The organism is Muricoccus pecuniae (assembly GCF_014199205.1).
GTDB classification, from domain to species: Bacteria; Pseudomonadota; Alphaproteobacteria; order Acetobacterales; family Acetobacteraceae; genus Roseomonas; species Roseomonas pecuniae.
In genome coordinates, this window is sequence record NZ_JACIJD010000006.1 from 167,841 (window position 1) to 222,914 (window position 55,074).

Consider the following 55,074-nt stretch of genomic DNA (forward strand, 5'->3'; position numbering starts at 1 on the left):
GAGGCCTTCGCCGAGATCGCGAAGACGAACCTCATGGTCGCCGTGCACAACGAGGACCAGGAGCTGGTGATGAAGCTGACGGCCGAGGCGAAGGCCGCGGGCCGCACCGATCCCATCATGCACTGCCGCACCCGCCCGCCGCTGGCGGAGAACCTGGCCAACCTCGCCATCTTCGAGATCGGGCTGGAGACGGGCGCGCATGTCCACATCGCCCACTCCTCCCTCTCCCGCGGCTTCAACATCGCCGAGGACTTCCGCCGCGCGGGCGCCCGCAGCTCGGGCGAGGCATGCCTGCACTATCTCTGTATGACGGAGGAGGACGTCGTCCGCCTCCAGGGCTTCGGCAAGTGCAACCCGCCCTTCCGCACGGCCGAGGAGGTGGAGCGGATGTGGGCCTCGCTGCTCGCCGGCAAGGTCGCCTATGTCTCCACCGACCACGCGCCCTGGCAGCGCGAGCGCAAGGAGTACAAGGGCGACATCTTCGCCCTCGGCGCCGGGCTGACGGGGATGCAGAGCTTCGCCCCCGTCATGTTCACCCTGCTGGAGGAGCGCGGCCTGCCGCTCACCCTGATGGCGAAGTACCTCGCCGCCGAGCCCGCCCGCTATCACGGGCTCGACCCGAAGAAGGGAGGCATCGCGGTGGGCGGCGACGCCGATCTCTGCGTCATCGAGCGCGGCGACTTCACCTTCGACCAGGCCGCCATCCTCGACCGGCCGGAATTCCAGCACTCCGCCTATCACGGCCGCGCGCTGCGCGGGCGCGTGGCCGCGACCTATCTCCGTGGGACGCTCATCTGGGACGGCGCCAGCGTCCTCGCGAGGCCGGGCTCTGGCCGCTTCGTACCGCGCCAGCACGACCGGCCCGTCGTCCTGGGATGATGGCGCGCGCGCTCCCCGGCTCGCCGGCCCGCCTGCCCACCGCCGCTCCCTTGCCGGTCACGGTGCGGAGGCGGTCCCGGTGAACTTCCCCCTCATCGTCGCGGTCCTCGCCGCCCTGCTCGGCTTCGGCTTCCCGATCTGGTTGATGGGGCCCGGCACCTCGGTCCCGATCGCCCTGCTCGCCCTTCTCTGCGCGCTCATCCTCGGCCGCGCCGGCTGGTGGCTGGCCGCGCGCGGGGAGGCGAAGGCGGAGGAGACACATCCCGAACCCTCCCCGCAGGCGCGCCGCCCGCCGCCGCGCGACCCGGCTCCCTGGCGCGCGCCCGAGGAAGGCAACTGATCCGTCCGCATGGTGGAACGGCGGGGACTTGCCCTGCGCCGGCCGGAGCAGATGTTGTAGACAGCGTGCGGCACGGAACGGAGACGGCGGCGATGGCGAGCGACAGGATCCTCCTGGGCAAGGGCTCCGCGCCCCAGTACCTGCACCTGCCCCTCGCGAACCGGCACGGCCTCGTTGCCGGCGCGACGGGCACGGGCAAGACCATCACCCTTCAGACAGTGGTCGAGGGCTTCTCCCGCGCCGGCGTTCCCGTCTTCTGCGCCGACATCAAGGGCGACCTCGCCGGGCTCAGCCAGCCCGGCACGCCGAAGCCGAAGATCGCCGAGCGCGCAGCGGCGCTCGGCGCCACGGACTTCGGTTGGCAGGCCGCGCCCGTCGTGTTCTGGGACGTCTTCGGGGAGCAGGGCCACCCCGTGCGCGCGACGGTCGCGGAGATGGGGCCGCTGCTCCTCGGCCGGCTGCTGGACCTCAACGACACGCAGGAGGGCGTGCTCGCCATCGCCTTCGCCCTGGCCGACGACGAGGGGCTGCTCCTGCTCGACTTCAAGGACCTGCGCGCCCTGCTCTCCCATGTGGCGGAGCGCGCGGCGGAGCTGGCCGCCCACTACGGCAATGTCAGCAAGGCCACGATCGGCACCATCCAGCGCCGCCTCCTCACCCTGGAGCAGCAGGGGGCGGAGCACTTCTTCGGCGAGCCCGCGCTGGAGCTGACCGACCTCATGCTGCTCACCCCGGACGGGCGCGGCTCGGTGAACATCCTCGCCGCCGACAAGCTGGCCGCCAGCCCGCGCCTCTACGCCACCTTCCTTCTCTGGCTGCTCTCCGAGCTGTTCGAGGAACTGCCGGAGGTGGGAGACCTCGATAAGCCGAAGCTCGCCTTCGTCTTCGACGAGGCTCACCTTCTCTTCCGCGACGTGCCGAAGGCGCTGCTGGAGAAGATCGAGCAGGTCGTGCGCCTCATCCGCTCGAAGGGCGTGGGCGTCTACTTCGTCACCCAGAATCCGCTCGACCTTCCGGGCACGGTGCTGGGGCAGCTCGGCAACCGCGTGCAGCACGCGCTGCGCGCCTTCACGCCCGCCGACCAGAAAGCGGTCCGCGCCGCGGCCGAGACCTTCCGCCCGAACCGCGCCTTCCGCACGGAGGACGCGATCACCGAGCTGGCCGTGGGCGAGGCGCTCGTCTCCACGCTCCAGCCCGGCGGCCAGCCCGGCGTCGTGGAGCGCGCGAAGATCCTGCCGCCGCGCTCCCGCATGGGCGCCATCACGCCGGAGGAGCGCGCGGCGGTGATGGCCCACAGCCCGATCGGCGGGAAGTACGACACACCGCTCGACCGCGAATCCGCCTACGAGCACCTGACCGGCCGCGCCACCACCGTGGCCGAGGATCCCGCGCCCCATGCCGTCGGCGATGCCGGCGCGGCGCCGATGGACGGATCATGGGCCGGCGCATCGGGCAGCGGCGGCGCCTGGAGCGGGCCGTGGAGCGGGCCCGCCTCGGCCGGCGCGGCGCGCAGCCCCGGAGGCGGCGCCCCTGCATCCTCGCTTCCGCCCGCGCGCCGCATCCCCGCGACCGCCTCTCGCGGGACGGCACGGGGTGCCGCGCGTCCCGCGCCGAACGAGGAAGCGGGCGGCGGATGGGGCGACGTGCTCAACGACGTGCTGACGGGCGGCGGCGGCCGGCGACAGGGCGTGGTGGAGGCGATGGCGAAGTCGGCGATGCGCAGCATGGGCAGCCAGGTCGGGCGCGCGCTCGTGCGCGGCGTGCTCGGCTCGCTGCTGAAGCGCTGAGCCCTCCCGCATCCGGCAACCGGCACACTCCTTATATATACGGACGCAGCGCATGACCCGTCGTCTCACCGTCGCCGCCGCGCAGCTCGGCCCGATCCAGAAGGCGGAGGGCCGCGATGTCTCGGTCGGCCGGATGGTGCGGCTGATGGAGGCGGCGCATCGCCGCGGCGTGGAGGTGGTGGTCTTCCCCGAGCTCGCGCTCACGACCTTCTTCCCGCGCTGGTACGAGGCGGACCGCGCCGCGGCCGACCACTGGTTCGAGAGCGCCCTGCCCTCGAACGAGACCGCGCCGCTCTTCGAGGCCGCGCGGAAATACGGCATCGCCTTCCATCTCGGCTATGCCGAGCGGACACCGGAGGGCCGGCGCTTCAACACCGCCGTCTTCGTGCATCCCTCCGGCGAGATCGTGCTGAAGTACCGCAAGGTCCACCTGCCCGGCCATGCCGAGTACGATCCCGTGCGGAAGGTGCAGCACCTGGAGAAGCGCCTCTTCGAGGTGGGCGATCTTGGCTTCCCCGTGATGCGCGCGCCCGTGGGCGGCGCGGGGCCGGTCAATCTCGGCATGCTCATCTGCAACGACCGCCGCTGGCCCGAGGCATGGCGCGTGCTGGGGCTGCAGAGCGTGGAAGTCGTCATGCTCGGCTACAACACGCCAAGCCTGAACCAGGACAATCGCGGCTTCGAGGCGCACCACCTCCGCGTGCTCCACTCCCACCTCTCCATCCAGGCGGGCTGCTACCAGAACGCCACCTTCGCCGTCGCGACCGCCAAGGCCGGGGTGGAGGACGGGCACGAGCTGTTCGGCCACTCGATCATCGTGAACCCGCAGGGCGAGATCATGGCCCAGGCCACCTCCTGGGGCGACGAGCTGATCACCGCCGATCTCGACCTCGACATGTGCCGCCTGGGGCGCGAGACGATTTTCAACTTCGCCGTCCATCGCCGCGTGGAAGCCTATGGACGCATCACCGCGCAGACGGGCGCGGAGGTGCCGGCGGAGTGGCAGCCCACAGGGGACTGATCGGCGCGAGCCAACCGGCGGCCCCGGCCTGGCGTTGAGGGGGAGGAGGTACCCCATGCGCCGCTTCGCCCTTGCCCTCGCCATCCTCGCGGCGCCCGCCGCGATCCTCGCTGCCCCGGCCCCCGCCTCGGCCCAGAGCCCCGCCCAGCGCGAGGCCGCGCGCCAGGTGGACCAGGACCAGCGGCAGGACCGCGTCGCCGATGTCGCGCGCGACCTGGAGACGGGCGGCGCCGGCGCCCCGGCGCTGGTGGACGACATGAACCGCCAGCGCACGACCATGACGCCGGACCGCGTGGTGCCGCGCGCCGTCGCTCCCTCCGCGCCCGGCGCCACGAGCGTGCCGCTGCTGAGCGACAATCCCCAGCGCTGACCCTGTCACGGCGGCGCCACGACCCCGCCGCAACCCCGTCACCGGCAGGGCGTCCACTCGCCCGTGGCCCCGCCCTGCTCCGTGACGCCGAGGAAAGACCCATGCAACGCCGTGCCCTGCTCTCCGCCCTTCCCCTCCTCGCCGCGCTGGCCGTCGCGCCCGCCGGCGCCCAGGACCTGAACGGGATCCTCGACCAGGCACTCCGCAGCTTCAGCGGCAACCCGGAGGAGGCCCGGCGGCGCGCTGAGGAGGATGAGCGCCGCCGCCGCGACGAGGCCCGCCGCGAGGCCGAGGAGGAGCGCCGCGGGCATGGCGAGCGCCAGCGGATGCGGATGGAGGACGAGCGCGAGGATTTCGAGCGCCGCCGCGAGGCCTGGGAGCGCGAGCGTGCGCGTCGCGAGAGCCGGGGCGAGCGGATCCCGCCGGAGGAGCGCGCCCGCTTCGACCGCTGGCGCGAGGACTCCCAGCGCGAACGGACTGTCGGCGAGCGCCAGCGTCAGCTCGACGAGCAGCAGCGGCGGCTCGACGAGGAGCGCCGCCGCCTGGAGTACGAGCGCCGGCGCTGAGCGGCAACCCCTAACCCGTGCGGGCGTTGGTGGGCCAGGAGTCCCGCCCCATGCAGCGCCTTGTCGTTCCCTTTCTCGCCGCGACGGTGCTCGCCGCCGGCTTCAGCGGTGCGGCAGGGGCGGAGGACGGGGTGTTCGGCAACCTGCTCGCGGGTATCGCCGGCCCCTCCGCCCCGGCACGGGAGGTTGGGCCGGAGGTGGCTGCCCGCGAACGGGAAGCGCGCAATCTTCGCCGCGAGTACTGGGAACGGGAGCGCGCCCGCCTCGAAGCGGCTGCTATCCCTCGCGAGAGGCCTGCCGCCACCCTCGCCTCGCGCTGATGCGGCAGGATGCCCCGCGGGGCGGTCCGGCAACGGAACTTGTCCAAGGGATGCTCCCAGCCCATATTGCATTGCAACAAGTCAGGACCGGATGCGTTCGGTTCCTGTGCCGGGAGGATTGCACCCATGTCGCTCCAGAGAGGCGCTCCCGAGGCGGTGACCACTTGGCGCCCCCGCGAGGAACAGGGTGCCGAGCCCGTCGAGCAGCCCTCGATGCTCACCTCCATCCGGCGCGGCGCCCTGAACCGGTGTCCTGTCTGCGGCGAGGGCAAGGTTTTCCAGGGATTTCTCCGCGTCGTCCCGGAATGCGAGGTCTGCCACGCCCCGCTCGGGCGACTGCGGGCGGACGATGCGCCGCCCTACATCGTCATTTTCATCGCCGGGCACCTGCTGCTCCCGCCCATCTTCTGGGTGGAGAAGGCTTACGAGCCGCCGATGTGGCTGCACATGGCCGTGTGGCTGCCCCTCTTCGCCGTGATCTGCACCCTGCTGCTGCGCCCGGCCAAGGGTGCCGTGGTGGGCTGGATGATGCGCCTCGGCTTCGCCGAGCACGATCCCTTCCCCGGCGAGGCGCCTCCGCGCCCGGGCCCTTCGCGCGATGCGTGACGCCGAGCTGGCGGAGGCAGCCCTGGACGCCCGGGACATCGTGCGGATCGAGCTGCCGGACAACGCGCCCCTTCCCTCGGCCTTCGCGGAGGCCGACCGGCAGCAGGCCGTCGCCGACCTCCTCGCCGGCAACCGCTTCGCCCCGGCCGGACTGCCCCCCGGCCCCTACGCGCTGCACCTCGCCCTGAGGGACGGGCGCCTGCTGCTCGACGTGCGCAACGAGGCGGACGAGCCGCTGCACGCCTTCCTCCTCGCGCTCGGCCCCTTCCGGCGGCTGATCAAGGACTACCAGATGGTCATCTCCAGCCACGAGCAGGCGGTGACCGAGGGTGCGGCGGAAGCGCGGATTCAGGCCATCGACATGGGCCGGCGCGGATTGCACAACGAGGCCGCCGAGCTGCTCCAGGAGCGGCTGGACGGGCGCGTGACGCTCGATTTCGAAACCGCGCGGCGGCTCTTCACCCTCGTCTGCGCCATGCACCAGCGGATCTGACGCGTTGAAGATCAACGGCAAGCCCTATCGCAGCGTCTGGCTCGACGCGGACGGCCACTCGATCCGCATCTTCGACCAGACGAAGCTTCCCTGGTCCGTCGAGGAAATGGTTCTCCGGGACGAGGAGGAGGCGGCGCACGCGATCCGCACGATGCAGGTGCGCGGCGCGCCTCTGATCGGTGCGGTGGGCGCCTACGGCCTCGCCATGGCGCTGCGTCGCGATCCCTCGATCGAGAATCTCGAGCGGATGGCGGCTATGCTGAACGAGACGCGGCCGACCGCGGTGAACCTGAAATGGGCGCTGGACCGCGTCTGCGCGGCCGTCCGCAACCACCCCCCCGAGCGCCGGGCCGATGCCGCCTATGCCGAAGCGGCCGCCATCTGCGACGACGACGTGGAGACGAACCGCCGCATCGGCGAGCACGGGCTGGAGCTGCTGCGCGAGATCGCGGCCCGCAAGCCGGCCGGCGAGCCCGTGCGCGTGCTCACCCATTGCAATGCCGGCTGGATCGCGACAGTGGACTTCGGCACCGCCCTGTCCCCCATCTACCAGGCGCATGACACCGGGCTGGACGTTCATGTCTGGGTGGACGAGACGCGCCCGCGCAACCAGGGCGCCGCGCTCACCGCCTGGGAACTGGGCGCGCATGGGGTGCCCCACACCCTCGTGGCCGACAATGCGGGCGGGCATCTGATGCAGCGCGGGCTGGTGGACATCGTGCTTGTCGGCACGGACCGCGTGACCCGCGAGGGCGACGTGGCGAACAAGATCGGCACCTATCTCAAGGCACTGGCGGCGAAGGACAACGGCGTGCCCTTCTGGGTCGCCCTGCCCCACTCAACCCTCGACATGAAGGTGCGCGATGGGCTCGCAGAGATCCCGATCGAGGAGCGCTCCGGCAGCGAGGTGACGGATGCGACCGGGCGCCTGCCCGATGGCAGCGTGGCGACCGTGCGCCTGGCCGCCGAGGGCACGCCGGCGGCGAACCCCGCCTTCGACGTGACCCCCGCCCGTCTCGTGACCGGCCTGATCACTGAGCGCGGGCGCTGCGAGGCGAGCGAGGCCGGGCTGGCCGCGCTCTACCCCGAGAAGGCCTGAGGCTTCAGGCGATGCGGGCGGCGCCGAAGTTGCGCCGCTCGAGCATGACGAGGCCCGCCACGATCCCGGCCCCCGACATCGTCGCGCCCAGCGCGGCGACGGCCGAGAGGGTGAGCGTGGGCGCGCCGCCGACCACGGCGGCCACGATAGCGAGGATGAGCACGAGGCCCGAAGCGATCAGGGCGATGGCGATGCGATCCATAGCAGATCCTCCGACCCGCATCGGCTGGCGGGTACGGGAGGGATAGGACACCCCCGGCGCGGCGAAGGCGCGACGGGATCATGGCGCGATTGGGGCAAGATGCCCTGGCGGGCCCGAATCCTGACCCGCTTGGCGAGGAGCTGGGGGGACGCCCTAGGCGGCCTGAGGTCCCCTTTCCGCGGACGCCCCGCTCCGGACCCGCGGTTCCGCCTCCCGCAGCCCGGTGCGGCGCGCCTGCCCGGTCGGGCAGATGTCGAGCAGCACGCATCGGGCGCAGGCGGGCGAGCGGAAGAAGCAGACGCGCTGCCCGTGCAGCATCAGCACCTCGTGGTGGTCATAGACCCCCTGGGCGTCCCATTCGGGCGGAAGCATCGCTTCCATTACGCCGTGGGAAGGGCCGACCGAGATGCTGGCCGGGATGATGCCAAGGCGCTGGGCGACGCGGTGGTGATGGCTGTCCACCGGCAGGGCGCGCGCGCGCAGCACAGAGAAGGAGAGCACCGCCGCGCTCGTCTTCGGCCCCACGCCGGGCAGGGATTCCAGCCATCGCCGCGCCTCGGTGACCGGCATCTCGCCGAGATGGTCGAGGTTCAGCGCGCCGCGCCGGCCGGTGATGAGCTGGAGGATGCGCTGAAGCGCCGGCGCCTTCGCCTCGGGCCAGGTGCAGGGCGCGATCGCTTCCTGCACCGCCTCCACCGGCGCGTCCCGCACGGCTTCCCAGTCCGGGAAGCGCTCCCTCAGCTGCCGGAATGCGCGCGCGCTGTCCGCGTTCCGGGTCCGGTGCGACAGGAGGGAGGAGACGAGCTCGTCGAGGGGGCCGAGCGCGTGGAAGTAGGCGATGGGGCAGTTATAGGCCGCGCAGAGCCGGCGGTGCGCCTCCAGCAGGCGCTCGCGCGGGGTGAGAGGCAGGGGGGCGGGCTCGGACACGCGTTGCTCCGGCGGAGATGCGGTCCCAACGCGTCCCGGCGGCCCCGGTTTTCGCCGCGCCGGCCGGGGCCGGGCACGGCTTGACGCCCGCGGCGCGCGATGGCCAGCCTGCGCCCGGAGGACGCCCCGCCCCGGGCGGACCAGGACCCCGCCCCGGGCGGGCCAGGAAAGGACAACATGATGCTTCGACGCGCCCTGATGGGGGCGGCCTGCGCCTTCGCCCTCGCGCCGCTTCCCTCCCACGCGCAGGACTGGCCCAGCCGCCCCATCCGCATGATCGTGCCCTTCGCGGCCGGCGGCACCACGGACCTGATCGGGCGCCTGGTCGGCACGGAGATGTCGAAGCGCCTGGGCCAGCCGATCGTGGTGGACAACCGCGCGGGCGCGGGCGGCAACATCGGCGCCGATGCCTGCGCGAAGGCGGCGCCGGACGGCTACACCATCTGCATGGGCACGATCAGCAGCCACGCGATCAACGCCTCGATCTACCCGCGCATCCCCTTCGACAACCTGAAGGACTTCGCGCCGGTCGCGCTGCTCGGCAGCCAGCCGAACATGCTGGTCGTGTCCAACAGCGTGCAGGCCCGCAGCGTGCCGGAACTGATCGCGCTGATGAAGCAGCGGCCGGGGCAGATCAACTACGGCTCCTCCGGGGTCGGCACCTCGATCCACCTGGCGGGCGAGTTGTTCACGCAGGTGACGGGCACGGAAGCCGTCCACGTTCCCTATCGCAGCAGCGGCCAGATCATGACGGACATCCTGGCGGGCACGCTGCCCATGGCCTTCGACAACTTCTCCTCCGGCTGGCCGCACGCGAAGGAGGGGCGGGTCCGGCCGCTCGGCGTGGGCAGCCTGCAGCGCGTGCCGCAGGCGCCTGATGTCCCGACCATCGCGGAGACGCTGCCCGGCTTCGAGAGCGTCTCCTGGCACGGCCTCTTCGCCCCGGCCGCCGTGCCGCGCCCGGTGGTCGAGCGCCTGAACCGCGAGGCCCTGGCCGCGCTTGGCACGCCCGAGGTCCGCGCCCGCTTCGATGAGCTGGGCATCACGCCCGGCACCATGGCGCCGGACGCCTTCGGCAGCTTCGTCGCGGAGCAGACCCAGCGCTGGGGAGAGGTGGCCCGGCGCGCGAAGATCAGCGTGGAGTAGGGCCGGGCGCGGGCGGGCGGCTCAGCGCTGGCGCCAGGGCAGCCCGCTCGCCTTCCACCCGGCCTGGGTGCCGCGGTGCCCTTCCGCGTCCACCGGCCCCTCGAACCCGTCGGCGACGTTGTATGAGTGCGGGAACCCCGCCGCCTGGGCAGCCTGGGCGGCGGCGAGCGACCGGGCGCCGGAGCGACAAAGAAAGTAGATCTTGCTGAGCGGCGTGGCCCCGGCCCGGCGCAGGCCTTCCAGGAAGGCGCCGTTCACCTGCATCGAGGGGTAGAGCTGCCACGGCACGAGGGCCGGCTGCTTGCCCGCCTCGGCCAGGTCCGGGATCCCGACGAAGTTCCACTCCGCATCCGTCCGCACGTCCACGAGCATGGCATCGGGGTCGCTGCTCAGCGCCTCGTAGCTGTCCTTGGCGGAAATATCCTCGACCGGCATGGGCACGCTCCTCGGCTCTCTGGGCCGGGCAGATTGGGTGCCGCGGGGCCGAGTGCCAAGGGCGGGCGGCTTTTTCCCGGCCGAGGCGCCGCCCGGGCCACTTCCCCTTTTCGTGATGGCAGGAGAATTGCTTGTCCCCTAGGGACGGCGGGTTCGCCGGGTTGACGGCGGGCGGGGAGGCCGGTGAGGGGATGGTCGGGTTCGAGAGACCCTTTGTGGAGATCGACGACGTCTCCATGCGCTACGGCGGGGCGGAGGGCACGCTGGCGCTCCGCAACACCTCCATGCGGATCGCCAGGGGCGAGTTCGTGGCGGTCGTCGGGCCCTCGGGCTGCGGCAAGTCCACGCTGATGCGCCTGGTCACCGGGCTCTGGCCGTGCTCCGCCGGTAGCGTGATCGTGGCGGGCAAGGAGGTGGACGGCCCGCTCTCCATGGCCGGCATGGCCTTCCAGGCGCCCACCATGCTGCCCTGGCGCACGATCCTGCAGAACGTGATGCTGCCGCTGGAGGTGGTCGAGCCGCACCGGCGCCGGCTTCGCGCCGACCGCGCCATGTACGAGGAGAAGGCGCGCAAGCTGCTGGCCCTCGTCGGGCTCAAGGGCTTCGAGCACAAGACGCCGCACCAGCTCTCCGGCGGCATGCAGCAGCGCGCCAGCCTCTGCCGCGCCCTCATCCACGACCCCCAGCTCCTGATGCTGGACGAGCCCTTCGGCGCGCTGGACGTCTTCACCCGCGAGGACCTGTGGGTGGAGCTCCAGGGCGTGTGCAACATCCTCAAGCCGACCGTGATCCTCGTGACCCACGACCTGAAGGAGGCGGTCTTCCTCGCGGACCGCGTGCTGATCATGTCCGCGCGCCCCGGGCGCATCATCGCCGAGCGGACGGTTCCGTTCGAGCGCCCGCGCTCGCTCGACATCACCTACACCCAGTCCTTCCAGGAGCTGGTCCACGACCTGCGCGAGCACATCAGCGCGGCGCGGCGCGGCGAGGACCTGCCCCAGCCCTCCGCCGGCCAGGAGACGCCCCATGCCGCCTGACGCGCCCTCCCCCACCGCCGCGCAGCGCCGGATCGATGCCATGGCGGTGGCCGCGCGCCGCCGGCGCCGGCTCCAGGCGGCGCTGCCCTGGATCATCATCCTCGGCAGCTTTCTCCTCTGGGAGGTGATCTGCCGCGCCTTCGCCATCGAGCCGTTCGTGCTCCCCGCCCCCTCGGCGATCGGCGCGAGCATGGTGAAGTGGTGGCTGCCGCTGCTGGACAACGCCTGGCAGACGCTGGTGACGACGCTCATCGGCTTCGCGCTGGCCATCGTCTTCGGCCTGCTGCTCGGGGTGGCGATCGGCTCCTCCACCCTGCTCTACCACGGGCTCTACCCCCTGCTGATCGCCTTCAACTCCGTGCCGAAGGTGGCGGTGGTGCCGATCCTCGTGGTCTGGTTCGGCATCGGGACGATCCCGGCCGTGATCACCGCCTTCCTCATCTCCTTCTTCCCGATCGTCGTGAACGTGGCGACCGGCATCGCGACGGTGGAGCCGGAGCTGCGGGACGTGCTGCGCGCGCTCGGCGCGCGGCCGGCCGACATCATCCGCAAGGTCGGGCTGCCGCGGGCGATGCCCTATTTCTTCGCCTCGCTGAAGATCGCCATCACCGTTGCCTTCGTCGGCTCCATCATGGCGGAGACGGTGGCGGCGAATAAGGGCATCGGCCACCTGATGATGCTCGCCTCCTCCCGCTTCGACGTGCCGCTCGTCTTCGCCGGGCTGATCATAACGGGGGTGATGGGGGTGATCATGTATGTCGTCGCCGTGGCAGTGGAGAACCGGACGACGGGCTGGGCCATGCGCGGCCAGGATTCCGGCCAGGCTCCGGTCGCGGGAGTGTAAGGGGGGCGCCCCTTCCCGGCCGCCCCCCGGCGCGGCATGCTGCGCCGCACCGGGAGGGACTGGGGAAGAGATGTTCATCACCGTCCGCGACGCCGCGGTCCATGTGCAGGTCGCGGGCCCGCCGGGCGCGCCGCCGCTCCTCATGCTGCACAGCCTCGGCACGGGGCTGCATGTCTGGGACCCCCAGGCCGAGGCCCTCTCCCGCACCCATCGCGTGATCCGTTTCGACCTGCGCGGCCACGGGCTGACGCCACCCGTCCCGGGCGAGGCGACGATGGAGGCCCTGGCCGGGGATGCCTTCGCCGTGCTCGACGCGCTCGGCATCGGGGCGGCCCATCTCGCCGGCATCTCCATCGGCGGGCGGATCGCGATGGAGATGCCGGCGTCGCGGCCGGAGCGCGTGCACTCCCTCTTTCTCCTCGACACCGCCATGGAGTTCCCGCCCGCCTCCAACTGGCAGGCGCGGATCGAGGCGGTGGGCGCGGGCGGCATGGCTGCCGTGGCCGACGGCGTGATGGCGCGCTGGGTGGTGGACCCCGCCCTCCCCTCCTCCCGCGCGCTGCGGGCCATGCTGCTCGCCACCCCGCCCGAGGGCTACGCCGCCTGCTGCGCCGCCCTGCGCGACGCACGCGCCGAGCCCCTGGCCGGACGGCTTCGCGGCCCCGCGGCGGTCGTGGTCGGCGAGCTCGACCAGTCCTCCCCGGTTTCCGCCGCCGAGGCGATCCGGGACGCCATCCCGGGCAGCACGCTCACCGTCCTGCCCGGCGTCTCCCATATCCCGACCTTCGAGGCGGCGGAGCCGATCATTGCGGCCCTCCAGGCCCATCTGCTCCGCGACCCCGCGGAGGACCCTCACGGCGCCGGCATGGCCGTGCGGAAGGCCGTGCTGGGCGAGGCGCATGTCGCCCGCGCCGGGTCGAACATCACCCCGCTGGACGCGCCCTTCCAGGACTACATCACGCGCAATGTCTGGGGGCAGATCTGGACGCGCCCGGGCCTGCCGCGCCACACGCGCTCCCTCCTCACCCTCGCCGTGACGGCGGCGCTGGCGCGGGAGGGCGAGTTCGGGCTGCATGTCCGCGCCACCCGGAACACGGGCGTGACGCCGGAGGAGATCGCGGAGGTGCTGCTCCAGGTCGGCGCCTATGCCGGGGTGCCCGTGGCCAACCACGCGCTGAAGATCGCGAAGGAAATCCTGGCCGATATGGAGGGGGCGCCTTGAGCGCGGTCAATCCGGCGGACAGCCCCGTCTGGGGCGTCCTCTACGGCACGGATGCCATGCGCGGCGCCGTGGGCGACATGGCCCTGCTCCAGCGCATGCTGGACGTGGAGGCGGCGCTCGCCCGGGCCCAGGCAGGGCTGGGCATCGTGCCCGAGGAGGCAGCGCGCGCCATCACCGCCGCGGCGCGGGCCGACCGGCTGGACCTCCCCGGACTCGCGGCCGCCACGCGCAACACGGGCTATCCCGTGGTGGGGCTGGTGAAGCAGCTCGGCGCCCTGGCGGGGGAGGATGCCGCGCGCTGGACGCATTGGGGCGCGACCACCCAGGACATCCTCGACACCGCCCTCGTCCTCGCCCTGCGCGACGCCTTCGCTATCCTCCGTCGCGACCTCGACGCGACGATCGCGGCGCTCGCCGCCCGCGCGCGGGAGCACCGGGACACCGTGATGGCCGGGCGCACCCATCTCCAGCACGCGCTCCCCGTCACCTTCGGCTACAAGTGCGCCGTCTGGCTCTCGCCCCTGATCAACGCGCGGGAGACGCTGGACGCGCTGCTGCCCCGCCTCCTGCGCGTGCAGTTCGGCGGCGCGGTCGGCACCCTCGCCTCCCTCGGCGAGGACGGACCGGCCGTGGCGGAGGCGCTGGCGCGGGAACTCGACCTCGCCGTGCCGGAAATCCCCTGGCACGTCGCGCGCGACACGGTGACGGAGGCCGTGTGCTGGTGCGGCATCCTCTGCGGCACGTTGTCCAAGATGGCGACGGACGTGATGCTGCTGATGCAGACCGAGGTGGCCGAGGTGTTCGAGCCGCACGAGGCCGGGCGCGGGGGATCCTCGACCATGCCGCAGAAGCGCAACCCCATCGCCTGCGAGTACGTCCTCGCCCAGGCGCGCGGGGTTCACGCGCTGGTGCCCCAGGTGATGTCGGCCATGGCGCTCGATCACGAGCGCGGCACCGGCCCCTGGCAGGCCGAGCCGCTGGCCATCCCCCAGGCGATGCTGCTGACCGCCGGCGCCCTGGACCAGGCCCGCCAGATCGCCGAGGGCATGACGGTGGACGCGGCCCGGATGCGGCGCAACCTGGAGGCGACGGGCGGCGCGATCATGGCCGAGGCGGTGATGATGGGTCTCGCCCCGATGCTCGGCCGCGGCGCGGCGCATGACGCCGTCCACCACGCATGCGACCTCGCCCTGGCCGAGCGGATCCCGCTCGCCCAGGCCCTGGGGCGTGACGAGGCCGTATCGAACCGCCTTGACGCCGGGGCGATCGCCCGCCTCACTGATCCTTCCACCTATCTCGGTAGCGCAGGTCTCTTCGTGGACCGCGTCCTGGAGCGCTTATCATGAGCCCGCCCGACGGGAACGGCGCCGCGCCGGTTCCCCCGCCCGCCAAGAGTGTCTATCGCAGCGTCTCGACGGGGCTGCCGCGCCGCCTTCGCTCCGTCCTGGCGCTCGACGACTTCGAGCCCGCCGCGCGCCGAAAGCTGCCCCGCCCGCTCTTCGGCTACATCGCCGGGGCGGCGGAGACGAATTCCTCGCTGAAGGACAACCGCGGCGTGTTCGGCGAATGGGCCTTCCGCCCGCGCTACCTCGTCGATGTCTCCCGCCGCAGCATGGTCACCTCCCTCTTCGGGCGGGAGTGCAGCGCGCCCTTCGGCATCGCGCCGATGGGAATCAGCGCGATGATGGCCTATCGCGGCGACCTCGTCCTCGCCCGCGCGGCGCGGGACGCGAACATCCCGATGATCATGAGCGGCTCCTCCCTCGTCCCGCTGGAGGAGGTCGTGCGGGAGGCGCCGGACAGCTGGTTCCAGGCCTATCTGCCGGGCGAGCCCGCGCGGATCGCGGCGCTGGTGGACCGGGTGGCCGCGGCGGGCTTCCGTACCCTGGTCCTGACGGTGGACGTGACCACCATGGGCAACCGCGAGAACAATGTCCGCAGCGGCTTCTCCACCCCGCTCAAGCCCACGCTGCGCCTCGCCTGGGACGGCGCGATCCGCCCGCGCTGGCTGTGGGACACGATGTTCCGCACGCTGCGCCACCACGGCATGCCGCATTTCGAGAACTCCTACGCGACCCGCGGCGCCCCCATTATCGCGCGCAACGTGGAGCGCGACTTCGGCGCGCGGGACCACCTGAACTGGTCGCACCTCGCCCAGATCCGGCAGCGCTGGAAGGGCAAGCTGGTGGTGAAGGGCATCCTGCACGGGGAGGACGCGCGCCGCGTCCATGAGGAGGGGGTGGACGGCGTCATCGTCTCCAACCATGGCGGCCGCCAGCTCGACGGCGCCATCTCCGCCTTCCGCGCCCTGCCGGAGGTGAAGTCCGCCGCCGGCGACATGGTGGTGATGATGGATGGCGGCATCCGCCGCGGCTCGGACGTGCTGAAGGCGATGGCCCTCGGTGCCGACTTCGTCTTCGTCGGCCGCCCCTTCCTCTATGCCGCCGCCGTGGGCGCGGAGGCCGGGGTGCGGCACGGGATCGAGATCCTCTCCTCCGAGGTGGACCGCAACCTCGCCCTTCTCGGCGTCCAGCGGCCGGACGAGGTCGGGATGCACCACCTCGTGCGCGTCGGCGGCGTGCCGCCCATGTGAGGGCGGGAGGGGATCGGCGGCGGGCGGCACCGCCCCGCCGTGCCGGTCCCCTCCAGGGTCTTCTAGTCGGCCGCCGGCGCCAAGGCGGTCGCGGGGCCGGACAGGGCGGGGAGGTCGGTCAGCTCCACCGCCTCGATCGCGACGCCGCGGCGGGTGATCTTGCCCGTGGTGATCTCGATCTGCTGCACGTCGTTCTGCATGTCGAGGAAGTGCTTGCGGAGCTTCGTGACCCGGTCATCCAGCCGGCCGACATCCTTCATCAGCTCAGCCACCTGGTTCTTGATCTGCCCGGCCTCCGCCCGCATGCGCACGTCCTGCATCAGGGCGCGCATGGTGCCGAGCACGGCCCACATGGTGCTGGGCGAGACGATGTAGACGCCCCGCCGCGCCGCCGCGTCCACCACGGGGGAGTGGGCGGCGTGGAGATCGGCGTAGATCGCCTCTGAAGGCACGAAGATCAGCGCGCCCTCGGCCGTCTCGCCGGGGCAGATGTACTTGCCGGCCACATCGTCCACATGGCGCGTCACATCGGCGGCGAAGCGCTTGGTCGCGGCGATGCGGGCGGCGTCGTCCGCCGCGTCGCGGGCGGCGAGCCAGGCCTCCAGCGGGAACTTGCTGTCCACGGCGATCGGGCCGGGCGGGTGCGGCAGGCGGATCAGCACGTCGCAGCGCGTGCGGTTGGCCAGGGTGTGCTGCCAGGAGAAGCCGTCCGCCGGCAGCCGATCCTCCACGATCTGGCGGAGCTGCACCTCCCCGAAGGCGCCGCGGGACTGCTTGTTGCCCAGGATCTGGGCAAGGCTGCCCACCTGCGCGCCCAGCGCCTCCATGTTCGCCCGCGCCGCATCGATCACGGCCAGCCGCTCGTGGATGCGGCCCGCCGTTTCCTCCGCCTTGACCGCGTTCTCGTTGAGGACGCGCGAGAGCCTGTCGTTCTGCGCGGCCACGGCGGCGCCGAGCGATTCCTGGGTCGCGGCCAGCCGGTCGGCCAGCGCCTTCTCCTGTGCGGCCAGGCGCTCGTTCTGGGAGGAGAGCGCGCTGGCCAGGGTCTCCGTGAGCGCGAGGCTGGAGGCAGAGAGGCGCTCGGCGAGCACCTTCTCCTGCGCCGCCAGCCGCTCGTTCTGGGCGGCCGTGCTGTTGGCCACCGCCAGCCCCTGCGCGGCCAGCGCCTCGGCCATGGCGCGGGTCGCCTCGCCGATGCGGTCGGCCAGGGCCTGCTCCGTCGCGCCCAGCCGCTCGCGCTGGGCGGCCAGCGCCGCGTCCGTCGCGTGGCGGGCCTCAGCGAGGCGGTCCGCCATGGCGCGCTCGGCGGCGGCGGCGCGGTCGGCGGCCGCGGCGGCCTGCCGGTCCTGGGCGGCGCCCAGGGCGTCCAGCTTGCCCGAGAGCGCCGCCATCGCTTCCCCTCCGCCCGAGGGGCGGCGGATCAGCAGGAGGACGACCCCCAGCAATGCCAGCCCGGCCAGGACGGTGAGGAGTGGACCTGACATTTCGGCCATAAAGGTGCCTCGGAGATCAAGAGGTTGCGGCGCAGCACTCGCACCGCGCGGGATGCATGCCATATAGCAGGGGCCCATGGGAACATTGCCGGAACCCTTCGCGGGCTGGTTCGCCGCGCGCGGCTGGACACCGCGCCCCCACCAGTTGGCCCTCTGGGAGGCCGCGCGCGCCGGCGAGAGCGCCCTCCTCGTCGCGCCGACGGGCGGCGGCAAGACGCTGGCGGGCTTTCTTCCCACGCTGGTCGAACTGCACGAGGCCCCGCGGGAGGGCTTGCACACCCTCTACGTCTCGCCGCTCAAGGCGCTGGCGGTGGACATCGCCCGCAACCTAATGGACCCCGTGCAGGAAATGGGCTTGCCGATCCGCATCGAGACGCGGACGGGCGACACCCCCCAGAACCGCCGCGCCCGCCAGCGCGAGACGCCGCCGGAGATCCTGCTGACCACGCCGGAGAGCCTCGCGGTCCTTCTCGCCAACCCGGACGCACCGGGCCTCTTCGCCGGGCTGCGGTCCGTGGTGGTGGATGAGGCGCATGCCATGGCCGGCACCAAGCGGGGCGACCAGCTCTCGCTTCTCATGGCCCGGCTGGACGCGCTGGCGCCCGGTCTGCGGCGCGTCGGCCTGTCCGCCACCGTCGCGCATCCCGAGGCGCTGCGCGCCTGGCTGTCCCCGACGGCGCGGGCGGAGGACGTGCGGTTCGTCCTCGGGCGCGGCGGCGCGGAGCCGGTGATGGATCTCATGCTGCCCGAGGGGCACCTGCCCTGGGGCGGGCACATGGGCATCGCCTCCGCCCCCGGCATCCTGGCGCGCATCGGCGGGGCCGGCGTGACCATCGTCTTCGTCAACACCCGCGCCCAGGCGGAGCTGATCTTCGCCGCGCTGTGGAAGCTCAACGACGCCAACCTGCCCATCGCCCTCCACCACGGCTCGCTCCAGATCGAGCAGCGGCGGAAAGTGGAGGCGGCGATGGCGGCGGGGAAGCTGCGGGCGGTGGTGGCCACCGCCTCGCTCGACCTCGGCATCGACTGGGGCGCGGTGGACCAGGTGATCCAGGTCGGCGCACCCAAGGGCGTGTCGCGCCTGCTCCAGCGCATCGGCCGTGCGAACCACCGGATGGACGAGCCCTCCCGCGCCGTGCTCGTGCCCGCCAACCGCTTCGAGGTGATCGAGTGCGTCGCCGCCACCGAGGCCGTGCGCGCGCATGAGCTGGACGGCGACGCGCCGCGCCCGGGCGGGCTGGACGTGCTCGCCCAGCACATCCTTGCCATTGCCTGCCAGGCGCCCTTCCACCCCGACGACCTCTATGCCGAGGTCACGCGCGCCGGGGCCTATGCCACCCTCACCCGCCGGGACTTCGACGACGTGCTGCGCTTCGTCGAGGATGGCGGCTACGCGCTCCGGGCCTATGACCGCTTCCGCCGACTGTTCAGGGATTCCGAGGGAATGGTGCATGTGCGGGACCTCCGCGTCGCCCGGCAGGCCCGGATGAACCTCGGCACCATCGTGGACACGCCGATGCTGAAGGTGCGGCTGCGCGGCGGCCCCGTGCTGGGGGAGGTGGAGGAGTGGTTCGCCTCCACGCTGGAGCCCGGCCACTGCTTCATCTTCGCCGGGCAGACCCTCCGCTACGAGGGGATCGATGCCCTCACCATGGTCGTCACCCGCGGCGGCGAGGGGGAGCCGCGCGTGCCCGCCTATGCCGGCGCCCGCCTTCCGCTCTCGACCAACCTGTCCTTCCGCGTTCGCTCCATCCTGGCGGACCCGAAGCGCTGGCGCGCGCTGCCCGAGCCCGTGCGCGACTGGCTGCGGCTGCAGCAGCGCCGCTCCGAGTTGCCGCAGCGGGATGGCATGCTGGTGGAGGTGTTCCCCAAGGGCGGCCGCTGGTTCATGGTCGCCTACTGCTTCGAGGGGCGCCTCGCCCACCAGACGCTGGGGATGCTCGTCACGAAGCGCATGGAGCGTCTGGGCTACGGGCCCATGGGCTATCTCGGCACGGATTACGTGCTGGCGACCTGGAGCGCCTTCGAGCCCGACGACCCCGAGCGTCTCTTCGAGGAGGACATCCTCGGCGAGGAGCTGGAGGAGTGGATCGCGGAATCCTCCATGCTCCGCCGCACCTTCCGCAACATCGCGACGATCGCCGGGCTGATCGAGAAGAACCACCCGGGCCAGGAGAAGTCCGGCCGACAGATGACCATGAACTCGGACCTGATCTACGACGTGCTGCGCAAGTACGAGCCCGACCACATCCTCCTCCGCGCCACCCGCGCCGAGGCCGCCCATGGCCTCACCGATGTCGGCCGCATCGCGACCCTTCTCTCCCGTATCAAGGGGGCGATCCGGGTGCGTCGGCTGGACCGCGTCTCGCCCCTGGCCGTCCCCGCGCTGATCGAGGAGGGGCGGGAATGGGTGGCCGGCGGGGCGGAGGACGCGCTGCTGGCCGAGGCCGCCGCGCTGGTGGACGAGGCGACCGGCGGGGCCGAGCACTTCGCCGACGTGCTGGCCGAGGTGACCGAGGGCGTCCGCGTGCGTTCGGGAGTGGTGGACCGTCCGAGACGAGAGAACAGACGCCGCCCCCCTGCCCGCCGCGTCAGCCGCAGCGCGAGGGGGCTGGCGACGTGATCCCCGCTCCCCTGCACATCGCGGGCGAGCGGCTGATGCTCGATCCCATGGGCATCCTCGCCTGGCCGGCCCGCCGCAGCCTCGTCGTCTCCGACCTGCATCTGGAGAAGGGCAGCCACTTCGCCGCGCGCGGGGCCTTCGTGCCGCCCTACGACACGCGCGAGACCCTCTCGAAGCTCGCCCTCGCCGTCCGCCGCCACCGCCCGGCGCGGCTGATCCTGCTCGGGGACAGCTTCCACGATGCCGGCGGCTGCGAGCGCATGGCGCCGGCCGACTGCGCCGCCCTCGGGCGCATCCTCGCCTCGGTGGAGGAGACCGTCTGGGTGCTGGGCAACCACGACCCCGTGGCGCCGCCCGGCCTGCCCGGCCTCGCCCTCCACCTCCTCGCGGACGGCCCCCTCACCTTCCGCCACGAGGCCGATCCGCGCGGGCCGCGGCCCGGCGCAGGCGGGGAGGTGAGCGGTCACTTCCACCCCAAGGCGACCCTCGCCACCCGCGCGGGCGGCATCACCCGCCCCTGTTTCGCCACTGATGCGCGCCGCGTCATCCTTCCCGCCTTCGGCGCCTATACCGGCGGGCTGGACGTGCGGGACCCCGCGCTGGGCGGGCTCTTCCCCCGCGGCGGGCGCGTCTTCCTGCTCGGCACGGACCGGCTCTTCAGCGTGCCGCTGCCGCCGATGCGACGACGGGCCGAGCTTCCCGCATGACCGCGCCCGAGCCTTCCCCCCGCGCCGCGGACCGGGAGTTGCTTCGCACGCCCCCGCGCCCCTTCCCCGAAAAGGCGGGGGCGAGGGGAGGGCTTCGCGGGTGCGGCAGGATGCCGGAGGGGGCGGGAGCGTGAAGGACCCGCGGGGCCGCTTCGAGGGCATCCGGGTCGTCGGCGATGTCCATGGCGACGCGGACGCCTTCCACGCGGCGGTCGACGGCGCCGCGGCGGAGCGCCTCTTCCTCATCCAGCTCGGCGACCTGACGGATGGCGGGTCCGACGCGCCCGGCGTGCTGCGCCGCGCCTTCGCGCTGCGGGCCGAGGGGCGCGGCCTCTTCCTCCTGGGCAACCACGACCACAAGCTGCGCCGCGCGCTGGAGGGGGCGCCGCTGCGGATCGAGCCCAACGGCCTCGGCCGCACGCTGGAGCAGATCGACGCCGCGCGGGATGCGGAGGCGCTCCGCCGCCGCGCGGTGGAGGAGATCGCCCGCGCCCCGGCCTGGCTGCGGATCGACCAGCGCGTCTTCGTGCATGGCGGCTTCCACCCCCGCATGCTCCACGCCGCCCCGCCTCCCGATGCGGGGGCGCGCAAGCCGGAAGGCCTCGTCCCCCGCGCCCTCTTCGGGCAGGTGACGAGCCGCATGCGCGAGGACGGCTATCCCGAGCGCCTGCACGACTGGGTGGACCGCATCCCCCAGGGCTTCACCATCTACTGCGGCCACGAGGTGCGGAGCGGCAACGGGCGCCCCTTCATGCAGGTCGGCGCCGCCGGGGGCGCTGCGGTCTTCATGGATACCGGCGCGGGAAAGGGCGGCCACCTCTCCTGGGTGGACCTGCCCTGGTGACCCGCGCGGGTTGAGCGGCGGCGCGCGGATGGCGCCGCCGCACGGGGTTCACCGCATCGCGGCGATGTCGATCACCTCGGCGCTCCCGGCGACGGGGCCCATCGGCGTCGGGCTGCCCTTCTCCAGGTCGATCCTGTGCAGGATGCCGCCGGCGAGCAGGTAGCCGGTGTTGGTCGCGCCCTCGGAGAGGATGTCGAAGGCCGCCGTCGAGGACACGCCGTTGCCGATCGTGCCGCGCACCTGCTGCACGCCATCGTTCGGCGGGGCCTGGAGGTTGAGCTGGCCCAGCACCCCGTCGATCGTCAGCAGCGCCGTCTGCTGGGCGCCGGCCATGCTGTTCGTATAGGCCCCGGCGGTGATGCGCGGGGTCGTCTCCGCGAGCGACGTGCCGGTCTGGTACTTCAGCTGCCCGTCGCGCGCGACCTGGCCGTTGTCCACGTTGACGCGGAAATTCACGCCGGACACCCCCATCAGCCGCAGCCGGTCGGCGACGGGGTTGAAGTCCACCACCGCGCGGCCACCGGCATCGAAGCGCTCGCTGAGCTGGCTCACCCCCGTGGCGGCGCCTGTCATGGGGTCGATCGTCACGATCTGGCCGCTCTCGGTCACGCCGTAAAGGCTGTTGTCCTTCGGACGGACATCGATGCCGAGCAGCGCGCCGTTCGCGCCGCGCACGCGAACGGGCGCGCTCGCGCGGCGCGTCTCCGTGTCGATGCGGACGAGCGAGCCATCGGCGGTCAGGCCGACCAGCGTGGCGGCCTCGGCCATGCCCGTGAGGCCGAAGAGGGCGGCGCCGGCAAGGGCAAGGCGGCGGATGGAGGGGGTCATGCGTCTCTCCTGATCTGAGCGGGGCGCCTTGCCCCGCCCAGCGCTACGGAGCGCGGCGCCTGCCGGACGCAGCGGGCGCCATCACGGTGACGCGAGGGGTCAGGAGGGGGCCGCCGCGGCGAGCCGCCCGATGAACAGGATGGGCCCCGTCGGCCGCCCGGTGGGCGAGCCGCCCGGCGGTTCGAGGGTGATCTCGATCAGCATCCCCGGTTCCGGCCGCACGAGGCCGGGCGCCACCCGCGCCTGCCCACCCTCGGGCACGAGCCCGAGGGAGACGGGCACGGTGGCGCCAGGCGGCAGGGCCCAGAGCTGCTGCACGCGGCCGGGCTCCACCGGCCGGGGATTGAGGCTGGCCAGGCGCAGCCCGCCGCCCTCCGCCTCCACCAGCCAGGCGGGCTGGTCCCGGCTGCTGAGGAGCACGGTCATCATCCGCGGCGCCTCGGCCGGGCGGAGGAGGATGAAGGCGGCCAGCCCCGCCGCGATCGCCGTCGCGCCCCCGGCCCAGGCCTGCCACAGCCTCGGCGGGCGCAGGGGGCGAACCGGCGCGGCGGGGGTTTGGGGGGCGGCGAGCGAGGCCTCGATCCGCTCCCACAGGCCCGCGGGGGGCGGCTCGGGGCGCGCGAGTTCCGTCAGCGGCGCGAGCCGCGCCTCCCACTCCGCCACCGCCTCGCGCAGCGCCGGGTTGAAGGGCAGGGCGCGCCGCACCTCTTCCGCCCCGCGCGCGTCGAGCGTGCCGAGCACGTGCTCGGCGGCGAGGGCGTCCAGCCCCTCGGGATTGGCGGGGATCATGCGAGGCACCCCTTCAGCCGGGCGAGGCCGCGCCGGATCCAGGCCTTCACCGTGCCCAGCGGCTCGTCCAGCCGCGCCGCGATCTGGGCGTGGGAGAGGCCGTGGACGAAGGCGAGCAGGATGCCGTCCCGGTTGCGCGGCTCCAGCCCCGCGAGGCAGTCCCGCAGGCGCAGGGACTCCTGGGCGGTCGCGATGCGGTCCAGCGCCTCCGGGTGGACCGCCCCGTCGCCGAGGCCGGGATCGTCGGGTCGGGGTCTCGCGCCCGCGGGCACGGGCGAGGTCCAGCGCCGCGTTCCGGGCGATGGTGCCGAGCCAGGCCAAGGCCTCGCCGCGCAGGGGATCGAAGCCGCCGGCGCGGGCAGCGATCTTCAGCACGGTGTCGTGCAGCGCGTCCGCCGCCGCGTCGCGGTCGCGTAGGATGGCCATGGCGATGCCGAAGAGGCGCGAGGCCTGGGCCTCGTAGAGCCGCCGCAGCGCCCCCGCCTCCCCTGCCGCGACGCCGCGGATGAGTCCCGCGACATCGGGCGCGGGGTTCGTGTCAGCCATGCACCCTCCCCTCGCGCCGCCGGCGGCTCAGCCGACTCCGATCTTCCGGTTCACGAAGTCCAGCGAGTAGCCGCGCCGGATGTCCAGCCCCGCGGGATAGACGCCGGTCTCGCGCATGATGGCGTAGAAGCGGCCCCAGCGCTCATGCGTCATCGCACCGATGCCGAGCGTCAGCGCCTCGTTGGAGCGGACGATGCCGCGCTCGTTCATGGCGCGCAGGCCGTAGGCGAGGAGATCTTCCGGCATCTCCGGGTTCTGCCGCCGGATGAGGGCGTTGGCGGCGCCGATATCCGCGCCCTTCATGTACTCGGTCCAGCCCTCGACGGTCGCGTCGATGAAGCGCTGCACGAGGTCGCGCTTCTCCGCCACCATGCGGGCGGAGACGTCGATTGTCGTGTTGTAGGCCTCGTAGCCCGCATCGGCGAGGAGGTGCACGCGCGGCCGCGCGCCGGCCTGCATGGCGGTGAAGGGCTCGGAGGAGACGAAGCCCTGGTAGATCGCGCCCCGGTCCGCCATGAAGGGCTGGAGGCTCACGGCCTTCGGGCGGATCTGCCCGTCGTCGAAGCCGAAGCGGCTGCGCAGGAAGGGCCAGTGCGTCACCCGCCCCGCCGCGCTCATCGAGATCGGGCGGCCGCGCATCCCCTCGAAGCCCTCGATCCCCGCTTCCTCATGCGTCATGAGGATCACGGGGTCCTTCTGGAAGATCGCACCGATACAGAGGAAGGGGATGCCGTCCCGCGCGTAGTTCAGCGCCTGGAAGGGGTTGGACATGATCATGTCCGCGCGCCCGCCCACGAGCATCTGCGCCGGGTTGAGCTGCGGGCCGCCCTGGCGCAGGTCGCAGTCAATGCCGTAGCGGCGATAGATGCCGGCGGCGAGCGCCTGGTAGTACCCGCCATGCTCGGCCTGGGCGCGCCAGTCCGTCTGGAACACGACCTTGTCCAGCACCTGCGCGGAGGCGCGGGCGCCCGGCACGGGGACGAGGCTGAGGGCGGTGCCGCCCGCGAGAAAGCTCCGCCTGGAGATGCGGTACCTGGTGCCCATGGGTGGCCTCCGTCCTTCGATGCCGGTTCCCTGCGCGGGCCCGATGCCCGCGCCGATGCGCGATGCCCTGGGTGATGCCACGGGCGGGAGGCGCGGCGCCAGGGCCGCAGCCCCGGAACTTCTCGCCCCACCCGTACGGCCGGGCTGTTCCTGGCCGTCGCGGCCGTTATGCTGCGCCGCCCTTCGATCCTGGCGCCGTGCCGCCGGCCCCGCCCCTGCCCCGAGCCGCCCGAGAAGCCCCGCCCCGAATGGACCGTGCCTCCCCCACCCTATCCAGCCAGGACGCCGCCGGCCGCCCCGCGGCCGTGCCGAGGGATGGAATGCGCGACGAGATGGTGGACGGGCGCGGCCGTGTGCGCGCGCACTGGTCGGCGCTGCTCGGCTCCTTCCATGGCCTGCCGGAGGGCGGGCTGCTGCACCGCGCGCGGCTGCTCGACCGCGCCTTCGAGGAGGAGGGGTCGGCGGGCTTCCTCCCCTCCGCCTCCCGCGGCAAGGCCTCGCGGCGGCTCGATCCCGTGCCCCTCATCATGGATGGCGAGGAGTTCGACCGGCTGGCCGAGGGGCTGGCCCAGCGGGCCCGGCTGCTGGAAGCGGTGCTCGCCGACCTCTACGGCCCGCAGCGCCTCCTGGCCGAGGGGCTGGTCCCGCCGGAGCTGGTCTTTCCCAACCCTGCCTTTCTGCGCCCCTGCCGCCACGGCATCTCCGGCCGCTTCCTGCACGCCTATGCCGCCGACCTCCTGCGCGGGCCGGACGGCGCTTGGCGGGTCACGGGCGACAGCGTCGTGGCCATGGACGGCTTCTCGCAGGTCTATGCCAACCGCTCGCACATGGCGCGGGTGCTCCCGGAATGCGCGCGCGCGGTGCAGATGCGCCCGATCCGCCCCTTCCTCGACCTCTGGCGGGAACTGCTCCAGCGCGCCGCCGGCTCGGAGCTGAGCGGGGCGGCGACGGTGGCCCTGCTGACGCCGGGCGTCGGCCATCCCGACTGGGCGGAGCACGTCACCCTCGCGCGGGAACTCTCCTGCGCCCTGGCGGAGGTGGGGGACCTCTCCGCCCGCGGCGGCGCGCTCTACCTCAAGACGCTGCGGGGGCTGCAGCCCGTGCGCGTGCTGCTCTCGCGCCTACCCGGCGCCTCAATCGACCCGCTGGAGCTCGGGGGGCGCCCGTCCCAGGGCATCTCGGGTCTGCTGGACGCGATGAGGGCCGGCGCGGTGGTGCTGCACAACCATCCCGGCGCGGCCCTGGCCGAGGCGCCGGGCCTGCCTGCCTTCCTCCCCTCGCTCTCGCGGGCGCTGCTGGGGGAGGAGCCCGCCCTTCTCTCCGCCGAGACGCTCTGGCTCGGCGACCCCGCCTCCCTCGACCGCTTCCGCGCGGCGCCCGACGCCTTTCTCCCCCGCCCGGTCGCCCGGCCGGGCGCCGGCCCGGAGACCGACCCGCGCGGCTGGGCCAGGATCGAGGCCGACCCGCGCGGCTGGGCCAGGATCGAGGCCGACCCGCGCGGCTGGGCCGCGACGGCCCTGCCCCAGCCCTCCTCCGCGCCCAGCCTCGCCGGGGACGGGCTGGAGCCGCGTCCGGTCGTGCTGCGCCTCTACCTCCTGCATGACGGCGCGGGATGGCAGTGCCTGTCCGGCGGGCTCGCCAGGGTCGCGGATGAGAATGGGCGGCCGACCGACCTCTGCAAGGATGTCTGGGTCACCTCCGAGGACAGGGCGGAGATCCGCGGCCCGGGGCCGCTGCACATCCCCGCCCTCTCCATCCGGCGCACGGCGGGCGACCTGCCCTCCCGCGTCGCGGACAACCTCTTCTGGCTCGGCCGCTACGTCGAGCGACTGGACGATTCCGCGCGACTGATGCGCGCCACCCTCACCCGGCTGAACCGCGCCACGGTGCTGCCGCGCGACCTCGCCGAGGTCGCCTCCCTCTCGCGCTGCCTGCTGGATGCGAGGCTGATCCAGGCGGAGGACGTGCCGAGTTCGGGCAATGACAGCGCGCTGCGCCGCGCCCTGCTCGCCGCCGGCAAGGAGGGCGGGCGCGTCCACCGCCTGACGGGCGAGGTGGCGCGGCTGGTGGAGGCCACGCGGGACCGGCTGACCGGCGACATGCACGCCGCCTTCACCCTGCCGCTCCGCGACACGCGCGCGGCGCTGATGGAGGCGGACGGGCCCGCGGCGCTCGGCGCCGCCCTCGGCTGGCTGGTGCGCTACGCCTCCGGCGTGGCGGGGGTGGCGGCCGAGAACATGGTGCGCGGCGGCGCCCACACCTTCCTCGACCTCGGGCGGCGCCTCGAGCGGGGGACGAGCATCGCGGCCCTGCTCGGCAACGTGCTGAAGGAACCGCCGGCGCGGATCGAGAGCGCCCTCTCCCTCGCGCTGGAGCTGTGCGATTCCGTCATCACCTACCGCTCGCGCTACCTCAATGTCGTCCAGCCCGCCCCGGCGCTGGACCTCGTGATGGCCGACCCCGCCAACCCGCGCGGCCTCGTCTTCCAGTTCGCCGCCGCCGAGGAGCTGCTCGCGCGGGTCGAGGGCGGCGGCGATCCGAGCCTCTCGGCCTGGGCACGGCGCCTGCGGCTGGAGGTGGAGGCGATGGCGGCCGAGGTGGCGGGTTCGGCGGAGGGCGCGGCCGCCGCCGCCGCCCTCTCCCCCCGGCTCCTGGCCGTGGAGCACGCGGTCGGGGACCTGTCGGACGCGATCGGGCGCCGCTACTTCACCCTGCTCGCCGCGCCGCGGCTGCTGGGGGTGGACACGGTGGAGAGGGGCGCGGCGTGATCTACCGGGTTCGGCACGTCACCGACTACACCTATGAATCCGCCGTGGAGATGGCGACCCACCTCCTCCACCTCTCCCCGCGCCCGCTCGCCCGGCAGCGCGTGCTGGCGACGAGCCTGGTGAGCGATCCCGCCCCGACGCGCCGGGCGGAGGAGCAGGACCATTTCGGCAATCCGACGGCCTGGCTCTACCTGGAGGACCCGCACAAGCGTTTCGTCGTGACCGCGGACTCCCTGGTGGAGGTGACGGCCCCGCCCCCGCTGCCGCAGGAGACGCCTCCCTGGGAGGCGATCCGCGGTGCCGCCCTCACCCGGCCCGAGGTAGCGGAGTTCCTCTTCCCCAGCCCCTCCCTGCCCCCGGTCGAGGCGGCCCGCGCCTTCTTCGCCCCGCATTTCACCCCCGGCCGGCCGGCTGGGGAGGCCGTGGTGGAGATGATCGCGCACTTTCGGGAGGGCATGGCCTTCCGCGCCGGGGTCACCACCGTCTCGACCCCGGTGGAGGAGGTGCTGCGCCGGCGCGAGGGGGTGTGCCAGGATTTCGCGCATCTGATGATCACGGGGCTGCGGATGCTCGGCATCCCGGCCCGCTACGTCTCCGGCTACATCCGCACCCGCCCGCCGCCGGGGGGCGTGAAGCGGGCCGGTTCCGACCAGTCCCATGCCTGGGTCGCCGCCTGGCTCGGCGCCGAGGCGGGCTGGGTCGAGATGGACCCGACCAACAGCCTCTTCGTCACCGAGGAGCACGTGCTGCTCGGCTGGGGCCGGGACTTCGGGGATGTCTCCCCCCTGCTCGGCGTCATCCTGGGCGGGGGGCGGCACACGGTGCATGTGGGCGTGGACATGGACGAGGCTGCGGGCCACGAGGCCTGGGCGGAGGGCTCCGCCCCAGGACGTTGATCTGGGGTTGAGCTGGAGCTGAGCGGGGGCTGCGCGGCATTCCTCTTGCATCGTTCCGGCCGCGCGTCCTCGCGCCGGGCGCGCCGATCCCTCGATCCGGCGCCGGCCTGCCGGGGGAGGCGCCGTGCAGCCCGCTGCATGGAGCTTTCACCGGCGCGGCGATGCCCGCGCCGAGCGACCGACCGGAGACACGAGACGTGACCCTTCACCGCCGCACCCTGCTGGCCGCCGGCAGCGGCCTGGCCCTCGCCCTCCCCGCCCTCCGCACCGCCGCCGCCCAGGCGCCGCTGCGCTTCTGCCTGGACTGGGCCCTCCAGGGGAACCACGGCATGTTCGCCCTCGCGGACGACCGCGGCGTGTTCCGCGCCAACGGCATCGCGCTGCGGATGGATCGCGGCTTCGGCTCGGGCGACACGACGGTCAAGCTCGCCTCCGGCGCCTATGACATCGGCTACACCGACGTCTCCACCATGGTGAAGTTCAACGCCGAGAACCCGGACAAGCGCCTGGTCTCCATCTACCAGGTGCTCGACCGCACGGCGGCCTCGCTGATCACCTTGAAGCGCAGCGGCATCACCGATCCCAAGGGCGTGGCCGGCAAGCGGATCGGCGCGCCGGAGGGCGAGGGCAGCCGCATGCTCTTCCCCGCCTTCGCCCGCGTGGCCGGCATCGAGGCCTCCGGGGTGCGCTGGACGAGCATGGCCGCCAACCTGCGGGACACGATGCTCGCCCAGGGGCAGGTGGATGCGGTGACGGGCTTCCTCTTCACCACCTATTTCAACCTCGTCGGCCTCGGCATGAAGGAGGACGACATCGTCGCCTGGCCCTATGCCGAGAACGGGCTCGACATCTATGGCAGCGCCGTGGTCGCCCGCGCCGACTGGCTGGAGAAGAACCCGGAGGTCGCCGCTGCCTTCGTGAAGTCCTCGATCGCCGGGCTGAAGCTGCTGCTGGCCGAACCCGACGCCGCCATGGCCTCGCTCAAGAAGCGCGAGCCGCTCTTCGACGAGGCGCTGGAGAAGCGCCGCTGGGCCATGACGCGCGACCGCTCCATCCTCACCCCCAATGTGCGCGCCAACGGCACGGGGGCGATCGACACCGCGCGCGCCGAGACGCTCATCCGCGTGAACGCCGAGGCCTATGGCGTGACGAACCCGCCCAAGGTCGCCGACATGTTCACCGAGCGCTTCCTGCCGCCCGCGAGCGAGCGGAAGATCGGCTGACGGGGCAGGATCAGCGCGGCGCCAGCAGCGCCGCGTCGATCCGCGCCTTCAGCGGCAGGTGGTCGGAGGCCATGCGCGCCAGCGGCGTGTCATGCACCTCCACCCCCGGCACGAGGCCGGCCGGGTGCCCCATGATCCGGTCGAGCGAGAGGAAGGGGTGGAAGGCCGGGAAGGTCGGGGCGCGGGGCGGCACGCCGAAGACCGGCTCCAGCAGGCCGAGCGCCGAGGCCCCCGGCCGCCACTCGTTGAAGTCACCCATCAGCAGCGTCGGCAGGCGCCCGCCCGCCCCGCTCGCCATGGCGGCCAGCAGCGCCTCCGCCTGCCGCCGGCGGCGCGAGGCGCCAAGGCTGAGATGCGTGGCCAGGAGCCGGAACGGGCCCCAGCCCAGGTCCAGCTCCGCCAGGATTGCGCCGCGCGGCTCCATCCCCCCGATCCGCAGCCCCATGGGCGGGCGCAGGACCCGGGCATCCGGGCGCAGCAGCACGATGTTGCTGCGCCAGCCCTGCTCGCCCGGCCGGTGGGTGACTTGCAGAGGGCGCAGCCCGGCCTCCCGCTCCAGCCACTCCTCGTCCAGCATCTCCCGGGACGGGCGGAGATAGTGCTGCGCCTCCTGCAGGGCGATGAGGTCCGGCCCGATCTCAGCGATGACGCGGGCGATGCGCTCCGGCCGGAAGGCGCCGCGCGCGCCGCGCCCGCGATGGGCGTTGTAGGTCGCGACGAGCACCCGCTACCGGCCCTTGCGGCGCCAGGCCGCCCAGGCCCCGGCGAGGGTCGCGCCGAGGGTGGTGAGCAGCACGTCCGTCCAGGTGTCCGTCCATTCGCCGATCAGCGCCGTCCCCCACTCGAAGATCTCCCAGACGACGCCGAGGGCGAGGCCGAAACCGGCGCTGGATAGAACGAGCCGCGCCGCGCTCCGCCGGCGCCCGTCCACCATCAGCAGGCCGAGGAAGACCGCCCCGGCCAGCCCCCCGCTCAGGAGGTGGACGGCCTCGTCATAGGGGTTCTCGCCGTAGAACCAGTTCAGCCCGTAGCCCGGGCTGGAAATGATGGTGGCCAGGATCGGCGCCGCGTCCAGGTGGCGCGGCAGGGCGCGCAGGCGCCAGGGCAGCACCCCCATGCGCTCCCGCGGCGGCAGGATGAGGCCGAGGCAGCCGACGAGCGCGGTGAGCGTGCCCATCGAGGCATCGCGCTTGTCCAGGCTCCAGAACCAAGCGGCCATGGCGGCGAGGGCGATGATGCAGCCCAGGGCAAGGGGGGATTGGCAGCGTAGATCGTCCCTCGTCAGGGGGGGCAAGCGGCGTCCCTCTCTCATGCGGCGCGACAGGTGGTGACAACGCGCGGGAGCGACCCGGGATCGCGCCCGGGATCGCGCGGGGGAGAAAAGCCGTGATAGGCAGGCCGGCCAACAGCGATGGGGTTCCCCGATGAAGGTCGCCGTCTTCGGCGCCAAGCGCTACGACCGCGAGATGCTGACCGAGCTGAACGCAGCCCACGGCCACGCCCTCACCTTCTTCGAGGCACGGCTGGAGCCGGGGACGGTCGCGCTCGCGGCGGGCTTCCCGGCCGTCAGCATCTTCGTGAACGACCAGGTGGACGCCGCCGTGGCGGAGGCGCTGGCCGCCGGGGGCACGCGGCTGGTGGCGACGCGCTCCACCGGCTTCAACCAGATCGACCTGCACGCCGCCGCGCGCCACGGGCTCCGCGTCACCCGCGTGGCGGACTACTCCCCGCACTCCGTCGCGGAGTTCGCCACGGGCCTGCTGCTCTCCCTCAACCGCCGCATCCACAAGGCCCATGAGCGGACGCGCAGCGGCAATTTCGAGCTGGACGGGCTGATGGGCTTCGACCTGCACGGCCGCACGGTGGGGGTGATCGGCACGGGCAAGATCGGCCGCGTCTTCGCGCGCATCATGGCCGGCTTCGGCTGCACGCTGCTGGGCCACGATCCCCAGGAGCATCCGGAGTTCGAGGCGCTGGGCGGGCGCTACGTCTCCGTGGAGCATCTCGCGGCGGAGAGCGACGTGATCTCCCTCCACTGCCCGCTGACGGACGGGACGCGCCACATCGTGAATGCGGACTTCCTCGCCCGCACCCGCCCGGGGCTGCTGCTGGTGAACACCAGCCGCGGCGGGCTGCTGGACACGCGCGCCGCGATCGCCGCGCTGAAGTCGCGCCGCCTCGGCGGGCTGGCCATCGATGTCTACGAGCAGGAGGCGAGCCTGTTCTTCCAGGACCGCTCCAGCGACATCATCGACGACGACCTCATCCAGCGGCTGGTGTCCTTCCCCAACGTGCTGCTGACCGGCCACCAGGCCTTCTTCACGCGCGAGGCCTTCGGGACGATCTGCGCCACCACGCTGGAGAGCGTCACCGCCTTCGAGCGCGGGGAGGAGCTGGTGAACGAGGTCGTGGCGCCGGGCTGAGGCGCCCTCAGTCCGGCTGGATCCTCGCCTCGCGCACCACGCGGGTCCACTCGTCCAGCTCGCGGTTCACCCGCGCCTGGAGCTCGGCCGGCTGCATGAGGCGGATGACGGCGCCCTGCTCCTCCGCGCGGCGGCGGAAGTCGGGCGTGTCCACCACGGCGTTGCAGGCCTCGGTCAGCCGGCGCAGCACGGGCTCGGGCGTGCCCGCGGGGGCGAAGACGGCGAACCAGCCTGTCACTTCCAGATCGGGCAGACCGGATTCCGCCAGGGTCGGCACGTCGGGCAACGCGGGGTGGCGCGCGGCGGAGGTGATGGCGACCGCCTTGAGCCGTCCCTCGCGCACGAAGGGCATCAGGGGCGGCGGGGTGGTCATCATCATCTGCACGCGCCCGGCGACGAGGTCCTGCGTCGCGGGGCCGGTGCCGCGATAGGGGACATGGGTCATGTCGGTCCCCGTGCGGAGCTTTAGCAGCTCCGTGCCGAGGTGCTGGAGCGACCCCGTGCCGGAGGAGGCGTAGTTCAGCGTGCCCGGATTGGCCTTCGCCCAGGCTACCAGCTCCCCCACATTCGCGGCGGGGATGGAGGGGTGCAGGAAGATCACCTGCGGCGCGTCCAGCAGCAGCGAGACCGGGGCGAAGTCCCGCCGCACGTCGTAGCCGATATTCGGCACGATGGCGGGCGAGCCGACATGGTAGCCGGAATACTGCACGAGCAGCCGCGTCCCGTCCGGCCGCGCCCGCGCCACGTCCTGCGTGCCGAGCGCGCCATTGGCGCCCGCCTTGTTCTCCACCACCACGGACTGGCCGAGCTGGCGCGACAGCGGCTCGGCGAGCAGCCGCGCGGCGAAGTCCGTGGTGCCGGCCGGGGCGGTGGGGACGACGAGGGTGACCGTCCCCGCCTGCGCCCGCGCGGGGCCGGCCAGGACGGCGGCGGCGAGGCCCGCCAGGGCGCCGCGGCGTGCGATGGGCATGGGGGTTTCCTCGGTTGCTTGCGGGAAGGATGCCGCAAGCCCGGGCCACCCGGCAATCACGCGGCGGCGGGATCCCCCGGCGCCGTCTCCCAGGCGAGCCCGACCAGCACGACGATCCGCCGCCCGCCCGCCGCGGGGCGGGTGACGATCAGCCCCTGCTCCTCGATCCAGGCGAGCAGCCGCCGCGCGCGCCCGGCCGAGCGGCTGCCATAGGCGCGGGCGATGGCGGCGTCCGAAGGGCAGGGCAGGCCCTGGCGCGCGGCATGGGCCAGCAGGAGGAAGACCCCCTGCGTATCCTCGGGCAGGCCATCGGCGCGGGCGGCGGCCTCGGGCCAACCGGGATCGTTCGCGGCCTCGGGCGGAACCCCGGCGCGCGCCACCGCCAGCATCCGGCGGAAGGCCGGAAGCTCGGGCGGCCGGCCGCTGACGGCGTGGATGCGGAGCCGCACGAGAAGGTCCTGGTAGAGCACGCCGATCGGGCGGAAGGCCGCGTCCTCCTCGGCCAGCATTTCGTGCAGGATGGCGCGGGTGCGGGTCTCGCGCTCCGCCGCCTCCTCCGGGCTCGGCTCCGGCTCGGCAACGCGGATGGCGGGCCCGCGCGGGGTGGCGGAGGCCTGGGCGAGCTGGGCGAGGATGTCGGCCGGCGGCGCGGGCGGCGGGCGGCGGGCTGGGCGCGGCGCCACGGGGTCCGGCGCGGCGAGGATCAGTTCCCTCGCCTCCTCCGGCGCCGTCTGCGGCAGGGGCGTGAGGGAGGGGCCGCTGCCCCGGCTCTGCGTCTCGACGACCCCGATCCGCATCGCGAGCGGCCGGCGGGAGAGGGCGGGGCCGAGGCCGATGAAGTGCCCGCGCTGGAGGTCCCGGAACTGCTCGGCCTGGCGCCGCTCCATGCCCAGCAGGTCGGCGGCGCGGGCCATGTCGATGTCGAGGAAGGTGCGGCCCATGAGGAAGTTGCTCGCCTCCGCCGCCACGTTCTTCGCCAGCTTCGCCAGCCGCTGGGTGGCGATGATGCCGGCAAGGCCCCGCTTGCGGCCGCGACACATGAGGTCCGTCATGGCGGAGAGGGAGGCGCGGCGGGCATCGTCCGAGGTGTCGCCGCCCGCGGCGGGGGCGAAGAGCTGCGCCTCGTCCACCACAACCAGCATCGGGGTCCAGTGGTCCCGCTCGGCGTCGAAGAGCCCGCCGAGGAAGGCGGCGGTGTGGCGGAGCTGGCGGTCCACCTCCAGCCCCTCGAGGTTCAGCACGACGGAGACGCGGTGGCGGCGCACCCGGTCCCCGGCGGCGGCCATCGCCTCCTCGGGATGGGCGGCGGCGTCGATCACGAGGTGGCCGAAGCGGTCGGCGAGTGAGGTGAAGTCGCCCTCTGGGTCGATCACGGCCTGCTGCACCCAGGGGGCCGACTGCTCCATCAGCCGCCGCAGGAGGTGGGACTTGCCGCTGCCCGAATTGCCCTGGACGAGGAGGCGCGTGGCCAGCAGCTCCTCCAGATCCATCATCCCGGCCGCACCCGTGTTGGTGCGCCCCAGCTCGATCCCGATCGTCATGCCCCTCTCCGCCCGCCAGCCCCCGCGCGGGGTCGGCTCCTATAGCGGATCGGGAGGGTCTTTGCAGGCCGGGAGTCGCCCCCTCTCACTCACCGGCAAGCCGGGCGAGGCAGGCATACCAGTCCCGGCCCGACACGCCCGCATCCGGCACGACGAGGGCGGGGACGGAGACGCCCCGGCCGCTGGCGGTCACCGTCCCGCCGCCGAGCAGGTCGCGGACGCGCCCCTCTCCCGTCCCGTCCAGCGGGATGGCGGCGTAGGCGAGGCGGCGCGGATCGGTCCGGGCCGCGAGCTGCCACCCGCTTCCCTCCCCCTTGAAGGCGATCCGGACGGGGCTGCCGGCCGGAAGCCCTGTCCCCGGGGCAGAGAGGGAGAAGGCGAGCCGCGGCTCCGGGCCGGCGGTGATGGCCAGGGTGGCCTCGCGATGGGCCACGCGGGCGTTGCACCGATCCCCGTCGATGCTGAAGGACCAGCCGCCCGACACCTCCGGAGGCTTGGGCGGCGCGGGCACGGCCGCGCGCGGCGCCGGGCGGGCCGGCTGCGCGGGGGTGGGTGTCGTGGTGCTCTGGCATCCTGCCACGGCCAGGAGCAGGGGAAGGAGGTGGAGCGGTCGGGTCATGGGGAGGCCTCGGCCACGGTGAAATAGTACCAGCGACTGGGCGCGTATCGGCGCGCGCTGCGGGAGACGGCCAGGACGCGCCAGGCATAGAGTCCGGGCCGGGAGAGGCGGATCGTCTGGGTGCCCTGGGCCTCCGAATAGCCCGCGAAGACCTCTCGCGGCGGCGCCTCCCCACCCTCCAGTATCAGTACCTCGACGAAGGAATCCGCCCGCGCCGGCACTCCCCAGGAAAGGGTGACGCCCCGCTGCGCCGCATCGGCGCCGAGCACTGTCGCCTCCGGCGGGGAGGACGGCACAGCGGGTTCCGGCGCCGGGGCCGCCGGGGGTTCGGGAGGGGTGGCCCGGTCCCCCGGGGCGGCGCCGGGACCGGGAAGACCGACCTCGATCGTCCCGGGCCTCGGCAGCGCCCCGCCGAGCGGCGCCAGCCGCGGCACGGCCTCGCCGATCTGCCCCGCCCCCGCCTGCGCGACGCGGAGCGCCGCCTCGCGGTCCTCGCGGAAGAAGTAGTTCAGCTCGGGCCCGGCGGCGCTGCGGGACAGCGGGAAGGGCGTGCCCGCGGACAGGCCCGCCCTGTCCAGCTCGGACGAGAGGGCTGCGGCGCGCTGCGCGGCGCCCGGCGCGGCGCGGGGATAGGTGATGACCACGCGGACCATCGCGCCCGCGGGCGGGGCGCCGCGCGCCGCCGGCTCGACCGGATCGGCGGGACGCTCCAGGCCGGTCGGAAAGGCGGGCGCCGCGGTCGTCCCCGGATCCGGCACGAAGGGCGGTTCCGGCGCGGGCGCGGCAGCGACGGGGGCGGGCGGCTCCGGAACGGGTGCCGCGGCGCGGGGCGGCTCCGGGACCGGCGGCGGAGGTGCCGGCGCGGCGGGCTCGGCGGGGCGGGGCTCTTCCTCCCTGGCGAGCGGCGGCGCGGGCGCGGGCGCCTCCGGGGCGGTCGGGCGCTGCGCCAGGACGGCCGGCGCTTCCCGCGGGCGGGGCGCCTCGGCCTCGGGCCAGAGGAACCAGGCGCCGGCGATGACGAGAAGGGCGAGGGGAACCGAGGCGAGGAGAAGGCCCCGCCGGAGGTCGAAACCCGCCCCCTCGGACGGCGCGGGGGTCAGGAAGGGCGAGGTCTCGGCCTCGTCGATCACGGAGGAGGAATGGCCGGCAGCGCGGGGTTTGGAGGGCCGCCCGGTCCGGACCGCGGCGGCGCGGCGGACGTGCTCCGGCAGCACCTCCCGCGAGCCTGCCATATTGGCGACGAGGAAACTCGTCCCGATCAACCGGTTCAGCCGGGCCGGATCGCCCTTGGCCGCGCTGGCGAAGGCTTCGACCGCGCCCCCGCCGAGCCTGTCATCCTCCAGCCCCGCGCGGATGACCTGCGCCGCGACATAGGCGGGGATGTCGCGCTCCTGGATCGGGCCGAGCTCGACGAGCCGGTGCGGCAGGGCCCCCAGGCGCCGCGCCAGCGCGGGCGTGCCGGCCAGCACGGTGAAGCCCACCGCGCGCTCCGCCACCTGCCGCAGCTCCGCATCCCCGATGCGCTCGGCGTCGTCGACGAGGAGGATCTGCGAGAGCGGCGCGCCCTCCGCCCAGCCCGAGCCCTCCACCCGCCCGACGCGGAAGCTGGGGGAGCGGAGCGAGGCCTCGATCTCCCGCAGCAGCAGGGTCTTGCCCGAACCGGGACCGCCGACCAGCAGGACGAGGCGCTCCCCGGCGGCGAAGGCTTCCAGAATGCCGCGGCGCGCGGCCGACCAGGCAGAGTGCGGGATGGGGGCCGGCTCGCCCGCGCGCGCAGTGGTTGTGTTCGGCCCAGGCATCATCACGCCCTATGTGTGAACGAACGCCGCGCGCGTCACAACGGTCCCGTGCCGGCGCGGACGGGGCGGTGCGGGAGCTGGCGCTGCTATGCTCGCCCGCATGAACCGGATTCTCATCAGCGGCGCGCGCGTTCTCCTGCCCGACGCGACCGCCGCGCCGCATCGCGACATCCTGCTGGAAGGGGAGCGCGTGGCGGCGCTCCTGGAGCCCGGAACGGCCGTGGAGGACGCCGCGCGGCACGACGCCACCGGGCGACTCGTCATCCCCGGGCTGGTGAACGGCCACACCCACGGGCATGGCGGGCTCTCCAAGGGCATGGGCGACAAGTGGGACCTCGCGCTCCTGCTGACCCATGCCGCCTGGATCGGCGGGCATCGCGGGCTGGAGGACAAGCGCCTCGCCACGACGCTCACCGCCGTGGAGATGCTGCGCAAGGGCTGCACCGCGGGATACGACCTCGCCTTCGAGTTCCCCGGCCCGTCGCTGGACGGGCTGGCGGCGATGGCCGAAGCCTATGAGACGGTGGGGCTGCGGGCCGTGCTGGCGCCGATGGTCGCGGACCTCACCTTCTTCCAGGCGACGCCGGGCCTCATCCAGGCCCTGCCCGAGGAGTACCGTGCGCGCGCCGCGGGCCTTTCCATGGCGCGGGCGGACGACATCCTGACCACCATCCACGAGGCGGCGCGCTCCTGGCGCGGCGGGCGCGTGCGGCTGGGCTGCGCGCCGACCATCCCCCTGCACTGCTCGGACAGCTTCCTCGAGGGGTGCCGCGACCTCTCCGCCGAGCACGGGCTGCCGATGCAGACCCATGTGGCCGAGGCCCGCTACCAGGCAGGCGGCGGGGAGGTCCGCTACGGCTCCACCCTGCTGGCCCATATGGACCGGCTCGGGCTGGTGAACGAGCGCTTCAGCGTGGCGCATGGCGTGTGGCTGACGGAGGCCGACCTCGCCCTGCTCGCCGCGCGCGGGGCGGGGCTGTCCCACAATCCCGGCTCGAACATGCGGCTGGCCTCCGGCATCGCACCTGCGCGGGCGGCGATCCGGGCGGGGGTGACGGTCGGGCTGGGCACGGACGGCTCCGGTTCCTCGGACAACCAGAACATGTTCGAGGCCATGCGGCTGGCAGCCTTCGCCTCCCGCCTCTGGGACGGGGCGACGGAAGAGGACTGGCTCGGCACGGCCGAGACGGTGCGGCTGGCCACCGAGGGCTCGGCGCGGCTGCTCGGGCTGGAGGCCGGCAGCATCGCGCCCGGGCGGCTGGCCGATCTCGTCTTCCTCGACCTCGCCCATGTGAACTGGGCGCCGTTCAACGACGCCGCCAACCAGCTCGTCTTCACCGAGGACGGCTCGGCGGTGCGGGAGGTGATGGTCGGCGGCGAGTGGAAGCTGCGCGACGGGCGCGTGCTCGGCCTGGACGAGGCCGCCCTGGCGAGGCGGGCGCAGGAGGCCGCGGACCGGCTGGCCGGGCTGAACGCGGGGATGCGGGAGTGGAGCATGGCGGTCGCGCCGCACGTCTCCTGCCACTGCCGCGCCCTGGCCGGGCGCTTCACTGGCGCCCGGCGCCTGATCGCGGGTTAGGGCGGGGGCGCTAAGCCCCCTCCCCCGCGCTCAGCGCGCCACTTCCTCCGCCGAGATCCCGAAGGCGGCGACTCCCTCGGAGAGATAGTCGCCGAACAGCTCCATCCCCGTGAGATAGTCCGCGGCGGTGCCGTCCTCGTTGCGCTCCTTGGCGAGGCGGAGCACCTCGTCCCATTCGGAGGCGTCGTAGTCGCCGCGCCCGATCCAGGTGAGCGCGATGAGCGAGGCCTGCTCGTCCTCGTTCAGCTCGTTGATCAGCCCCTTCAGCGTGTCGACCATCGCGTCGGGGTCGCTGTCGTCGGCGTTCTCCTCGTCCTGTGCGTCCTCGTTGGTCGCTTCCTCCTCCAACTCGCCACTGCCGCGCGCGGCATCGATGATGCCCACGATGGTGGCGAGGCTGACGCCGAGATCAACCTCGTCGTCGGGATCGGGCCGGTCGCTCATGTCTTGCCCCTCTGTCCTTCACTGGCCGCCCGGAAGACGGGCGGCGGGATGCCTATTCCTCTTCCCGCTCGATCATTCGGCGGCCGCGGATCGGCGAGATGTCCACCGGCCCGCCCAGCGCCTGCCCCAGCTCGGAGCGGTCGCCGGCCTGGAACTCGCCGGGCGAGACGGGCTCGGCCGCGGTGCCCGCGGCAGGGTCCTCCCCGCGCTCCGGCCCCTTGCGGCCATGGGCCTGGCGCCGCGCCATCGGATTGTCCTGGATCGGGTTCACGCCCATCGCGGTGGCGTCCTTGTCCCGGCGGCCCTCGTCGTCGCTCATAGCGGCGCCTCCCCTGTCACGGGTTGGGAACGCGCCCCCGGCCGAAGGGGTTGCCGCCGAGCTTGCCATGGCCGGGCGCGGGACGCAGGCTCGCCCTCCGAACGGGTGGAAAGGGAGGAAAAATGGCGGATCGCTACGCCGTGGTGACCGGGGCGGGCCAGGGAATCGGGCGCGCCGCGGCGCAGGCCCTGCTGGCGGATGGCTGGACGGTGGCGGTGCTCGGCCGGCGCCTCGCCCCGCTTGAGGAAACGATCGCCGGGCAGGAGCGCGGCCTCGCCCTCACCGCCGATGTCGGCGCGCGCGACGAGGTCGAGGCCGCCTTCGCCGAGGTGAAGAGCCGCTTCGGCCGGCTGGACCTGCTGTTCAACAATGCCGGCCGCGGTGCCCCGGCGGTGGATTTCGACGAGCTGCCCTTCGAGGACTGGAACGGCGTGGTCGCCGCCAACCTGACCGGCAGCTTCCTCTGCGCCCAGGCCGCCTACCGCATCATGAAGCACCAGTCCCCCAGGGGCGGGCGCATCATCAACAACGGCTCGATCAGCGCCCATGCCCCGCGCCCGGGGGCGGCGGCCTACACGGCCACGAAGCACGCCATCACGGGGCTGACGAAGCAGATTGTGCTGGACGGCCGCAAGCACGACATCACCGCGAGCCAGATCGACATCGGCAACGCCGCCACGCCGATGACCGAACGGATGACCAAGGGCGTGATGCAGCCCGACGGCTCGATGATGGTCGAGCCGCGCATGGACGTGGCCCTCGTCGGCCGTACGGTAGCGCACATGGCGTCCATGCCGCTCGAGGCGAACATCCCCTTCCTGACCATCATGGCCACGAAGATGCCCTGGCTCGGCCGAGGCTGAGTCCCAGGGCTGAGGGAGGCCGCGCGCCCGCGCGTCAGCGCGCGCGGGCGATGCAGAACTCGACGATGCCGGCGAGCGCGCGGCGCTCCGGCCCGTCGGGGAAGATGCGAAGCGCGTCCAGCGCGCGGTTGCCGTAGAGGCGCGCGCGCTCGATCGTCGCTTCCAGGGTGCCGCGGGACTGCATGAGGGCGATGGCCTTCTCCAGGTCGCCCTCAGCCTGCTCCCGCTCCTCCAGCACGCGGCGCCAGAAGACCTTCTCCTCCTCACCGGCCGAGTTGAAGGCGAGCAGCACCGGCAGGGTGATCTTCCCTTCACGGAAGTCGTCGCCCACCGTCTTGCCGAGCGCGGCCTGGCTCGCGGAGTAGTCGAGCGCGTCGTCCACGAGCTGGAAGGCGACGCCGAGCGAGCGGCCGTATTCCCGCAGCGCCTCGGCCTCGGCCTGGGGCCGGTCGGCCACCACGGCGCCGACCTCGGTGGCGGCGGCGAAGAGGGCGGCGGTCTTGCCCTCGATCACCTGGAGGTACTGGTCCTCGGTCGTCGCCGTGTCGTTCTGGGTGACGAGTTGGAGCACCTCGCCCTCCGCGATGGTGGCGGAGGCGGTAGCGAGGATGTCCAGCACGCGCAGGGAGCCGTCGGCGACCATGATCTGGAAGGCGCGGGCGAAGAGGAAGTCGCCCACCAGCACGCTCGGCTTGTTGCCGAACACGGCATTGGCGCTCGGGGCGCCGCGGCGGAGCGCGCTCTCATCCACCACGTCGTCATGCAGCAGGGTCGCGGTGTGGATGAACTCCACGCAAGCCGCGAGCGCGACGTGGCGCCCGCCCCGGTGGCCGCAGAGCCGGGCGGCGGCCAGCGTCAGGAGGGGGCGGATCCGTTTCCCCCCGGCCGCGACGAGATGGGCCGCGAGCTGGGGGATGAGCGCGACCGGGCTCTGCATCCGCTCGACGATCAGGCGGTTGCAGGCCTCGAGGTCGTCGCGGACCAGCGCAGTGAGGGTTTCCAGCGCTTGTTCGGGATCTTGCGCCCCGGCGATGGGCGCCGTGGAGACGGGCGCGGTGGTGGCGCTCACGCGGGCATTGACCTGTCCATGGAGGCCGGCACCATACCGATGGGGTGAGCGGGCAGCAACGGGCGGCCGCCCAGAGGAGGCCCGGAGGAGGGTTGATGATCCGCGTCCTGCTGTCCGAGGGCGACCCCGTGCGCCTCGGTTTCCTCCAGGCCCTGCTGCGGGACGGCGGGTTCCGGCCGCTCCTGCTGGACTCCCATGTCTCGGCCGTGGAAGGCCGGATCGGCGCCTTCCCCCAGCGGCTCGCCGTGCCCGAGGAGCAGGCCGCAGCCGCCGAGGCCCTGTTGCGCGAGGCCGGGGAGTGGGAGGCGCGCTGAGGGCCGGCCCCATTCATACCCTCCTCGGCGGCCTCGTCCGGCTGCGCCAGCCGGAAGAGGGGCTGCGGGCGGGGCTGGACGCCGTGATGCTCGCCGCCTCCGTCGCGGCGCGGCCGGGGCAGGTGGTGCTCGATGCCGGCAGCGGGCCGGGCGGGGTCTTCCTCTGCGTGCTCGCGCGCTGCCCCGGCGTGCGGGCCGTGGCCGTGGAGCGCGACCCCGGCCTCGCGGAGCTCGCGCGGGAGAATGCGGAGCTGAACGGCTGGGGCGAGCGGGTGGAGGTGATCGAGGGCGACGTGGCGGATCCCGCGCTCCGCGCCCGCCTGCCGCGCTGCGACCACGCGGTCAGCAACCCGCCCTACTGGCCCGGGGGCTCGGCCCCGCCGCACGCCCTTCGGGCCGGGGCCACGCACGGCGAGGAGAGCGGGCTGCCCCCCTGGGCAGGTCTGCTCGCGGCCTCGCTGGCTCGGGGAGGCCGGGCGACGATGGTGCTTCCCGCGACCAGGCTGGACGCGGGCATGGCCGCGCTTCGCGGCGCCGGGTTGGGCAATATCGAGATCATGCCCCTCTGGCCCCGCGCGGGACGCCCGGCCCGACGCGTGCTGATCAGGGCAAGGCGTGCCCCCCGGGCGCCCACCGCCCTGCTCCCCGGCCTGGTGCTGCACGGGGAGGAGGGCTGGACCACGGAGGCGGAACTCGTCCTCCGCGGCGCCGCGCTGGATTGGGAGCCGGCAGGTTGAGCCGGAGCCTCAGCCCTCGCTCTCGGGGTGGCGCAGGAGCCAGAGCCGCTCATGGGCGGCCACGAGGCTCTCCATGTTCTTGCGGCGGTTGGTGTCGGGCGAAGCAGTCCGCCGGGAAATGATCATCTCGAGGATACGCAGCATCTCCTCGGCCACCTCATAGTCGCCCTGATCGCAGGCGTGATGAAACGCGATCAGGATCTTGTCCGTCAGCCGACGGGTGTGTCGGGGCGCCGCGGGACCGCGGCTCCCTGGTCTTGACCCCTCCGGCTCGTCCGCAGCCATGCCGCTCGTAACCTCCGACCCCATCAGATCGGCTCTCCACCGGATCACCGACTCCCTCCGAGAGGGATATGGCCACCACCATAGCGGCCGGATTTGTTATCGTGAACGGGCACTTGCGTTCCAAAAGGATCGCGCCCGACAAAAAATGCTCGGTCGGCCGGAACAGGGCGGCCGGTCGGGCCGCCCCGCCGCGTCAGTGCCGCGCGGCCTCGCCCAGCAGAATCTCGCCCTGGGGCTGGGGCGAGCCGTTGAAAGCTTGGTCCGCGAAGGCCTCTTCCCAGGTGCCGCCGGTGGAGGCGCGGGAGTACTCGGTGGCACGGTTCTCGAAGAAGTTCGTGTGCTCCACCGCGTTCAGCATCTCGTCGAGCCAGGGCAGCGGGTTCTTTTCAATGTGATAGAGAGGATCGAGCCCGAGCTGTTGCAGGCGGCGGTCGGCGATGAAGCGGATATAGGTCTTGGTTTCCTCCGCATTCAGCCCCTGGACCGGGCCCATGCCGAAGGCGAGGTCGATGAACGCGTCCTCGTGGTCCACGATGGTCGCGCAGATGAGGTAGAGGTCGCGGCGCAACTCCTCCGTCCAGATCTCCGGGTTCTCCTGCACGAAGGTGCGGAAGAGGCGGATGACGGAGAGACAGTGCAGCGTCTCGTCGCGGACCGACCAGGAGACGATCTGGCCCATCCCCTTCATCTTGTTGTGCCGCGGGAAGTTCATGAGGATGGCGAAGGAGGCGAAGAGCTGCAGCCCCTCGGTGAAGGCGCCGAAGGCGGCGAGCGTCTTCGCGATCTCGGTCTTCGACTCGACCGAGAAATTCTGCATGTAGTCGTACTTGTCCTTCATCTCCTTGTACTTGAGGAAGGCGCTGTACTCGAGCTCCGGCATGCCGATCGTGTCGAGCAGGTGGCTGTAGGCCGCGATGTGGATCGTCTCGATGTTCGAGAAGGCGGACAGCATCATCAGCACTTCGGTCGGTTTGAAGACCTGACTGTAGTGCTTCATGTAGCAGTTGTTCACCTCGACATCCGCCTGGGTGAAGAAGCGGAAGATCTGGGTGAGCAGGTTGCGCTCGCCGGGCGTGAGGTTCTTCTGCCAGTCCTTCACGTCGTCGGCCATCGGGATCTCTTCCGGCAGCCAGTGCAGTCGCTGCTGCGTCAGCCAGGCGTCATAGGCCCAGGGATAGCGGAAGGGCTTGTAGACGGGGTTCGCGGTCAGCAGGTCGAACTGCACGGGCAGCTCGTCCGGGGAAATGGCGCCGTCGGGCATGGGTTTTTCCTGGAAGATTGGTCAGGATCTCGGGCGTCCCGGCGGGCTTCGGCCCGCCGGTGGATGCGATAGATTGCGGCCGCCGCCTCGGGCGGTCGAATCCTGCCTGTTCACATCACTGGCAGGCGAGGCATTCCTCGTAATTCGTGCTCTCGGCCGGCGCCGCGACCAGCGGCAGGGGGGCCGCGACGTCGTTCACGGCGTAGCCGAGCTTCGGCTGCACCGCTACCTTCTCGCTGATGGTGTCGGCCCGCTGGATGGAGAGGGAGCGGCAGTAGTAGAGCGACTTCACCCCCTTCTTCCAGGCCTGGAAGTGGATCTGGTGAAGGTCCCGCTTGTGGATGTTGGCGGGCAGGAAGACGTTCAGCGACTGGCTCTGGCAGATATAGGGCGTGCGGTCGGCCGCGTGCTCGATCACCCAGCGCTGGTCCAGCTCGAAGGCCGTCTTGAACACGTCCTTCTCCTGCTGGGTCAGGAAGTCCAGGTGCTGAACCGAGCCCTTCGTCACGGTGACGGAGGTCCAGGTGTCGTCATCGTCGCGGCCGTGCTTCGCCAGGACCTTCTGGAGGTAGGGGTTCCGCACGATGAAGGAGCCGGACAGCGTCTTGTGGTTGTAGACGTTGGCCGCGATCGGCTCGATCCCCGGGCTCGCGCCGCCGCAGATGATGCTGATGCTGGCCGTCGGCGCAATCGCGATCTTGTTCGAGAAGCGCTCCATGATCCCGTACTCGGCCGCGTCCGGGCAGGGCCCGCGCTCGGCGGCGAGCTCGCGGCTGGCGACATCGGCCTGGGCGCGGATGTGCTTGAACATCTTCATGTTCCACACCTTCGCGATCACGCTCTCGAAGGGCACGTTCTGCGACTGCAGGAAGGAGTGGAAGCCCATCACGCCCAGCCCGACGGAGCGCTCGCGCATCGCGCTGTACTTCGCCTTCGCCATGGTGTCCGGCGCGGTGTCGATGAAGGACTGCAGCACGTTGTCGAGGAAGCGCATCACGTCCGGGATGAAGCGCGGCTCGTCCTTCCACTCGAACCAGGTCTCGAGGTTCAGCGAGGAGAGGCAGCACACCGCCGTGCGGTCGCGGCCGTGATGGTCGCGCCCCGTCGGCAGGGTGATCTCGGAGCAGAGGTTGGAGGTCTTCACCTCGAGCCCCGCGAGCTTGTGGTGCTCGGGGCGCTGCCGGTTCACGTGGTCGGAATAGATGATGTAGGGCTCGCCCGTCTCGATCCGCGCGGTGAGGATGCGGATCCAGAGGGAGCGCGCGGAGACCTTGCGGATCAGCGCCCCGTCCTTCGGGCTGGTGAAGGCCCATTCCTCGTCGGCCTCGACCGCGCGCATGAAGGCGTCGGAGATGAGGATGCCGTGGTGGAGGTTGAGCGCCTTGCGGTTCGGGTCGCCACCGGTGGGGCGGCGGATCTCGATGAACTCCTCCACCTCCGGATGCGAGATGGGGAGGTAGACGGCCGCCGAGCCGCGGCGGAGGGAGCCCTGGGAGATGGCGAGGGTAAGGCTGTCCATCACGCGGATGAAGGGCACGACGCCGGAGGTCTTGCCGTTCATCCCGACCTTCTCGCCGATCGAGCGGAGGTTGCCCCAGTAGGAGCCGATCCCGCCGCCCTTGGAGGCCAGGGCCACGTTCTCGTTCCACAGCCCGACGATGGCGTCGAGCGTGTCGTCCGCCTCGTTCAGGAAGCAGGAGATCGGCAGGCCGCGCTTCGTGCCGCCGTTGGACAGCACGGGGGTGGCCGGCATGAACCAGAGCCGCGAGATGTAGTCGTAAATCCGCTGCGCGTGCTCGCGGTCGTCGCCATAGGCGCTGGCGACCCGCGCGAAGAGGTCCTGATACGACTCCCCGGGCAGCAGGTAGCGGTCGCTCAGCGTGTCCTTGCCGAAGGCGGTGAGCAGCGAATCGCGCGAGCGATCGACCTGAACCTGGCCGTGTCCCTCAAGTTGAACGGCGTCAAACATCGTCCCGTAACCCCTAATTCCCCCGGCCGCGGAGGATGCCTCGGAAGGGTGAGCCGCACAAGATATCGCGCGGCGGTCGGTCAACGGACGCTAGATGTAGGTGGTTGCCGTGCTCTTTTCGCAACGCGGGAGGATGCAGCGCAGCGACTCGTCTCTTTTCAACGAGTCGCGCCGTGAGGTTCAGAATGGGGCAAAATGGGAACACTTTCGTGAGGCGAAACCCTCCCCGATATCCCCGCAATCCACCGCGACGGGAGGGTTTCCCGGGGCTCAGCGCATGGGCGGCGCGTACATCAGCCCGCCCTGGTTCCAGAGGCGGTTGAGGCCGCGCGGCATGCCGGTCGGGGTGATGTTGCGCTCCCACATCTCGCCGAAGTTGCCCACCGCGCGGATAGCACGTGCGGCCCAATCGTTATCCACGCCGAGCTGGCGGCCCAGCTCGCCGCTCTTCCCGAGGAGGCGTTGCACGTCCGGATTCGGGCTCCCCTCGAAACTGCCGATATTCGCGGCGGTGACGGCCAGCTCCTCCGCCGTCAGCAGCGCGTAGCCGGTCCAGCGCACGAGGTCGAAGAACTTCCAGTCCCCTTTCCGCACCACCGGGCCGAGCGGTTCCTTGGAGAAGACCTCGGGCAGCAGCACGTAATCCGCCCCGGCATCCCCCTGCCCCATCCGGAAAGCCGCGAGGGTGGAGGTGTCCGAGGCATAGGCGTCGCAGCGGCCGGCGGCGAAGGCCGCGCGCAGCTCCTCCAGGTTCTCGATCAGCAGCGGGTTGAGGCGCATGCTGTTGCGGCGGAAGTAGTCGGCGACGTTCAGCTCGGTGGTGGACCCCGGCTGCAGGCAGACCGAGGCGCCGTCGAGCTTCGTCGCGCTGTCCACGCCCAGGCCGCGGCGCACCATGAAAGCGTTGCCGTCGTAGTAGTTCACGCCGGTGAAGGCGAGGCCGAGCTGCGCCTCGCGGCCGAGCGTCCAGGTCGTCGCGCGGGAGAGCATGTCCACCTCGCCGCTCTGCAGCGCGGTGAAGCGGCTCTGCGCCGTAGTCGGCACGAAGCGCACCTTCGTCCCGTCCCCGAGGAGCGCCGCGGCGACGGAACGGCAGGTGTCCGCGTCCAGCCCGCGCCACTCGCCGCGGCTGTCGGGCACGGCGAAGCCGGCCGTGTTCGGGGTGACGCCGCAGAGAAGATGGCCGCGCGCCCTGATCGCGCCCATCGTGTCGGCGGCGGGCTGGGCTGCGGCCGGCAGGGCCGTGAGGGCGGCCAGCGCCGCCGTGAAGATCAGCTTCATCATCGTCGGATCGTCCGGAAGAGGAGGTGCCGGATCTCCCGGCACCTCGGGAACGGGAAGGGGATCAGCGCAGCGGCGGCGCGTATTGCAGCCCGCCCTTGGTCCAGAGCGCGTTGATGCCGCGCGGGATCCCGAGGGGGGTGAGGTTCCTGTCCCAGACCTCGCCGAAATTCCCGACCTGGCGCACGATCTGGGCCGCCCAGTCATTGCTCATGCCCATGCCCTGCCCGATGTCGCCGACGCGGCCGAGGAAGCGCTGCACGTCCGGGTTCGTGCTGTTCGCGAAGCTGTCGATATTGGTGCTGGTGATGCCCAGCTCCTCCGCCGTGACCATGGCGAAATGCGCCCAGCGGGCCATGTCGAAGAAGCGCCAGTCGCCCTTGCGGACGGCGACCCCGAGCGGCTCCTTCGAGATCAGCTCGGGCAGCAGCAGGAAGCGGCTCGCGTTGGCCCCCTGGCTCGCGCGGTAGGTGGCGAGCGCCGAGGCATCGGTCGAGTAGCTGTCGCAGCGGCCGGAGAGGAAGGCGGCGCGCAGCTCCTCGACATTGTCCATGATGACGGGGGTGAAGCGCATGTTATGCGTGCGGAAGTAGTCCGCGACGTTCAGCTCGTTCGTGGTGCCCGGCAGGAGGCAGATGGTCGCGCCGTCGAGCTGGCGGGTGGAGGTCACGCCGGAATCGGTCTTCACCAGGAAGCCCTGCCCGTCGAAGACGTTGATGCTCGCGAAGGCGAGGCCGAGGGAGCCCTCGCGCGACATGCTCCAGGTCGTGACGCGGGCCAGGACGTCGATCTCGCCGGATTGCAGCATGGTGAAGCGCTGCGCCGTGCTGGCCGGAACGAAGCGGACCTTGCGGGTATCGCCCAGCACCGCCACCGCGATGGCGCGGCAGGAATCCACGTCGATGCCGCGCCACTCGCCCCGGCTGTCCGGCGTGCCGAAGCCGGCGGAATTGGGCGTGACGCCGCAGACGAGCGATCCGCGGGCCCGGATCGCCGCCACCGTGTCGTTCGCGGGCTGGGCCAGGGCTGGCAGCGAGAGAAGCGCCGCCACCCCGGCGGCCAGGATTGTCCTGAGCATGACTGTTTCCTCCGAGGCAGCCGCCGGTTCCCGGCGGGGGTGGGCCATCCTGGCCCGTTCCGGCCCCGTTTCCCAGGGGGCCGGCCTCACAAGCCATGCCTCAGCGGCTGGGGATCACTCCCACTCGATCGTGCCGGGCGGCTTGCTCGTCACGTCAAAGGCCACGCGGTTGATGCCCCGCACCTCGTTCACGACGCGGTTCGCAACGCGGGAGAGGAAGGCGATGTCGAAGGGGTAAACATCGGCCGTCATGCCGTCCGTGCTCGTCACGGCGCGCAGCGCGCAGGCCTGGTCGTAGGTGCGGCCGTCGCCCATCACGCCCACGGTGCGCACGGGAAGCAGCACGACGAAGGCCTGCCAGATGGCGTCGTAGAGACCGGCGTTGCGGATCTCCTCCAGGAAGATCGCGTCGGCCTTCTGCAGGATGGCCACCTTCTCCCGCGTCACCTCGCCGGGGATGCGGATGGCGAGGCCGGGACCGGGGAAGGGGTGGCGTCCCACGATGGCCTCGGGCACGCCCAGCTCGCGGCCGAGGGCGCGAACCTCGTCCTTGAACAGCTCGCGCAGCGGCTCGACGAGCTGCATTCGCATGCCCTCGGGCAGGCCGCCGACATTGTGGTGGGACTTGATGGTCACCGAAGGGCCGCCGGTCGCCGAGACGCTCTCGATCACGTCGGGATAGAGCGTGCCCTGGGCCAGGAAGTCGGCGCCGCCGATCTTTTCCTGCTCCTCCTCGAAGACCTCGATGAACAGCCGCCCGATGGTCTTGCGCTTCACCTCGGGGTCCGTCACCCCGGCCAGGGCGCCGAGGAAGAGGTCGCTCGCGTCGCGATGGATCAGCTTGATGTTGAAGCGGTCGCGGAAGGTGGAGACCACCTGCTCCGTCTCGCCGCCCCGCATCAGCCCGTGGTCGACGTAGATGCAGGTGAGCTGGTCGCCGATCGCCTCGTGCAGCAGCACGGCGGCCACGGAGGAATCGACGCCGCCCGAGAGGCCGCAGACGACCTTGCCCTTGCCCACCTTGGCGCGGATGCGCTCGATCTCCTCCTGGCGGAAGGCGCCCATGGTCCAGTCGCCCGTGGCGCCGCAGATCCGGCGGACGAAGTTCTTCAGCAGGGCGTGGCCGTGGGGGGTGTGGACCACCTCCGGGTGGAACTGCACGCCGTAGAAGCGGCGGGTGTCGTCGGCGATGGCAGCGAAGGGTGCCCCCTCGGAGGTGGCGACCGCGCGGAAGCCGGGGGGCAGCGCCGTGACGCGGTCCCCATGGCTCATCCAGACCTGCTCGCGCGCGCCCTTCTCCCAGACGCCGTGGAAGAGCGCGCAGTCATCGGCCACCTGCACATGGGCGCGGCCGAACTCGCGGTGGTCGCTCCCCTCCACCTGCCCGCCGAGCTGGGCGCACATGGTCTGCTGGCCATAGCAGATGCCGAGCACGGGGAGCCCCATCTCGAAGACGGCCTGGGGCGCGCGGGGGCTGGCGCCCTCGGTCACGCTGGCCGGACCGCCGGAGAGGACGATGCCCATGGGGCCGAAGGCGCGGATCCGGGCCTCGTCCGCGGTGAAGGGCCAGATCTCGCAGTAGACGCCCTCCTCGCGCAGCCGGCGCGCGATGAGCTGCGTCACCTGGCTGCCGAAGTCGAGGATGAGCAGGCGCTGGTGGCGCTCGCTGCTCTCGGTGATGTCCTGGAGGTTCCCCTGCGCGGGCGTCGGGGAGACGGGAGTCGTATCGGCCATGGCGGCCATCAACACAGAACGGGCGTCACTTCAACCCTTCCCGCGCGCATCCCCCTCCCGCGTGGCGGCCGTCGCGTCGAGGAGGAGGGAGATGGGCTTCCAGAGGAGGGCGGTCTGCTCCACCATCTCGCCGCCCACGCGGATGCCTTCCCGCCCCACGGGCTTGCCGCCCAGGCGCCGGTAGAACCATCCGGAGGCATTGGCCGAGAGCACCCAGAGCATCGCGGAGGCGCAGCCGATCGCCGAGAGATGCGCCGCCGAGGCGCGCATCAGCCGGCGCCCGATCCCCTGCTCCCGCCAGTCCGGGAGAAGATAAAGCGTCTCAATCTCACCTTCGGCGATGCCCTCGCGCCGGGCACGGCCGGCGGAGCAGAACCCCACGGGCTCCCCCCCGGGGGCGCAGGCGACGAAGACCGCCTCCCCTCCCCGCCGCGCCAGCATGGCGCGCAGGTAGCCCGCCGCGATGCGGCGCTCGTCCAGGCCGGCGAGATAGGTATCGGGCAGGATGCCGGGATAGCTGTCCTGCCACGCGATGCGGTGGATCGCGCCGATGGCCGCCGCATCCTCTGGCCGCGCGCGCCGCACCTGGATCATGCAGCAGCCCCGGCCATGGCGGTTTCCTAGGCTTGCCGGCGCAGCACGGCGGCGAAGAAGCCGTCCGTACCGTGGCTATGCGGGGCCAGGGCCATGTGCTGTCCCTGCCCCGGCGGCGAGCCATCCATCCCCGCCTCGGCCCAGGCCTCGGCGAGCGGCACGGCCGTGAAATCGGCATGGTGGCCCAGGAAGTCCCGCACCTGCTCCTCATCCTCCCCCGGCAGCACGGAGCAGGTAGCGTAGATCAGCTTTCCGCCCGGACGCACCAGCGAGGCGGCCCGATCCAGGATGGCGCGCTGCTTCGTGATCAGCTCATCGTAGTCAGAGAGGGTCGTCCGGAGCCGCGCGTCCGGGTTGCGCCGCCAGGTTCCCGTTCCCGTGCAGGGCGCGTCCACCAGCACGCGGTCGAAGGTGGCGGCGCGGCGCTTCACCCAGCGGTCCCCGGCCTCCAGCAGATGCGTCTCGGCATTGTCCACCCCGGCCCGGCGCAGGCGCTTGGCGGCGCCGGTCAGGCGAGGGGCGGAGACGTCGAGGGCCGCGATCCGGCCCCGGTTGCCCATGGTCGCGGCCATCGCGAGCGTCTTGCCCGCGGCGCCCGCGCAGTAGTCCGCCACCTTCATGCCAGGGCGGGCATCGGCCAGCAGGGCGATGAGCTGGCTGCCCTCGTCCTGGATCTCGATCAGCCCGTCGGCGAAGGCCTGGGTGGCCAGCACCGGGCGGCGATCGGCGACCCGCAGCCCCCAGGGGGAGAGAGGCGTCGGGGTGGTGGGAATCCCCTCGGCGGCGAGCGCCTGGGCGGCGGCGTCGCGGGTGGTGCGGAGCAGGTTCACCCGGAGATCGAGCGGCGCCGAGCCCTCCAGCCCCGCCGCCGCCTCGGGCAGCGCCTCGCCGAAGCGGGCGCGCAGCCCCGGCAGCGCCCATTCCGGCAGGTTGAGGCGCGTGGCCTCGTCCATCCTGGGGTGCAGGTACGGGCGGCCCTCGATCTTGGCGAGGAGGCGGCGCTCATCCCCGCTCAGCGGCCCCTCGGCGTACTGGCCCCCGTTGAAGGCGGCCTCCACCCCGGCGAGGCCGCCACCCTCCACGAGCATCATGTGGGCCGCCATCAGCAGCCGGCCGGTGGGCGCAGCACCGACATGGTCGAGGTGCCAGTCCAGCCGGGCGCGCTCGCGCACGACGCCCCAGGCACGGTCGGCGACGGCGCGGCGGTCGCCGCCGCCGATGAAGCGGCGGGCGCGGAAGAAGTCGTTCGCCACCGCGTCGGCGGGGCGCCGGGGGGCGGATTCCAGCGCGTCGAGCAGGGCGATGGCGGCGGAGATTCGGGCGTTCGGGGTCATGTCACACAGATGGGGGCGTGCCGCCGGGATTGCGGCGCGCGGAACCCCTACCCCTCCTGCCGGTAGTTCGGGGCCTCGCGCGTGATGGCCACGTCGTGGACATGGCTCTCGCGCAGGCCGGCGCCGGTGATGCGGCGGAAGCGGCAGTTGGACTGCATCTCGGCGATGGTGCCGTTGCCCGTGTAGCCCATGGCCGACTTCAGCCCGCCGACGAGCTGGTGGATGACATTGCCCACCGGCCCCTTGTAGCCGATGCGCCCCTCGATCCCCTCGGGCACGAGCTTCAGGCTGTCCTGCACCTCGGACTGGAAGTAGCGGTCGGCCGAGCCGCGGGCCATGGCGCCGAGGCTGCCCATGCCGCGGTAGGACTTGTAGGAGCGGCCCTGGTAGAGGAACACCTCGCCCGGCGCCTCGTCGGTCCCGGCGAAGAGGCTGCCCATCATCACGCAGTCCGCCCCGGCCGCGATCGCCTTGGCGATATCGCCCGAGGTGCGGATGCCGCCATCGGCGATGGCGGGCACGTCCCTCTCCCGCGCGGCGGCGGCGCACTCCATGACGGCCGTCAGCTGCGGCACGCCGACGCCCGCCACAATGCGGGTGGTGCAGATGGAGCCCGGGCCGATGCCGATCTTCACCCCATCCGCCCCGGCCTCGATCAGGGCCTGCACGGCCTCGGGCGTCGCCACGTTGCCCGCGATGATCTGGACGGAGTTGGAGAGGCGCTTGATCGTCTCGACCGACCTCAGCACCCCCGCCGAGTGGCCGTGGGCGGTGTCCACCACGATGATGTCCACATCCGCGGCCACCAGCGCCTCCGCCCGCAGCCTCCCGTCCTCGCCCGTGCCGGTCGCGGCGGCGACGCGCAGGCGGCCGAGCGCGTCCTTCACCGCGTTCGGGTTGGCCTGGGCCTTGTCCATGTCCTTGACGGTGATGAGGCCGACGCAGCGGCCGCGCTCGTCCACCACCAGCAGCTTCTCGATCCGGTGCTTGTGCAGCAGGGCCCGCGCCCGGTCCGGCGTGACCTCCGTGGGGACGGTGACGAGGTTCTCCCGCGTCATCAGCTCGTAGACGCGCTGGTTCGGGTCGGTCGCGAAGCGCACGTCGCGGGAGGTGACGATGCCGACCAGCCGCCCCGTCTCCGGCTCCACCACGGGGATGCCGGAGATGCGGTGCCCCTCCTGCAGGGCGCGGACATCGGCGAGGGTCTGGTCGGGCTGGATGGTGACGGGGTTCACCACCATCCCGCTCTCGAACTTCTTCACCCGGCGGACCTGGGCCGCCTGCTCCTCGATCGTCAGGTTCTTGTGGACCACGCCGATCCCGCCGGCCTGGGCCATGGCGATGGCCATGGCGCCCTCCGTCACCGTGTCCATCGCGGCGGCGACGAGGGGGATGTTCAGCCCGATCTCGCGCGTGATGCGGGTCCGGGTGTCGGCCCCTGCCGGCAGGACGGTGGAGTAGCCGGGGACGAGCAGGACGTCGTCGAACGCATAGGCCTCCTCGAAGCGGGCGAGGAAGCGAGGCGGGGTGGTGTCGGGTGCCATTGAGCGGGGGGCCTCTCGGGAGACGGGCGGCGCTGCCTTGGCGATCCCTCCTACGCCCCTTGCGCCCCGCGCCGCAAGGCCGGGCTCATGACGGTGGCGAGACGCTGCTCCTCGCCGCGGGCGGGTGTCAGCCCCCTGCCCCGCCCCGGAAGCCCTGGGCGACCACGTACATCTCCGCGCTGTCCTTGCGGCTGGCCGGGGGCTTGGCGTGGCGGACGGTGGCGTAGTCGCGCTTGAGGGCGTTGAGCAGGTCCCGCTCGGTCCCGCCCTGGAAGACCTTCGCCACGAAGGCGCCGCCGGGGGTGAGGACCTTGCGGGCGAAGTCGGCGGCCAGTTCCACCAACGCGAGGATGCGGATGTGGTCGGTCGCGTTGTGGCCGGTGGTGTTGGGCGCGATGTCGGAGATGACGAGGTCCGCCGTGCCGTCAAGCGCCTCCAGCACGGCGCGCTCGGCCGCCTCCTCGTTGAAGTCGCCCTGGAGGGTGATGGCGCCGGGCACGGGGTCCATGGGCAGGATGTCCAGCGCGACGACCTTGCCCCGCTCCCCCGCGCGCTTCACCGCCACCTGGGTCCAGCCGCCCGGGGCGGCGCCGAGGTCCACGATGCGCTGGCCCGGGCGGAAAAGGCCGAAGCGCTCGTCCAGCTCGATGATCTTGAAGGCGGCGCGGGAGCGCCAGCCCGCGGCCTTGGCGGCCTTCACATAGGGGTCGTTCAGCTGGCGCTGCAGCCATTTCTGGCTGGCGGTGCTTCGGCCCTTGGCGGTGCGCAGCCGTGTCGAGAGGTTGCGCTCGCCGCCCGGGTTGCGGGATTCGGTCACGGGATAGGGGTCCTCGGGTGTTCAGCCGCCGCGGCGGGGCCGGCGCCGCTCGCGCATCGCCCGCAGCAGCAGTCCCTCGCGCAGGCCGCGGTCGCAGACGGTGAGGCCCGCGGCCGGCCAGACCTTGCGGATGGCGGCGTAGATGGCGCATCCCGGCAGGACGAAATCAACCCTCTCCGGCCCAATGCAGGGATGCGCGGCCAGCCCCTCCCTGCCCATGCTGCGGAGGGCCTCCAGGGCACGGTCGGCGCACCCCATTTCCAAGTCGTGCCCATCGATGGCGGCGCGGCTGTACCGGGGCAGGTCCAGCGCGATGCCGGCGAGGGTGGTGACGGTGCCCGAGGTGCCCATCAGCCGCACCCCGCCCGCCCGCATCTCCTGCCGGATGCAGTGGACGGAGTCGAAAGCCTCGAAACGGGTGGCGACCTCCTCTACGACCCGGTCGAAGCCCTCCCCCGCGAAGCAGGCCGCCCCGTCCCGCTCCACCAGCGTCACCACGCCGAGGGGGACCGAGATGGTGCCGATCAGCCGCGGCCTCTCGGACTCGTCGGTCCGGATCCAGGCGATCTCCGTGGAGCCACCGCCGATGTCGAAGAGGAGCGCGCGCCGGTCCTGCGGACGGAACAGGGGCGCACAGGACTCCATGGCGAGTTCCGCTTCCTCGCGCGCGGGGATGACGCGGATGGGGGCGCCGAAGGCCCGCTCCGCCCGCTGGATGAAGCGCCGCCCGTTGGTGGCACGCCGGCAGGCCTCGGTGGCGACGGCGTGCACGGCCTGCACCGGACGGCGCGCCAGTTTCTGGCCGCAGGCCTCGAGCGCCGCCTCCGCCCGGTCCATCGCGGCGTCCGAAAG

The 55,074-nt window shown here is 72.6% G+C and carries 55 protein-coding genes and 1 pseudogene (2 of these 56 running past the window's edge); 27 read left to right on the forward strand and 29 right to left on the reverse strand.

What is annotated here, in order from left to right; all coding sequences use genetic code 11:
* The 10 genes from FHS87_RS08475 to mtnA form a co-directional block, all read left to right on the forward strand.
* On the forward strand, positions 1-879 hold the 3' portion of the coding sequence (locus tag FHS87_RS08475) for a dihydroorotase (RefSeq protein ID WP_184516293.1). 516 nt of this gene lie to the left of the window's left edge; the window shows 879 of its 1,395 coding nt (coding positions 517-1,395); the start codon falls outside the window, past its left edge; it ends in the stop codon at positions 877-879.
* Positions 880-958: 79 nt separating this feature from the next.
* Positions 959-1,219 (forward strand): hypothetical protein, encoded by a 261-nt coding sequence (locus FHS87_RS08480; RefSeq protein WP_184516296.1) that lies wholly within the window; start codon positions 959-961, stop codon positions 1,217-1,219.
* Positions 1,220-1,311: 92 nt separating this feature from the next.
* A complete protein-coding gene (locus tag FHS87_RS08485) occupies positions 1,312-3,006 on the forward strand; it encodes a helicase HerA-like domain-containing protein (protein ID WP_184516299.1) in 1,695 nt (564 codons plus the stop codon).
* Positions 3,007-3,058: 52 nt separating this feature from the next.
* On the forward strand, positions 3,059-4,027 hold the full coding sequence (locus FHS87_RS08490; RefSeq protein WP_184516302.1) for an N-carbamoyl-D-amino-acid hydrolase: 969 nt from the start codon (positions 3,059-3,061) through the stop codon (positions 4,025-4,027).
* Between the two features lie 55 nt (positions 4,028-4,082).
* A complete protein-coding gene (locus FHS87_RS08495) occupies positions 4,083-4,397 on the forward strand; it encodes a hypothetical protein (RefSeq protein WP_184516305.1) in 315 nt (104 codons plus the stop codon).
* A gap of 101 nt (positions 4,398-4,498) precedes the next feature.
* Positions 4,499-4,963, forward strand: coding sequence for a hypothetical protein (locus FHS87_RS08500; protein WP_184516309.1), 465 nt, complete (start codon positions 4,499-4,501; stop codon positions 4,961-4,963).
* 50 nt (positions 4,964-5,013) lie between these two features.
* Positions 5,014-5,283, forward strand: coding sequence for a hypothetical protein (locus FHS87_RS08505; protein ID WP_184516313.1), 270 nt, complete (start codon positions 5,014-5,016; stop codon positions 5,281-5,283).
* A gap of 126 nt (positions 5,284-5,409) precedes the next feature.
* Positions 5,410-5,889: a DUF983 domain-containing protein gene (locus FHS87_RS08510; protein ID WP_246418235.1), complete on the forward strand. Its 480-nt coding sequence runs from the start codon at positions 5,410-5,412 to the stop codon at positions 5,887-5,889.
* A 7-nt stretch (positions 5,890-5,896) separates the two neighbouring features.
* Complete coding sequence (locus FHS87_RS08515; protein WP_376766429.1) at positions 5,897-6,382, forward strand: UPF0262 family protein; 486 nt, start codon at positions 5,897-5,899, stop codon at positions 6,380-6,382.
* A gap of 4 nt (positions 6,383-6,386) precedes the next feature.
* Positions 6,387-7,481, forward strand: coding sequence for an S-methyl-5-thioribose-1-phosphate isomerase (mtnA, locus tag FHS87_RS08520; RefSeq protein WP_184516319.1), 1,095 nt, complete (start codon positions 6,387-6,389; stop codon positions 7,479-7,481).
* 4 nt (positions 7,482-7,485) lie between these two features.
* Here mtnA and FHS87_RS08525 read toward each other — a convergent pair whose 3' ends face one another.
* Positions 7,486-7,683, reverse strand: a complete 198-nt coding sequence (locus FHS87_RS08525; RefSeq protein ID WP_184516323.1) for a hypothetical protein — start codon at positions 7,681-7,683, stop codon at positions 7,486-7,488.
* A 153-nt stretch (positions 7,684-7,836) separates the two neighbouring features.
* Complete coding sequence (locus FHS87_RS08530) at positions 7,837-8,610, reverse strand: endonuclease III domain-containing protein (protein WP_184516326.1); 774 nt, start codon at positions 8,608-8,610, stop codon at positions 7,837-7,839.
* Positions 8,611-8,787: 177 nt separating this feature from the next.
* Between FHS87_RS08530 and FHS87_RS08535 the strand changes: the two genes are divergently transcribed.
* Positions 8,788-9,756 carry a Bug family tripartite tricarboxylate transporter substrate binding protein gene (locus tag FHS87_RS08535; protein WP_184516329.1) on the forward strand — a complete coding sequence of 323 codons (969 nt, stop codon included), beginning with the start codon at positions 8,788-8,790 and terminating at the stop codon, positions 9,754-9,756.
* A gap of 21 nt (positions 9,757-9,777) precedes the next feature.
* Here FHS87_RS08535 and FHS87_RS08540 read toward each other — a convergent pair whose 3' ends face one another.
* Positions 9,778-10,191, reverse strand: coding sequence for a rhodanese-like domain-containing protein (locus FHS87_RS08540; protein WP_184516333.1), 414 nt, complete (start codon positions 10,189-10,191; stop codon positions 9,778-9,780).
* A gap of 131 nt (positions 10,192-10,322) precedes the next feature.
* Here FHS87_RS08540 and FHS87_RS08545 point away from each other — a divergent pair, with 131 nt between their 5' ends.
* From FHS87_RS08545 to FHS87_RS08565, 5 genes are all read left to right on the forward strand, one after another.
* Positions 10,323-11,228: an ABC transporter ATP-binding protein gene (locus FHS87_RS08545; protein ID WP_312861927.1), complete on the forward strand. Its 906-nt coding sequence runs from the start codon at positions 10,323-10,325 to the stop codon at positions 11,226-11,228.
* Positions 11,218-12,072 (forward strand): ABC transporter permease, encoded by an 855-nt coding sequence (locus FHS87_RS08550; RefSeq protein ID WP_184516336.1) that lies wholly within the window; start codon positions 11,218-11,220, stop codon positions 12,070-12,072. The genes FHS87_RS08545 and FHS87_RS08550 overlap by 11 nt, the downstream gene beginning before the upstream one ends.
* A 70-nt stretch (positions 12,073-12,142) precedes the next feature.
* A complete protein-coding gene (gene pcaDC, locus FHS87_RS08555; protein ID WP_184516339.1) occupies positions 12,143-13,294 on the forward strand; it encodes a bifunctional 3-oxoadipate enol-lactonase/4-carboxymuconolactone decarboxylase PcaDC in 1,152 nt (383 codons plus the stop codon).
* Positions 13,291-14,640: a 3-carboxy-cis,cis-muconate cycloisomerase gene (gene pcaB, locus FHS87_RS08560; protein WP_246418237.1), complete on the forward strand. Its 1,350-nt coding sequence runs from the start codon at positions 13,291-13,293 to the stop codon at positions 14,638-14,640. Before pcaDC ends, pcaB begins: the two co-directional genes overlap by 4 nt.
* The gene (locus FHS87_RS08565) at positions 14,637-15,887 is read left to right on the forward strand and encodes an alpha-hydroxy acid oxidase (RefSeq protein WP_184516342.1); all 1,251 of its coding nucleotides are present in this window, start codon (positions 14,637-14,639) and stop codon (positions 15,885-15,887) included. The genes pcaB and FHS87_RS08565 overlap by 4 nt, the downstream gene beginning before the upstream one ends.
* 62 nt (positions 15,888-15,949) lie before the next feature.
* Here the strand turns inward: FHS87_RS08565 and rmuC are convergent, their stop codons facing one another.
* Complete coding sequence (gene rmuC / locus FHS87_RS08570; protein ID WP_184516345.1) at positions 15,950-17,371, reverse strand: DNA recombination protein RmuC; 1,422 nt, start codon at positions 17,369-17,371, stop codon at positions 15,950-15,952.
* Between the two features lie 85 nt (positions 17,372-17,456).
* On the opposite strand from rmuC, the gene FHS87_RS08575 reads away from it, so the two are divergent.
* The 3 genes from FHS87_RS08575 (at position 17,457) to FHS87_RS08585 (ending at position 21,554) form a co-directional block, all read left to right on the forward strand.
* On the forward strand, positions 17,457-20,003 hold the full coding sequence (locus FHS87_RS08575; protein ID WP_184516348.1) for a ligase-associated DNA damage response DEXH box helicase: 2,547 nt from the start codon (positions 17,457-17,459) through the stop codon (positions 20,001-20,003).
* Entirely contained in the window at positions 20,000-20,710 is a 711-nt protein-coding gene (gene pdeM, locus FHS87_RS08580; protein ID WP_184516351.1) for a ligase-associated DNA damage response endonuclease PdeM, read from the forward strand. Before FHS87_RS08575 ends, pdeM begins: the two co-directional genes overlap by 4 nt.
* 130 nt (positions 20,711-20,840) lie before the next feature.
* The gene (locus FHS87_RS08585) at positions 20,841-21,554 is read left to right on the forward strand and encodes a metallophosphoesterase (RefSeq protein WP_312861928.1); all 714 of its coding nucleotides are present in this window, start codon (positions 20,841-20,843) and stop codon (positions 21,552-21,554) included.
* A gap of 48 nt (positions 21,555-21,602) precedes the next feature.
* Here the strand turns inward: FHS87_RS08585 and FHS87_RS08590 are convergent, their stop codons facing one another.
* The 5 genes and pseudogenes from FHS87_RS08590 to FHS87_RS08605 all read right to left on the reverse strand — a co-directional run bounded on the left by FHS87_RS08590 (position 21,603) and on the right by FHS87_RS08605 (position 24,761).
* Positions 21,603-22,382, reverse strand: a complete 780-nt coding sequence (locus tag FHS87_RS08590; protein ID WP_184516357.1) for a DUF4394 domain-containing protein — start codon at positions 22,380-22,382, stop codon at positions 21,603-21,605.
* Positions 22,383-22,481: 99 nt separating this feature from the next.
* On the reverse strand, positions 22,482-23,171 hold the full coding sequence (locus tag FHS87_RS08595) for an anti-sigma factor (protein WP_221299684.1): 690 nt from the start codon (positions 23,169-23,171) through the stop codon (positions 22,482-22,484).
* A complete protein-coding gene (locus tag FHS87_RS24450) occupies positions 23,168-23,443 on the reverse strand; it encodes a sigma factor-like helix-turn-helix DNA-binding protein (protein ID WP_184516360.1) in 276 nt (91 codons plus the stop codon). Before FHS87_RS24450 ends, FHS87_RS08595 begins: the two co-directional genes overlap by 4 nt.
* Before the next feature lie 46 nt (positions 23,444-23,489).
* Positions 23,490-23,717: pseudogene (locus FHS87_RS24600) on the reverse strand (sigma-70 family RNA polymerase sigma factor); the annotation flags it as partial.
* 27 nt (positions 23,718-23,744) lie between these two features.
* Positions 23,745-24,761, reverse strand: a complete 1,017-nt coding sequence (locus FHS87_RS08605; protein WP_184516363.1) for an ABC transporter substrate-binding protein — start codon at positions 24,759-24,761, stop codon at positions 23,745-23,747.
* Between the two features lie 248 nt (positions 24,762-25,009).
* Between FHS87_RS08605 and FHS87_RS08610 the strand changes: the two genes are divergently transcribed.
* The 3 genes from FHS87_RS08610 (at position 25,010) to FHS87_RS08620 (ending at position 29,648) form a co-directional block, all read left to right on the forward strand.
* Positions 25,010-27,529: a circularly permuted type 2 ATP-grasp protein gene (locus FHS87_RS08610; RefSeq protein WP_184516366.1), complete on the forward strand. Its 2,520-nt coding sequence runs from the start codon at positions 25,010-25,012 to the stop codon at positions 27,527-27,529.
* A complete protein-coding gene (locus tag FHS87_RS08615; RefSeq protein ID WP_184516369.1) occupies positions 27,526-28,425 on the forward strand; it encodes a transglutaminase family protein in 900 nt (299 codons plus the stop codon). Before FHS87_RS08610 ends, FHS87_RS08615 begins: the two co-directional genes overlap by 4 nt.
* Before the next feature lie 197 nt (positions 28,426-28,622).
* Positions 28,623-29,648 carry an ABC transporter substrate-binding protein gene (locus tag FHS87_RS08620; protein WP_312861929.1) on the forward strand — a complete coding sequence of 342 codons (1,026 nt, stop codon included), beginning with the start codon at positions 28,623-28,625 and terminating at the stop codon, positions 29,646-29,648.
* 10 nt (positions 29,649-29,658) lie between these two features.
* On the opposite strand, the gene FHS87_RS08625 is transcribed toward FHS87_RS08620, so the two are convergent.
* Positions 29,659-30,372: an endonuclease/exonuclease/phosphatase family protein gene (locus FHS87_RS08625; RefSeq protein WP_184516375.1), complete on the reverse strand. Its 714-nt coding sequence runs from the start codon at positions 30,370-30,372 to the stop codon at positions 29,659-29,661.
* 3 nt (positions 30,373-30,375) lie between these two features.
* Positions 30,376-30,942, reverse strand: a complete 567-nt coding sequence (locus FHS87_RS08630; RefSeq protein WP_184516378.1) for a hypothetical protein — start codon at positions 30,940-30,942, stop codon at positions 30,376-30,378.
* A 130-nt stretch (positions 30,943-31,072) separates the two neighbouring features.
* Here FHS87_RS08630 and FHS87_RS08635 point away from each other — a divergent pair, with 130 nt between their 5' ends.
* Entirely contained in the window at positions 31,073-32,071 is a 999-nt protein-coding gene (locus FHS87_RS08635; RefSeq protein WP_184516381.1) for a 2-hydroxyacid dehydrogenase, read from the forward strand.
* 7 nt (positions 32,072-32,078) lie between these two features.
* Here FHS87_RS08635 and FHS87_RS08640 read toward each other — a convergent pair whose 3' ends face one another.
* The 4 genes from FHS87_RS08640 to FHS87_RS08655 form a co-directional block, all read right to left on the reverse strand.
* Positions 32,079-33,041: a Bug family tripartite tricarboxylate transporter substrate binding protein gene (locus tag FHS87_RS08640; RefSeq protein ID WP_184516384.1), complete on the reverse strand. Its 963-nt coding sequence runs from the start codon at positions 33,039-33,041 to the stop codon at positions 32,079-32,081.
* Positions 33,042-33,097: 56 nt separating this feature from the next.
* A complete protein-coding gene (locus FHS87_RS08645) occupies positions 33,098-34,582 on the reverse strand; it encodes an ATP-binding protein (protein ID WP_184516387.1) in 1,485 nt (494 codons plus the stop codon).
* A gap of 85 nt (positions 34,583-34,667) precedes the next feature.
* Positions 34,668-35,201 carry a hypothetical protein gene (locus FHS87_RS08650; protein WP_184516390.1) on the reverse strand — a complete coding sequence of 178 codons (534 nt, stop codon included), beginning with the start codon at positions 35,199-35,201 and terminating at the stop codon, positions 34,668-34,670.
* Positions 35,198-37,000 carry an ATP-binding protein gene (locus tag FHS87_RS08655; RefSeq protein ID WP_184516393.1) on the reverse strand — a complete coding sequence of 601 codons (1,803 nt, stop codon included), beginning with the start codon at positions 36,998-37,000 and terminating at the stop codon, positions 35,198-35,200. The genes FHS87_RS08650 and FHS87_RS08655 overlap by 4 nt, the downstream gene beginning before the upstream one ends.
* Positions 37,001-37,100: 100 nt before the next feature.
* Between FHS87_RS08655 and FHS87_RS08660 the strand changes: the two genes are divergently transcribed.
* A complete protein-coding gene (locus tag FHS87_RS08660; protein WP_246418239.1) occupies positions 37,101-38,579 on the forward strand; it encodes an amidohydrolase family protein in 1,479 nt (492 codons plus the stop codon).
* A 30-nt stretch (positions 38,580-38,609) separates the two neighbouring features.
* Here FHS87_RS08660 and FHS87_RS08665 read toward each other — a convergent pair whose 3' ends face one another.
* A complete protein-coding gene (locus tag FHS87_RS08665) occupies positions 38,610-39,023 on the reverse strand; it encodes a DUF3775 domain-containing protein (RefSeq protein ID WP_184516412.1) in 414 nt (137 codons plus the stop codon).
* Positions 39,024-39,075: 52 nt separating this feature from the next.
* Positions 39,076-39,342 carry a hypothetical protein gene (locus tag FHS87_RS08670; protein ID WP_246418241.1) on the reverse strand — a complete coding sequence of 89 codons (267 nt, stop codon included), beginning with the start codon at positions 39,340-39,342 and terminating at the stop codon, positions 39,076-39,078.
* Positions 39,343-39,464: 122 nt separating this feature from the next.
* Between FHS87_RS08670 and FHS87_RS08675 the strand changes: the two genes are divergently transcribed.
* Entirely contained in the window at positions 39,465-40,205 is a 741-nt protein-coding gene (locus tag FHS87_RS08675; protein ID WP_184516414.1) for an SDR family oxidoreductase, read from the forward strand.
* Positions 40,206-40,239: 34 nt separating this feature from the next.
* On the opposite strand, the gene FHS87_RS08680 is transcribed toward FHS87_RS08675, so the two are convergent.
* A complete protein-coding gene (locus FHS87_RS08680; protein ID WP_376766426.1) occupies positions 40,240-41,274 on the reverse strand; it encodes a polyprenyl synthetase family protein in 1,035 nt (344 codons plus the stop codon).
* Positions 41,275-41,369: 95 nt separating this feature from the next.
* Here FHS87_RS08680 and FHS87_RS08685 point away from each other — a divergent pair, with 95 nt between their 5' ends.
* Together FHS87_RS08685 and FHS87_RS08690 are read left to right on the forward strand one after the other, a co-directional pair.
* Positions 41,370-41,588 carry a putative signal transducing protein gene (locus tag FHS87_RS08685; protein WP_221299686.1) on the forward strand — a complete coding sequence of 73 codons (219 nt, stop codon included), beginning with the start codon at positions 41,370-41,372 and terminating at the stop codon, positions 41,586-41,588.
* The gene (locus FHS87_RS08690; protein ID WP_312861930.1) at positions 41,573-42,325 is read left to right on the forward strand and encodes a tRNA1(Val) (adenine(37)-N6)-methyltransferase; all 753 of its coding nucleotides are present in this window, start codon (positions 41,573-41,575) and stop codon (positions 42,323-42,325) included. The genes FHS87_RS08685 and FHS87_RS08690 overlap by 16 nt, the downstream gene beginning before the upstream one ends.
* Before the next feature lie 9 nt (positions 42,326-42,334).
* Here FHS87_RS08690 and FHS87_RS08695 read toward each other — a convergent pair whose 3' ends face one another.
* From FHS87_RS08695 to FHS87_RS08745, 11 genes are all read right to left on the reverse strand, one after another.
* The gene (locus FHS87_RS08695) at positions 42,335-42,610 is read right to left on the reverse strand and encodes a hypothetical protein (RefSeq protein ID WP_184516417.1); all 276 of its coding nucleotides are present in this window, start codon (positions 42,608-42,610) and stop codon (positions 42,335-42,337) included.
* A 193-nt stretch (positions 42,611-42,803) separates the two neighbouring features.
* Positions 42,804-43,871 carry a ribonucleotide-diphosphate reductase subunit beta gene (locus FHS87_RS08700; RefSeq protein ID WP_184516422.1) on the reverse strand — a complete coding sequence of 356 codons (1,068 nt, stop codon included), beginning with the start codon at positions 43,869-43,871 and terminating at the stop codon, positions 42,804-42,806.
* Positions 43,872-43,986: 115 nt separating this feature from the next.
* The gene (locus tag FHS87_RS08705) at positions 43,987-45,840 is read right to left on the reverse strand and encodes a ribonucleoside-diphosphate reductase subunit alpha (protein ID WP_184516425.1); all 1,854 of its coding nucleotides are present in this window, start codon (positions 45,838-45,840) and stop codon (positions 43,987-43,989) included.
* 270 nt (positions 45,841-46,110) lie between these two features.
* Positions 46,111-47,124: an amino acid ABC transporter substrate-binding protein gene (locus FHS87_RS08710; RefSeq protein ID WP_184516428.1), complete on the reverse strand. Its 1,014-nt coding sequence runs from the start codon at positions 47,122-47,124 to the stop codon at positions 46,111-46,113.
* A gap of 61 nt (positions 47,125-47,185) precedes the next feature.
* Positions 47,186-48,199, reverse strand: a complete 1,014-nt coding sequence (locus tag FHS87_RS08715; RefSeq protein WP_184516430.1) for an amino acid ABC transporter substrate-binding protein — start codon at positions 48,197-48,199, stop codon at positions 47,186-47,188.
* 114 nt (positions 48,200-48,313) lie between these two features.
* On the reverse strand, positions 48,314-49,933 hold the full coding sequence (guaA, locus tag FHS87_RS08720) for a glutamine-hydrolyzing GMP synthase (RefSeq protein ID WP_184516433.1): 1,620 nt from the start codon (positions 49,931-49,933) through the stop codon (positions 48,314-48,316).
* 30 nt (positions 49,934-49,963) lie between these two features.
* Positions 49,964-50,527 (reverse strand): GNAT family N-acetyltransferase, encoded by a 564-nt coding sequence (locus FHS87_RS08725; protein ID WP_184516436.1) that lies wholly within the window; start codon positions 50,525-50,527, stop codon positions 49,964-49,966.
* A gap of 26 nt (positions 50,528-50,553) precedes the next feature.
* Positions 50,554-51,861: an RsmB/NOP family class I SAM-dependent RNA methyltransferase gene (locus tag FHS87_RS08730; protein WP_184516439.1), complete on the reverse strand. Its 1,308-nt coding sequence runs from the start codon at positions 51,859-51,861 to the stop codon at positions 50,554-50,556.
* 47 nt (positions 51,862-51,908) lie between these two features.
* Positions 51,909-53,405: an IMP dehydrogenase gene (guaB, locus tag FHS87_RS08735; protein ID WP_184516442.1), complete on the reverse strand. Its 1,497-nt coding sequence runs from the start codon at positions 53,403-53,405 to the stop codon at positions 51,909-51,911.
* 127 nt (positions 53,406-53,532) lie between these two features.
* The gene (locus tag FHS87_RS08740) at positions 53,533-54,222 is read right to left on the reverse strand and encodes an RlmE family RNA methyltransferase (protein ID WP_184516445.1); all 690 of its coding nucleotides are present in this window, start codon (positions 54,220-54,222) and stop codon (positions 53,533-53,535) included.
* A gap of 21 nt (positions 54,223-54,243) precedes the next feature.
* Positions 54,244-55,074, reverse strand: partial view of a Ppx/GppA phosphatase family protein gene (locus FHS87_RS08745; RefSeq protein ID WP_312861931.1) — the 3' portion only. The gene runs 219 nt beyond the window's last position; only the last 831 of its 1,050 coding nucleotides appear in the window; its start codon lies beyond the right edge, outside the window; it ends in the stop codon at positions 54,244-54,246.

What these genes read in the sequence shown, in the direction of transcription:
- FHS87_RS08485 (WP_184516299.1), top strand. Translation starts at nt 1,312, where the DNA reads ATGGCGAGCGACAGGATCCTCCTGGGCAAGGGCTCCGCGCCCCAGTAC.
- FHS87_RS08490 (WP_184516302.1), top strand. Translation starts at nt 3,059, where the DNA reads ATGACCCGTCGTCTCACCGTCGCCGCCGCGCAGCTCGGCCCGATCCAG.
- FHS87_RS08495 (WP_184516305.1), top strand. Translation starts at nt 4,083, where the DNA reads ATGCGCCGCTTCGCCCTTGCCCTCGCCATCCTCGCGGCGCCCGCCGCG.
- FHS87_RS08500 (WP_184516309.1), top strand. Translation starts at nt 4,499, where the DNA reads ATGCAACGCCGTGCCCTGCTCTCCGCCCTTCCCCTCCTCGCCGCGCTG.
- FHS87_RS08505 (WP_184516313.1), top strand. Translation starts at nt 5,014, where the DNA reads ATGCAGCGCCTTGTCGTTCCCTTTCTCGCCGCGACGGTGCTCGCCGCC.
- FHS87_RS08510 (WP_246418235.1), top strand. Translation starts at nt 5,410, where the DNA reads ATGTCGCTCCAGAGAGGCGCTCCCGAGGCGGTGACCACTTGGCGCCCC.
- FHS87_RS08525 (WP_184516323.1), bottom strand. Translation starts at nt 7,683, where the DNA reads ATGGATCGCATCGCCATCGCCCTGATCGCTTCGGGCCTCGTGCTCATC.
- FHS87_RS08535 (WP_184516329.1), top strand. Translation starts at nt 8,788, where the DNA reads ATGATGCTTCGACGCGCCCTGATGGGGGCGGCCTGCGCCTTCGCCCTC.
- FHS87_RS08540 (WP_184516333.1), bottom strand. Translation starts at nt 10,191, where the DNA reads ATGCCGGTCGAGGATATTTCCGCCAAGGACAGCTACGAGGCGCTGAGC.
- FHS87_RS08550 (WP_184516336.1), top strand. Translation starts at nt 11,218, where the DNA reads ATGCCGCCTGACGCGCCCTCCCCCACCGCCGCGCAGCGCCGGATCGAT.
- pcaDC (WP_184516339.1), top strand. Translation starts at nt 12,143, where the DNA reads ATGTTCATCACCGTCCGCGACGCCGCGGTCCATGTGCAGGTCGCGGGC.
- FHS87_RS08565 (WP_184516342.1), top strand. Translation starts at nt 14,637, where the DNA reads ATGAGCCCGCCCGACGGGAACGGCGCCGCGCCGGTTCCCCCGCCCGCC.
- rmuC (WP_184516345.1), bottom strand. Translation starts at nt 17,371, where the DNA reads ATGTCAGGTCCACTCCTCACCGTCCTGGCCGGGCTGGCATTGCTGGGG.
- FHS87_RS08575 (WP_184516348.1), top strand. Translation starts at nt 17,457, where the DNA reads ATGGGAACATTGCCGGAACCCTTCGCGGGCTGGTTCGCCGCGCGCGGC.
- FHS87_RS08590 (WP_184516357.1), bottom strand. Translation starts at nt 22,382, where the DNA reads ATGACCCCCTCCATCCGCCGCCTTGCCCTTGCCGGCGCCGCCCTCTTC.
- FHS87_RS08595 (WP_221299684.1), bottom strand. Translation starts at nt 23,171, where the DNA reads ATGATCCCCGCCAATCCCGAGGGGCTGGACGCCCTCGCCGCCGAGCAC.
- FHS87_RS08605 (WP_184516363.1), bottom strand. Translation starts at nt 24,761, where the DNA reads ATGGGCACCAGGTACCGCATCTCCAGGCGGAGCTTTCTCGCGGGCGGC.
- FHS87_RS08610 (WP_184516366.1), top strand. Translation starts at nt 25,010, where the DNA reads ATGGACCGTGCCTCCCCCACCCTATCCAGCCAGGACGCCGCCGGCCGC.
- FHS87_RS08635 (WP_184516381.1), top strand. Translation starts at nt 31,073, where the DNA reads ATGAAGGTCGCCGTCTTCGGCGCCAAGCGCTACGACCGCGAGATGCTG.
- FHS87_RS08640 (WP_184516384.1), bottom strand. Translation starts at nt 33,041, where the DNA reads ATGCCCATCGCACGCCGCGGCGCCCTGGCGGGCCTCGCCGCCGCCGTC.
- FHS87_RS08645 (WP_184516387.1), bottom strand. Translation starts at nt 34,582, where the DNA reads ATGACGATCGGGATCGAGCTGGGGCGCACCAACACGGGTGCGGCCGGG.
- FHS87_RS08650 (WP_184516390.1), bottom strand. Translation starts at nt 35,201, where the DNA reads ATGACCCGACCGCTCCACCTCCTTCCCCTGCTCCTGGCCGTGGCAGGA.
- FHS87_RS08655 (WP_184516393.1), bottom strand. Translation starts at nt 37,000, where the DNA reads ATGCCTGGGCCGAACACAACCACTGCGCGCGCGGGCGAGCCGGCCCCC.
- FHS87_RS08660 (WP_246418239.1), top strand. Translation starts at nt 37,101, where the DNA reads ATGAACCGGATTCTCATCAGCGGCGCGCGCGTTCTCCTGCCCGACGCG.
- FHS87_RS08665 (WP_184516412.1), bottom strand. Translation starts at nt 39,023, where the DNA reads ATGAGCGACCGGCCCGATCCCGACGACGAGGTTGATCTCGGCGTCAGC.
- FHS87_RS08670 (WP_246418241.1), bottom strand. Translation starts at nt 39,342, where the DNA reads ATGAGCGACGACGAGGGCCGCCGGGACAAGGACGCCACCGCGATGGGC.
- FHS87_RS08675 (WP_184516414.1), top strand. Translation starts at nt 39,465, where the DNA reads ATGGCGGATCGCTACGCCGTGGTGACCGGGGCGGGCCAGGGAATCGGG.
- FHS87_RS08685 (WP_221299686.1), top strand. Translation starts at nt 41,370, where the DNA reads ATGATCCGCGTCCTGCTGTCCGAGGGCGACCCCGTGCGCCTCGGTTTC.
- FHS87_RS08695 (WP_184516417.1), bottom strand. Translation starts at nt 42,610, where the DNA reads ATGGCTGCGGACGAGCCGGAGGGGTCAAGACCAGGGAGCCGCGGTCCC.
- FHS87_RS08700 (WP_184516422.1), bottom strand. Translation starts at nt 43,871, where the DNA reads ATGCCCGACGGCGCCATTTCCCCGGACGAGCTGCCCGTGCAGTTCGAC.
- FHS87_RS08705 (WP_184516425.1), bottom strand. Translation starts at nt 45,840, where the DNA reads ATGTTTGACGCCGTTCAACTTGAGGGACACGGCCAGGTTCAGGTCGAT.
- FHS87_RS08710 (WP_184516428.1), bottom strand. Translation starts at nt 47,124, where the DNA reads ATGATGAAGCTGATCTTCACGGCGGCGCTGGCCGCCCTCACGGCCCTG.
- FHS87_RS08715 (WP_184516430.1), bottom strand. Translation starts at nt 48,199, where the DNA reads ATGCTCAGGACAATCCTGGCCGCCGGGGTGGCGGCGCTTCTCTCGCTG.
- guaA (WP_184516433.1), bottom strand. Translation starts at nt 49,933, where the DNA reads ATGGCCGATACGACTCCCGTCTCCCCGACGCCCGCGCAGGGGAACCTC.
- FHS87_RS08725 (WP_184516436.1), bottom strand. Translation starts at nt 50,527, where the DNA reads ATGATCCAGGTGCGGCGCGCGCGGCCAGAGGATGCGGCGGCCATCGGC.
- FHS87_RS08730 (WP_184516439.1), bottom strand. Translation starts at nt 51,861, where the DNA reads ATGACCCCGAACGCCCGAATCTCCGCCGCCATCGCCCTGCTCGACGCG.
- guaB (WP_184516442.1), bottom strand. Translation starts at nt 53,405, where the DNA reads ATGGCACCCGACACCACCCCGCCTCGCTTCCTCGCCCGCTTCGAGGAG.